The 57671-nt window shown below is 47.1% G+C and carries 44 protein-coding genes, 14 tRNA genes, 2 rRNA genes, 2 pseudogenes, 1 riboswitch and 2 other annotated features (1 of these 65 running past the window's edge); of the genes and pseudogenes, 48 read left to right on the top strand and 14 right to left on the bottom strand.

The genetic code is table 11. The annotated features are described in order from the left end of the window. The 10 genes from LRL21_RS04920 to LRL21_RS04965 form a co-directional block, all read left to right on the top strand. Nucleotides 1–250, top strand: a 23S ribosomal RNA gene (locus LRL21_RS04920); the annotation flags it as partial. A gap of 125 nt (nt 251–375) precedes the next feature. Then, nucleotides 376–492, top strand: a 5S ribosomal RNA gene (gene rrf / locus LRL21_RS04925). A gap of 42 nt (nt 493–534) precedes the next feature. Then, a tRNA-Glu gene (locus LRL21_RS04930) sits at nt 535–606 on the top strand. A gap of 9 nt (nt 607–615) precedes the next feature. After that, nucleotides 616–691: transfer RNA gene (locus tag LRL21_RS04935), tRNA-Val, on the top strand. 16 nt (nt 692–707) lie between these two features. Further along, nucleotides 708–781 (top strand) — tRNA-Met (locus LRL21_RS04940). A gap of 40 nt (nt 782–821) precedes the next feature. Next, nucleotides 822–898, top strand: a tRNA-Asp gene (locus tag LRL21_RS04945). 83 nt (nt 899–981) lie between these two features. Beyond that, nucleotides 982–1054, top strand: a tRNA-His gene (locus LRL21_RS04950). Between the two features lie 21 nt (nt 1055–1075). After that, nucleotides 1076–1150 (top strand) — tRNA-Gln (locus LRL21_RS04955). A 7-nt stretch (nt 1151–1157) separates the two neighbouring features. After that, nucleotides 1158–1233, top strand: a tRNA-Lys gene (locus tag LRL21_RS04960). A gap of 12 nt (nt 1234–1245) precedes the next feature. Next, nucleotides 1246–1325, top strand: a tRNA-Leu gene (locus LRL21_RS04965). 77 nt (nt 1326–1402) lie between these two features. Here the strand turns inward: LRL21_RS04965 and LRL21_RS04970 are convergent. Then, nucleotides 1403–1750 (bottom strand): PolC-type DNA polymerase III domain-containing protein, encoded by a 348-nt coding sequence (locus LRL21_RS04970; protein WP_240414670.1) that lies wholly within the window; start codon nt 1748–1750, stop codon nt 1403–1405. A gap of 404 nt (nt 1751–2154) precedes the next feature. On the opposite strand from LRL21_RS04970, the gene LRL21_RS04975 reads away from it, so the two are divergent. From LRL21_RS04975 to LRL21_RS04990, 4 genes are all read left to right on the top strand, one after another. Further along, complete coding sequence (locus tag LRL21_RS04975; protein ID WP_240414671.1) at nt 2155–2481, top strand: hypothetical protein; 327 nt, start codon at nt 2155–2157, stop codon at nt 2479–2481. Further along, nucleotides 2450–2839: a calcium-binding protein gene (locus LRL21_RS04980; protein WP_240414672.1), complete on the top strand. Its 390-nt coding sequence runs from the start codon at nt 2450–2452 to the stop codon at nt 2837–2839. The genes LRL21_RS04975 and LRL21_RS04980 overlap by 32 nt, the downstream gene beginning before the upstream one ends. Nucleotides 2840–2927: 88 nt before the next feature. After that, nucleotides 2928–3539 carry a zinc-ribbon domain containing protein gene (locus tag LRL21_RS04985; protein WP_240414673.1) on the top strand — a complete coding sequence of 204 codons (612 nt, stop codon included), beginning with the start codon at nt 2928–2930 and terminating at the stop codon, nt 3537–3539. A gap of 15 nt (nt 3540–3554) precedes the next feature. Further along, nucleotides 3555–3704 carry a hypothetical protein gene (locus LRL21_RS04990; RefSeq protein WP_240414674.1) on the top strand — a complete coding sequence of 50 codons (150 nt, stop codon included), beginning with the start codon at nt 3555–3557 and terminating at the stop codon, nt 3702–3704. A 101-nt stretch (nt 3705–3805) separates the two neighbouring features. On the opposite strand, the pseudogene tnpC reads toward LRL21_RS04990, so the two are convergent. Then, nucleotides 3806–5176 (bottom strand): annotated as a pseudogene (tnpC, locus tag LRL21_RS04995) (IS66 family transposase); the annotation flags it as partial. A gap of 301 nt (nt 5177–5477) precedes the next feature. After that, nucleotides 5478–6058 (bottom strand): annotated as a pseudogene (locus tag LRL21_RS05000) (transposase family protein); the annotation flags it as partial. A 327-nt stretch (nt 6059–6385) separates the two neighbouring features. Here LRL21_RS05000 and LRL21_RS05005 point away from each other — a divergent pair. From LRL21_RS05005 to LRL21_RS05045, 9 genes are all read left to right on the top strand, one after another. Beyond that, nucleotides 6386–6460: transfer RNA gene (locus LRL21_RS05005), tRNA-Gly, on the top strand. 71 nt (nt 6461–6531) lie between these two features. Next, nucleotides 6532–6606: transfer RNA gene (locus tag LRL21_RS05010), tRNA-Gly, on the top strand. A gap of 10 nt (nt 6607–6616) precedes the next feature. Next, nucleotides 6617–6696, top strand: a tRNA-Leu gene (locus LRL21_RS05015). A 10-nt stretch (nt 6697–6706) separates the two neighbouring features. After that, nucleotides 6707–6780, top strand: a tRNA-Pro gene (locus LRL21_RS05020). A 34-nt stretch (nt 6781–6814) separates the two neighbouring features. Further along, nucleotides 6815–6885: transfer RNA gene (locus LRL21_RS05025), tRNA-Gly, on the top strand. A 123-nt stretch (nt 6886–7008) separates the two neighbouring features. Then, nucleotides 7009–7082 (top strand) — tRNA-Arg (locus LRL21_RS05030). Nucleotides 7083–7300: 218 nt separating this feature from the next. Continuing rightward, a complete protein-coding gene (gene kduD / locus LRL21_RS05035) occupies nt 7301–8056 on the top strand; it encodes a 2-dehydro-3-deoxy-D-gluconate 5-dehydrogenase KduD (RefSeq protein ID WP_240414676.1) in 756 nt (251 codons plus the stop codon). Continuing rightward, nucleotides 8056–9039, top strand: a complete 984-nt coding sequence (locus tag LRL21_RS05040) for a sugar kinase (RefSeq protein WP_240414677.1) — start codon at nt 8056–8058, stop codon at nt 9037–9039. The genes kduD and LRL21_RS05040 overlap by 1 nt, the downstream gene beginning before the upstream one ends. A gap of 271 nt (nt 9040–9310) precedes the next feature. Then, the gene (locus LRL21_RS05045; protein WP_240414678.1) at nt 9311–9973 is read left to right on the top strand and encodes a bifunctional 2-keto-4-hydroxyglutarate aldolase/2-keto-3-deoxy-6-phosphogluconate aldolase; all 663 of its coding nucleotides are present in this window, start codon (nt 9311–9313) and stop codon (nt 9971–9973) included. Nucleotides 9974–10222: 249 nt separating this feature from the next. Here LRL21_RS05045 and LRL21_RS05050 read toward each other — a convergent pair whose 3' ends face one another. From LRL21_RS05050 to LRL21_RS05070, 5 genes are all read right to left on the bottom strand, one after another. Beyond that, a complete protein-coding gene (locus LRL21_RS05050) occupies nt 10223–11230 on the bottom strand; it encodes an aromatic ring-hydroxylating dioxygenase subunit alpha (RefSeq protein WP_240414679.1) in 1008 nt (335 codons plus the stop codon). 219 nt (nt 11231–11449) lie between these two features. Further along, the gene (locus tag LRL21_RS05055) at nt 11450–16003 is read right to left on the bottom strand and encodes a glutamate synthase-related protein (RefSeq protein ID WP_240414680.1); all 4554 of its coding nucleotides are present in this window, start codon (nt 16001–16003) and stop codon (nt 11450–11452) included. A gap of 520 nt (nt 16004–16523) precedes the next feature. Further along, complete coding sequence (locus LRL21_RS05060; RefSeq protein WP_240414681.1) at nt 16524–17870, bottom strand: glutamate-1-semialdehyde 2,1-aminomutase; 1347 nt, start codon at nt 17868–17870, stop codon at nt 16524–16526. A gap of 41 nt (nt 17871–17911) precedes the next feature. Then, nucleotides 17912–18709 carry a PhzF family phenazine biosynthesis protein gene (locus LRL21_RS05065; RefSeq protein ID WP_240414682.1) on the bottom strand — a complete coding sequence of 266 codons (798 nt, stop codon included), beginning with the start codon at nt 18707–18709 and terminating at the stop codon, nt 17912–17914. A gap of 140 nt (nt 18710–18849) precedes the next feature. Next, nucleotides 18850–19998, bottom strand: coding sequence for an LCP family protein (locus LRL21_RS05070; RefSeq protein WP_240414683.1), 1149 nt, complete (start codon nt 19996–19998; stop codon nt 18850–18852). Nucleotides 19999–20244: 246 nt separating this feature from the next. Here LRL21_RS05070 and LRL21_RS05075 point away from each other — a divergent pair, with 246 nt between their 5' ends. The 7 genes from LRL21_RS05075 to LRL21_RS05105 all read left to right on the top strand — a co-directional run bounded on the left by LRL21_RS05075 (nt 20245) and on the right by LRL21_RS05105 (nt 27846). Continuing rightward, nucleotides 20245–21321, top strand: coding sequence for an ABC transporter ATP-binding protein (locus LRL21_RS05075; RefSeq protein WP_240414684.1), 1077 nt, complete (start codon nt 20245–20247; stop codon nt 21319–21321). Next, nucleotides 21314–22108 (top strand): ABC transporter permease, encoded by a 795-nt coding sequence (locus LRL21_RS05080; RefSeq protein ID WP_240414685.1) that lies wholly within the window; start codon nt 21314–21316, stop codon nt 22106–22108. Before LRL21_RS05075 ends, LRL21_RS05080 begins: the two co-directional genes overlap by 8 nt. A gap of 4 nt (nt 22109–22112) precedes the next feature. Next, the gene (locus tag LRL21_RS05085; protein ID WP_240414686.1) at nt 22113–22901 is read left to right on the top strand and encodes an ABC transporter permease; all 789 of its coding nucleotides are present in this window, start codon (nt 22113–22115) and stop codon (nt 22899–22901) included. Nucleotides 22902–23147: 246 nt separating this feature from the next. Continuing rightward, nucleotides 23148–24443 (top strand): serine hydrolase domain-containing protein, encoded by a 1296-nt coding sequence (locus LRL21_RS05090; protein WP_240414687.1) that lies wholly within the window; start codon nt 23148–23150, stop codon nt 24441–24443. Between the two features lie 111 nt (nt 24444–24554). Continuing rightward, complete coding sequence (gene bcp, locus LRL21_RS05095; RefSeq protein WP_240414688.1) at nt 24555–25019, top strand: thioredoxin-dependent thiol peroxidase; 465 nt, start codon at nt 24555–24557, stop codon at nt 25017–25019. A gap of 96 nt (nt 25020–25115) precedes the next feature. Beyond that, nucleotides 25116–26285, top strand: coding sequence for a serine hydrolase domain-containing protein (locus tag LRL21_RS05100; RefSeq protein ID WP_240414689.1), 1170 nt, complete (start codon nt 25116–25118; stop codon nt 26283–26285). A gap of 121 nt (nt 26286–26406) precedes the next feature. Then, nucleotides 26407–27846, top strand: coding sequence for a polysaccharide deacetylase family protein (locus LRL21_RS05105; RefSeq protein WP_240414690.1), 1440 nt, complete (start codon nt 26407–26409; stop codon nt 27844–27846). A 100-nt stretch (nt 27847–27946) separates the two neighbouring features. Here the strand turns inward: LRL21_RS05105 and LRL21_RS05110 are convergent, their stop codons facing one another. Next, entirely contained in the window at nt 27947–28693 is a 747-nt protein-coding gene (locus tag LRL21_RS05110) for an MBL fold metallo-hydrolase (protein ID WP_240414691.1), read from the bottom strand. A 128-nt stretch (nt 28694–28821) separates the two neighbouring features. On the opposite strand from LRL21_RS05110, the gene LRL21_RS05115 reads away from it, so the two are divergent. The 7 genes from LRL21_RS05115 (at nt 28822) to LRL21_RS05140 (ending at nt 39297) form a co-directional block, all read left to right on the top strand. Then, on the top strand, nt 28822–29250 hold the full coding sequence (locus LRL21_RS05115; RefSeq protein WP_240414692.1) for an Lrp/AsnC family transcriptional regulator: 429 nt from the start codon (nt 28822–28824) through the stop codon (nt 29248–29250). A 152-nt stretch (nt 29251–29402) separates the two neighbouring features. Then, a complete protein-coding gene (guaA, locus tag LRL21_RS05120) occupies nt 29403–30941 on the top strand; it encodes a glutamine-hydrolyzing GMP synthase (protein WP_240414693.1) in 1539 nt (512 codons plus the stop codon). Between the two features lie 297 nt (nt 30942–31238). Continuing rightward, a riboswitch (purine riboswitch) is annotated at nt 31239–31339 on the top strand. Between the two features lie 182 nt (nt 31340–31521). After that, nucleotides 31522–32919: an NCS2 family permease gene (locus LRL21_RS05125; protein WP_240414694.1), complete on the top strand. Its 1398-nt coding sequence runs from the start codon at nt 31522–31524 to the stop codon at nt 32917–32919. Between the two features lie 150 nt (nt 32920–33069). Continuing rightward, nucleotides 33070–33367, top strand: a binding site (T-box leader). 45 nt (nt 33368–33412) lie between these two features. After that, nucleotides 33413–33732 (top strand) — a binding site (T-box leader). 94 nt (nt 33733–33826) lie between these two features. Beyond that, nucleotides 33827–35461, top strand: coding sequence for a 2-isopropylmalate synthase (locus LRL21_RS05130; protein WP_240414695.1), 1635 nt, complete (start codon nt 33827–33829; stop codon nt 35459–35461). A gap of 174 nt (nt 35462–35635) precedes the next feature. Continuing rightward, nucleotides 35636–35881 carry a class I SAM-dependent methyltransferase gene (locus tag LRL21_RS46190; protein ID WP_338044578.1) on the top strand — a complete coding sequence of 82 codons (246 nt, stop codon included), beginning with the start codon at nt 35636–35638 and terminating at the stop codon, nt 35879–35881. A 5-nt stretch (nt 35882–35886) separates the two neighbouring features. After that, complete coding sequence (locus tag LRL21_RS05135) at nt 35887–36471, top strand: hypothetical protein (protein WP_338044579.1); 585 nt, start codon at nt 35887–35889, stop codon at nt 36469–36471. A gap of 333 nt (nt 36472–36804) precedes the next feature. Beyond that, nucleotides 36805–39297: a hypothetical protein gene (locus LRL21_RS05140; RefSeq protein WP_240414696.1), complete on the top strand. Its 2493-nt coding sequence runs from the start codon at nt 36805–36807 to the stop codon at nt 39295–39297. Nucleotides 39298–39356: 59 nt separating this feature from the next. Here the strand turns inward: LRL21_RS05140 and LRL21_RS05145 are convergent, their stop codons facing one another. Further along, a complete protein-coding gene (locus LRL21_RS05145) occupies nt 39357–41321 on the bottom strand; it encodes an ABC transporter ATP-binding protein (RefSeq protein WP_240414697.1) in 1965 nt (654 codons plus the stop codon). Between the two features lie 288 nt (nt 41322–41609). Between LRL21_RS05145 and LRL21_RS05150 the strand changes: the two genes are divergently transcribed. From LRL21_RS05150 to LRL21_RS05195, 10 genes are all read left to right on the top strand, one after another. Further along, complete coding sequence (locus LRL21_RS05150; RefSeq protein WP_275900631.1) at nt 41610–42401, top strand: helicase-related protein; 792 nt, start codon at nt 41610–41612, stop codon at nt 42399–42401. Nucleotides 42402–42621: 220 nt separating this feature from the next. Further along, complete coding sequence (locus LRL21_RS05155; RefSeq protein WP_240414699.1) at nt 42622–43257, top strand: 5-formyltetrahydrofolate cyclo-ligase; 636 nt, start codon at nt 42622–42624, stop codon at nt 43255–43257. A gap of 99 nt (nt 43258–43356) precedes the next feature. After that, nucleotides 43357–43839, top strand: a complete 483-nt coding sequence (gene moaC / locus LRL21_RS05160) for a cyclic pyranopterin monophosphate synthase MoaC (RefSeq protein WP_240415079.1) — start codon at nt 43357–43359, stop codon at nt 43837–43839. A gap of 41 nt (nt 43840–43880) precedes the next feature. Further along, nucleotides 43881–44381 carry a molybdopterin adenylyltransferase gene (mog, locus tag LRL21_RS05165; protein ID WP_076235493.1) on the top strand — a complete coding sequence of 167 codons (501 nt, stop codon included), beginning with the start codon at nt 43881–43883 and terminating at the stop codon, nt 44379–44381. Continuing rightward, a complete protein-coding gene (locus LRL21_RS05170) occupies nt 44371–45375 on the top strand; it encodes a molybdopterin-binding protein (RefSeq protein WP_240414700.1) in 1005 nt (334 codons plus the stop codon). Before mog ends, LRL21_RS05170 begins: the two co-directional genes overlap by 11 nt. Before the next feature lie 35 nt (nt 45376–45410). Further along, the gene (locus LRL21_RS05175) at nt 45411–45701 is read left to right on the top strand and encodes a twin-arginine translocase TatA/TatE family subunit (protein WP_240414701.1); all 291 of its coding nucleotides are present in this window, start codon (nt 45411–45413) and stop codon (nt 45699–45701) included. A gap of 36 nt (nt 45702–45737) precedes the next feature. Next, nucleotides 45738–46499 carry a twin-arginine translocase subunit TatC gene (gene tatC, locus LRL21_RS05180; RefSeq protein WP_240414702.1) on the top strand — a complete coding sequence of 254 codons (762 nt, stop codon included), beginning with the start codon at nt 45738–45740 and terminating at the stop codon, nt 46497–46499. A gap of 232 nt (nt 46500–46731) precedes the next feature. Then, on the top strand, nt 46732–47013 hold the full coding sequence (groES, locus tag LRL21_RS05185; RefSeq protein WP_076235489.1) for a co-chaperone GroES: 282 nt from the start codon (nt 46732–46734) through the stop codon (nt 47011–47013). A 174-nt stretch (nt 47014–47187) separates the two neighbouring features. Beyond that, nucleotides 47188–48825: a chaperonin GroEL gene (gene groL / locus LRL21_RS05190; protein ID WP_240414703.1), complete on the top strand. Its 1638-nt coding sequence runs from the start codon at nt 47188–47190 to the stop codon at nt 48823–48825. A gap of 237 nt (nt 48826–49062) precedes the next feature. Then, nucleotides 49063–49866, top strand: coding sequence for an SDR family NAD(P)-dependent oxidoreductase (locus LRL21_RS05195; RefSeq protein ID WP_240414704.1), 804 nt, complete (start codon nt 49063–49065; stop codon nt 49864–49866). A 118-nt stretch (nt 49867–49984) separates the two neighbouring features. Here the strand turns inward: LRL21_RS05195 and LRL21_RS05200 are convergent, their stop codons facing one another. From LRL21_RS05200 to LRL21_RS05215, 4 genes are all read right to left on the bottom strand, one after another. Further along, nucleotides 49985–50494, bottom strand: coding sequence for a hypothetical protein (locus LRL21_RS05200; protein WP_240414705.1), 510 nt, complete (start codon nt 50492–50494; stop codon nt 49985–49987). A 72-nt stretch (nt 50495–50566) separates the two neighbouring features. Then, a complete protein-coding gene (locus LRL21_RS05205) occupies nt 50567–52435 on the bottom strand; it encodes a hypothetical protein (RefSeq protein ID WP_240414706.1) in 1869 nt (622 codons plus the stop codon). A 203-nt stretch (nt 52436–52638) separates the two neighbouring features. Beyond that, nucleotides 52639–54294, bottom strand: coding sequence for an S-layer homology domain-containing protein (locus LRL21_RS05210; protein WP_240414707.1), 1656 nt, complete (start codon nt 54292–54294; stop codon nt 52639–52641). 181 nt (nt 54295–54475) lie between these two features. Then, the gene (locus LRL21_RS05215) at nt 54476–56590 is read right to left on the bottom strand and encodes an O-antigen ligase family protein (protein ID WP_240414708.1); all 2115 of its coding nucleotides are present in this window, start codon (nt 56588–56590) and stop codon (nt 54476–54478) included. A gap of 579 nt (nt 56591–57169) precedes the next feature. Between LRL21_RS05215 and LRL21_RS05220 the strand changes: the two genes are divergently transcribed. Continuing rightward, nucleotides 57170–57671: the 5' portion of an ABC transporter permease gene (locus tag LRL21_RS05220; protein ID WP_240414709.1), read on the top strand. The gene runs 308 nt beyond the window's last position; the window shows 502 of its 810 coding nt (coding positions 1–502); its start codon is at nt 57170–57172; its stop codon lies beyond the right edge, outside the window.

Genomic DNA, 57671 nt, shown 5'->3' on the forward strand with positions numbered 1-57671 from the left:
GGAGCTGTCCTTAGTACGAGAGGACCGGGATGGACGTACCGCTGGTGTACCAGTTGTTCCGCCAGGAGCACGGCTGGATAGCTACGTACGGAAGGGATAAGCGCTGAAAGCATCTAAGCGCGAAGCCCCCCTCAAGATGAGATTTCCCAATTAGTAAGACCCCTTATAGACGATGAGGTAGATAGGTTCGGGGTGGAAGTGCCGCAAGGTATGGAGCTGACGAATACTAATCGGTCGAGGGCTTATCCAAGAAAGAGTCTTGCAAGCGAAAGCGAGTGAGGCGCGCTGCTCAAGCATGAAGTGAAGTTTCGGATCTAGTTTTCAGGGTGCAAACTCTGATGCTTACGTAGTCAGCTTTCTAACGAAAGTTCTTAGTTTGGTGACGATGGCGAAGGGGAACCACGCGTTCCCATCTCGAACACGACCGTTAAGCCCTTCAGCGCCAATGGTACTTGAACCGCAGGGTTCTGGGAGAGTAGGACGTCGCCAAGCTAACCTACATAGGTTTATATCATTAAATATTTTAATTAATAAGGCCCGTTGGTCAAGTGGTTAAGACACCTCCCTTTCACGGAGGTAACAGGGGTTCGAGTCCCCTACGGGTCATCAAAGCAAGGGCGCTTAGCTCAGCTGGGAGAGCATCTGCCTTACAAGCAGAGGGTCGGCGGTTCGATCCCGTCAGCGCCCACCATATATGTATGGATTGACGCGGGGTGGAGCAGCCCGGTAGCTCGTCGGGCTCATAACCCGAAGGCCGCAGGTTCAAATCCTGCCCCCGCAACTTAATAATTTCGAAGATAAGTAAGCTTCGAAAACACTGTGGAGCCGTGGTGTAGTGGCCCAACATGCCTGCCTGTCACGCAGGAGATCGCGGGTTCGAATCCCGTCGGCTCCGCCATTTCCATTAGTAAATATTGAGTTTTAATTTTGAATTCATATCCCGTAAGGGTTTATTCGTTTGTTTATAATTCATATATTATGGCGATCGTGGCGAAGTGGTTAACGCATCGGTTTGTGGATCCGACACTCGAGGGTTCAATTCCCTTCGATCGCCCATTTCTAAGATTAACCAGATTGGGGATTAGCCAAGCGGTAAGGCAACGGACTTTGACTCCGTCATCCCTAGGTTCGAATCCTAGATCCCCAGCCATTATTATGAGACATTAGCTCAGCTGGTAGAGCACCTGACTTTTAATCAGGGTGTCGTAGGTTCGAATCCTACATGTCTCACCATTAACACAATGCGCGCGTATGGCGGAATTGGCAGACGCACTAGACTTAGGATCTAGCGGGCGACCGTGGGGGTTCAAGTCCCTCTACGCGCATTACCTAAAGAATTAACCTTTGAGGCTCTATTGCTCAAAGGTTTTCTTTTGTTAGAGAATTTGATCAGAGCTGTTAGTTATCTTACTGATTTTGGGATTTTAATACCAGGGTTAACAAAAGTATGAAGCTCATCAACAATGTCTCCATTTTTAATCTTGAGTGCAATGATTTCAATATTGGGGATATTCAGTAATATGGAGGTGGCTTCAAATTCAAGCACGACCCCTTCAATTGGCATTGTAAATCTCATTGTATATCCATGCAACACCCCTGGGGCCTTCTTGTCAGTCTTGCCCATTAAGTTTATAGTACTTAAGCAATCTGTATAAGGTTGATCAGGGATGGAACAAAAATAGGTAAAACTGGTCTCCCGCCCCTCTTGAAATAACTCCGCTGCTAAAATAATCGACTTCTGTTTTTCCATTAGATGGTCCAACCCTTCCTACATATTCGAACAATTCCAACTTCTAAATCTCGATTACATACTCCTTCAAATGTTATAATAGTTTTACATATCTGAGTCTATTAGAAAAGCTGGGGGAGGAATTTGACAAATCAAAGAGAAGACTCGATTCAGTTAAAATTTGAATTTTCTGATCCCGATGAAAGAAAACTGTCTTATGCGACTCAGGGGAAACGGGAATAAATTCTGATTTTGTTGCGGGAAGACAATGAAAAATATTTTGATGTGAATACATACTTTCATGATTTTGAAGGATAAGGGATTGTGCTATGGGTCAAAAGGATATTTATAAACGAGTATATACCTGTGCTGGCCAGCTTTTAGCTGAGAAGGGGTATATAAGCCCGCTAGAACTGCTGATAAAAATGGAACGTGTTACCCTTCAGCAGGTAGGGGACTGGCGGTCCAGACGAATCCCTTATTTAGAAAGAGTGGCCATTGGCAATTTAGCCAAGATGAGCACGATACTGAGTGCGCTTGGTGCTTTTGCTAAGGCGATGGAGCTGGAAGCTTCCCATACCGTATACATGTCATGGGGAAAGGGACAGAAACAACAGCTGCGCTTTTCCAAGTCAGGAGCAATGCAAATGGAGCAGTTGTATTCGACGCATTATGTGCAGCGTAAGAAAAAGCATCTGATTTCTAAGGAGAGTGGAAACCATGATAGAACCGTGGGAGAGACGAGTAGCTGATATTTTAGGGGTGGAGCTGGAAGAAGAAGATGTCGATGCCAATGAGGAAGAGTCCAGTTCACTTCCCCAGGCTTCCAACAAAACACTAGAGATCTACCATCGTTACTTGAGTGAGCGGTTATCGTTTCCCTTTGCAGCTGTTTTTGAACAAGAGACAGGTCCCTTTGATTCGATCACTCATCAAGTGAAGGTCATCGGTTTAGAAGAAGATTATGATGATTTCTATGGACTATTATGTGAAGTAAAGGAAGGCAGAAAGAAACGAATTGTAGAACTGGATGAATTGAGAGTCGAAGAAAAGGATCCGAATTATAAGTTAATCGATGACTATTCGAGCTGGTTCTGCAATTATCGTTAGCTTGAATGTTGGAAAGGGAAATGATGAATCAGGATTGACCGATACATGGAAAGAGGTGAAGTTTATGATACGTGACTTTGCGCGATTCATGAAAGCTGCTCAGGACTTGGCTAATAAAGTGAAAGGCTTGCATTCTGTGCAGGAGATCGTTCTTTGCGGTTCGATGGCAGCTGGCGACCTGTATCCGAGTGATCTCGATATGGCTGTTGTTCTAAGTGCTGAAGATGAGCTTCCGCACTTGGCCAAATATTGTCGGCAGGTTTCTTCTACGACCCATGCTTGGGAAGTATTTGTATTCAACACCGAAAGGAAATACCTTGGACGTATCTGCCATAAACGCGAATGTCCTGCACGCTACCCATGTGATGCTAAAGACTGCGGTAAAAAGCAGCACCTGCGTAACATCTGGGGGTTCCATTTCGATCCACTTTTGTTTCTTGCTCCCGATCTAAAAGTTCTATGGAGCCGGAATGAAGATAGCGTTCTTTTGAACTGGGGGAAAGAGCTAAATGTGAAATCATTCGAGGTTCAAACCTACGAACCGAAACGATTAAAGTGCTGGGAGTGTGGCGCCCGCTTCCTATTCGATGCTCAGGATCAGAAATACTATGCCAAACGTGGGTGGGACGATCCGAAACGTTGTCCGAATTGCCAGAAGAAAAAGTGGTTCAGAATTGAAGAGGACGATGAGTGGGAATGATGATCTCGCGATTGGATGCAACAATATAAGGCAAACGGTTACATTGCTTCCATTGAGGAAACAAATGATCTGGTTTATCGGGCGGCGGAGGAGTGCTGTGAATGTATAAGGGTTATCGAGCTTGAAGAGAATGATCAGGCATGGACAAAATTTTCGAAATGTTAAGACCAATTCTTTAGGAACGAGCCAATATTGTTTAAAGGTCGTGAGCGTCAAATAGACCCCACCTAGCGTTCAGAATGGGGCCTGTATATGATAAACATAGATTAACTCAAGCGGCAAAAGTCCGGAAGCAACGGCGACCATGGCATAAACGATGCCAAGGTTTGAGGCTCCTGCAAATTGGCAAGCTGTGGCAATTGCTCGAACAAGTACGTGAGATAATGAAACGGGTGCAGCCCATTTTCCTTGGCCGTCTCGATCACACTGTAAATGGCTGCGCTGGCCTTCGCTCCCCGCGGTGTGTTCGCAAACAGCCAATTTTTACGCCCGATCACAAATGGCTTGATCGATCGCTCACCCCGATTGTTGTCGATCTCCAGTCCCCCGTCCTTCATAAAGGCCGTCAGCTTCTCCCACTGGTTCAAGCTGTAGCCGATCGCCTGACCCAGAGTGCTCTTGGGCATCGTCCGGGATTTCTGCTGACGTAGCCAGGTCGAGTAGGCATCCAGCACCTCTTGGCTCTGTTCCTTGCGTGCGGCCAGCCGTTCCTCGGGCGTAGCGTCTTTTAACTCCCGTTCGATGGCAAACAACGGGTTGCAATACGCCAGACCCTGGACCGCTACGCTGTGCGGGTTAGCTCGGGCTTCTGGCGCTGCCTTCAGCGCTTCATCATATTTGCGCCGTGCATGCGCCCAGCACCCCACCAGCGTCACATCCTTGACCTTGTGGTAGCCCGCATAGCCGTCCACATGCAAGTAGCCTTTGAATCCGGCCAGAAAATCTCGCCGATGCTCGCCGCCCCGGGTACGCTGGTAGTCATAGATCACCACAGGCGCTGCCCCCCGGCTCGTCCGATACAGCCACATGTACGAGTCCGACTGTGCGGCTTTGCCTGGCTCCTTCAGTACCTGCAGCGTCGTTTCGTCTGCATGCAGCGCTGCCTGTTTCAGCAAGTGCCGCCTCATCTCGACTACAACGGGCAACAACCACTGCTCCGCGCCGTAGATCATCCAATTCGCCATGGTCTGCCTGGACAGCGGATAACCCAAACGCGTCCAATCCTGCTCCTGACGGTACAGCGGCTGGCTGTTTATGTATTTTTGGCACATCACATGCGCCATCGCCGATGGGGACGCCAGACTTCCAGGATAGATAGGCCGTGGCATCGGCGCTGTGACGATGGGCGTTTGCAGCTCATGACGCTCACAGTGGCGGCAAGCATAGACCTGACACAAATGCTCAACCACCTTGACCTGCGGCAGCACGACCGCGATTTCACGACGGGTTTCCGTGGTCATTTCATGCAGCGGTCTGCCGCAGCAATGGCAGCTCTACTCATCTTCAGCAAGCGTATACCTCACGGTTTCTACCGGTAGCTTCGAGAGATCCGCCTCGCGCTTGCCGCTCGTTTTACGGCGCTCATAGGTGATCTGTTCCTTTTCCGGCTCTGGCGCAGCGGTCACTTCCGCTTGACTGTCATAAAATTTTAGAGTCAGAGGAGGTAACCCAGGTGAATCGGCTGATATTAAAGAATCCAGAGAGGGTTGGGGGAAGTGAGCAAGTGAGCAGAAAGACAAGGGAAGAAAAATAAAAAAAAACGGATGCAATCATAATCGCAACTGCTTTTACAGCTAATTTGATATTGGTTTCCAGAAACTCGGACATGGGCGTTGTTACGAATGAATATGGAATGAATCTATTAAAAGCTATCAATGAGAAAAAATAGATACAGAAATATCCAAATGAAGTCAAGTCAATTTAAACTGTTCACAAACCAATCTGATTGGTTTTAAGACCACCATTCAGGTGGTAGCCTGTGGCAGCGTAGTTGTCAATCACACGAGTACAGGTAAAACAGGTTATTGACCAGCACATAGCCACCGTGTGGCGGAAGGGGTAGCGTCGCGGCCATCTCGCACACGTGATCGATCTTCGTGTAGACCGTACCGTCGGGTGCATTATTGTTTTGTCGTACAAGTCAATCGAATGAATCAACGAGGCGCTGCTGCATTGGACTACTGTTGCTTGAACTTGATGGCCCCAAACGACTTTGCCTTCCAGATGCGAATGTTGAAAGCCGATCTGCTCCACCTGCAGAAGCGACTCGGTCTTGACTTTGTTTTGCAGCACGGCTTCATCCCACTTGCCTTCAGCTAAAAAATGTCCAAGCGTCATGCGGTGGCGATCACTATATTCGGTCAAATCAATCACCTTGCCGCGGTAGCCTTTCGCTGTTGCCGCCGCCATGTACGTCTCGATATGCGCCATCACCGGCTTTGAAAAATAAACTGGCAAGCGATGTTGTAACAAATAGTTGGCAGCGTTGCATGATCGGGTACGATGGCGGTATGAGACATAGTGATTTCTCCTTGGTGTGAAGATTGTTGTGGTGACTACCTTTTACCACAAGGAGAGCGCTTTGTCTCTACTATTTTTGGATTTACAGTTTATTGGGAGCCAATTTGCTTAGTTATAGATGCAAAGCCTTGAACTACCTTTTCCATAGAAGGTAGTTCTTTTTTTGAGCCCATGACTAGGCTGAGGATTATCAAGATGCTTGCGAAACGGAGGAGGTTGGTCGAAAAAAATGTAATATAATGTAAAATAATAATAATTTGAAAAAAATATTTGCATTTCACTACAAATCCTGATATATTACTATTTGTCGCTAAATTCACGGATACGCGGAAGTGGCTCAGCGGTAGAGCATCGCCTTGCCAAGGCGAGGGTCGCGGGTTCGATTCCCGTCTTCCGCTCCAGTAATGAAATAAATATTGCGATTTGTGTGGTAATGTTGTATAATACATGAAGTGTCTTTGTAAAGGGTCATGCGGAAGTGGCTCAGCGGTAGAGCATCGCCTTGCCAAGGCGAGGGTCGCGGGTTCGATTCCCGTCTTCCGCTCCAAACAAAATATGCCGGTATGGCGGAATTGGCAGACGCGCGCGACTCAAAATCGTGAGGGAAACCGTGGGGGTTCAAGTCCCTCTATCGGCACTAGCTTTAACGGGACGTAGCTCAGCTTGGTAGAGCACCTGGTTTGGGACCAGGGGGTCGCATGTTCAAATCGTGTCGTCCCGATATTCAGCAAATTCTTATGAGTTTGCCCGTCTTTGCGGGTGTAGTTCAATGGTAGAACTTCAGCCTTCCAAGCTGATAGCGTGGGTTCGATTCCCATCACCCGCTTCGATTTCGAAGCAAAACCTTGATGATTGCATCAAGGTTTTTTATTTGCAAAATGCCGATTAATCCTTAATAATTTAGGACTTGCATCCTCTTCGTAATTGTGATATATTATAAATCGTTCTTGTTTCAGTAGCTCAGCTGGATAGAGCAACGCCCTTCTAAGGCGTGGGTCGGGGGTTCGAATCCCTCCTGGAACGTAATGAATAACCGTTAAAGCCGCGATGCAGTCGCGGCTTTTTATATTGCCTATTAATGAGGCCTATACTCTCATAGTAGGTTTTTTTCATAAGCACTTGTGAATTTTTAAGGTGTGTCTGGCAACTCAGAGGTACTTCACTTATAATAAGAAAGGCAGACAGCTAGCTATAGTAGCTATCCGGAGATAGCACATAATATGTTCAAACGGGGTGTAAAGATGAGTTTTTTTGATTTGTCAGGTAAAGTAGCCATCGTAACGGGTGGAGCAGTAGGCTTGGGCGGTGGAATCTCATTAGGATTGGCACAGGCGGGCGCTGATATTGCGATTGTTACGAGCAATGATCGGAATCGTGAAACACAGCAGCAAATTGAGGCTATGGGACGGAAGGTTCACACGATCGTAGCCAATTTGTCTGATGAAAAGGAACTGCCTCGGATCGTAAGTGAAACGCTCTCAGTGTTTGGCAAAATCGATATCTTAGTTAATAATGCCGGAATTATTCGTCGTACGCCTGCTGCTGAACATTCTGCTCAGGATTGGCACGATGTGATTAATTTGAATATGAATGCCGTTTTCTTTTTGTGTCAGCTTGTAGGTAACGAGATGATCAAGCAAGGATCCGGTAAAATTATCAATATAGCTTCTATGCTTAGCTTCCAAGGCGGCATCAACGTTCCAGGTTACACGGCATCAAAGCATGCTGTAGCAGGGATTACCAAGGCTTTGGCCAATGAATGGGCGAGTAAAGGCGTGCAGATCAACGCGATCGCTCCTGGATATATGGATACAGACAATACGGCAGCTATACGTGCCGACCAAGATCGCAACGCACAAATTTTGGCGCGTATTCCTGCAGGACGTTGGGGAACGACAACGGATTTGCAAGGCCCAGCAGTGTTCCTGGCTTCGTCAGCTTCTGATTATATGAACGGCCACGTAATGTGTGTCGACGGTGGGTGGATGAATCGATAATGGCAAATGAACAAAGTTCCAATCGGACTCAAATGTTTCAGCCGGAGCTGATCACATTCGGTGAAACGATGGCGCTAATGATGCCGGCAAATTCCAAGGGAATTGAATATTCCTCGCAATTTCAAAGCTTGTTCGGCGGTGCAGAAAGTAATGTGGCTATCGGGGTTGCACGTCTCGGGCATCGCGCAGGCTGGTTTAGCCGTCTCGGGAAGGATCCATTTGGCCAGGTGATATTGAAAAAACTCCGCGGTGAGGGCGTTGACGTATCCCAAGTCGTGCTGACGTCGGAGGCTCCCACGGGGCTGATGCTTCGCGAGGTCGTTTCGGGTAAAACCTCCGTGTACTACTATCGTAAAGGCTCTGCTGCCAGCACCTTGAAGCCGGAGCACCTGAACGAGGAATATATCAAGCAGGCTAAGTTTCTTCATGTGACGGGCATTACACCTGCTCTCAGCGCATCGTGCCGCGAAGCCGCTATTGAGGCAATGAGAATTGCGCGCAAGAATGGGGTTAAAGTATGTTTTGACCCGAATCTGCGATTGAAGCTGTGGGCATTGGATGAAGCGCGTGAAGTGCTGCTGGAGTTGGCGAAAGAAGCGGATTATTTCCTTCCTGGCTTGGACGAGCTGAAGCTGCTGTATCAAACGGATAGCTTCGAAGACATCGTAGCGAAATTAAGAGAATTAAATGCTGTTTCCATTGTAAAAGGTGGAGATGATGAAACATATGTAGTCGAGAAGGATTTGGTTCAGTCCGTGCCATATTTCAAAGTTGAGCAGGTCGTAGACACTATTGGTGCCGGCGATGGCTTTTGTGCGGGATTTATTGTCGGATTGTTAAAAGAGTATTCGCATGCAGAAGCTGTTCGTCTTGGCAACCTGATTGGCAGTATGGTTGTGCAAATGGAAGGCGATTGGGAAGGCATCCCAACCTGGGAGCAGGTTGAGGCTGTACTTAATAATGTGAAGCATGTAGAGCGCTAGGACAAGTCGCCCCGAGAAAGAGCAGTCACGCAAACCAGCACTACACCAAAAGTAAAGCTTGTCCCGAAGGGGCCAAAGCGCTTCGAAAACTGGCAGTCACCCCTACCAGCATCACACCAACAGTCGAGCGTGTCCCATAGGGACGAAAGCGGCCCGAGAACCCAACCCTGTCGCATACGTGCCAAGGGAGTCCAGAGGGCAGGGTCCTTTGGGGCCCTCCCTAATAGGGAGGGTTTGGGAGGGTAAAGTACAATGAAAAGGATGATCCAACATGAAAAAAATCAAGCTTGTGCAGCAAATTTGCCAGGAAGGTGTAGTCGCGGTTCTGCGCGGAGAGACACCTGATGAAGTTGTTGAAATGGCTGAGCAGGCCATTGAGGGCGGTATTAAAGTTATTGAGGTCACAATGACAGTCCCGTTTGCTCTGCAAGCGATTGAGAAGCTGGCAAAAAAATATTCCAGCTCCACACAAGATCCATCCAAATACGCAATCATTGGTGTCGGTACAGTTCTGGATCCAGAAACGGCGCGCATCGCCATACTAAGCGGCTCTGAGTTTGTTGTAGGGCCTGCTTTGAATCCGGCTACAGTCACATTGTGCAACAGATACCGAGTGCCCGTAATGCCGGGTGTGATGACGATCCAGGAGATTCAACAGGCGTTGGAGCTCGGGGTAGATATAGTGAAGCTGTTTCCTGGCAATCTGTATTCACCGGCTACAATCAAAGCAATCAAAGGCCCGTTGCCGCAAGCAAACATTATGCCAACTGGTGGTGTATCACTAAGCAATTTGGCCGAGTGGGTTAAAGCGGGAGCTGTTGCTGTAGGAATTGGCTCTGATTTGACTACCGATGCATTAAAAGCAGGCGATTACAGTCTTGTAGCTAAAAAGGCAGCGCAATACATCGAGGCTTATCAAGCCGCGAAGCAGTAATCGAGGTTGTATTTTGTTTTTTAGGATGATTTTTTCAATGATCAGCAGGAGATGGAGGCCGAGTGTTTCCATCAGTCTGCTGATTAAGAGTTTGAAAATTAGTAGGATTCATGCGAACAGGTTCGATCAATATCCTCAGACCTATCCCCGTAAAACCATTAACCACCATGGTCAATACCATAGCGATTTAACATATTGCCCTACAACTACATAGAAGATATTTTTTAGAATGCTGCTTTTCTGCTGTTGTTAGATCTGAATTGGGTTGATCGATATTTGTGAATTCGGATCACCCGTTAAAAACGAATACCAGCGATTTCTGAAGCGCACCTGAGGACCATCAGCCAGGACATGGGCTTCCATTCGTAAAGCATCGGGAATGGGACGGGGATGCTGACTCTCCACGATGAACTGATCCTCTTTAAGGACCTTGCTGCTATACTTGGAAAATATGAGGCTCAACCCCGGGAATTTGGCAAAGTTACGTCCTGCGAGCCCGAATAAGGCGGTAACTTCCTTATCTATAGGTGTAAATGTAACGTAATTGATGAATTGGCTGCGCTTAGTCTGATCGACAGGAGAGAGAAGCCAATGATTCGGAAATTGGTAATCGAGAAAGGCACTGCCGTTATGTATCCGAATGGTATCTTCGGTGGTCTCAAACTCAATATTGATCTCCTTGCGGGATGTTTTTCCGATCGTTTTATTGTGAACGATAGGCAGGTGGGCAACGTCAAGCACGCTTTCCACCACACGTGTCAGATGAGCCTTCCATACAGCATCATAGGGAGCCATCATATAATCAGGATTTTCGAGAACCGGATATAGCTCCAGTGGAGGAAGGGTCTCATTAGCCAGCTCCTGATAGGTCTTCGGATAAACCCAGATCAAATCGGCTTTTTCCAAAACCGGGTAAGAGCGCGCGTGGGCAAAATTGGGGATTTCGCGATCTGGATGGGCGGGAATATCGACGCACTGTCCATCACCGTTAAAGCTCCATGCATGGTAAGCGCACTGTAATAGTCCGTCCTTGCAGTTGCCCAATGACAAGTCAGCACCACGATGCGGACAATAAGCATGCAGGGCACACAGCTTTCCTTGATCGTCACGAAACAGAACCAGGTCACGTCCTAACAACCGTTTTTTCAATAGCTTCTGTCCAGCCCTTATCTCCTTGGTCCAACCGATAGCATACCAGGTACAGGGGAATATTTCATGATCTTCCTTACGACTCTTCCGATACGTTTGGTTTTCCATGCTGACAACCCTCCTAATTTGTTAGTGTTGCCAATAGGTCAAATGCGATTCATTAAATCGTGAGCACAACTAGGCGATAAGGTGCACGCATGATCCTGGGAGGGATCTCGGCAAGCTACTATTATTTACACTATACCAACAGTAGTAGACTTTGAAACAAAAAACCATCCCGCCAAGGAGGGTTAGCTCCGGCGTGGATGGTCTGGTTATTAAGTGTTTTTATTCAGTTGCTACCGATTGGTCAGCCTGCAGGCCAACTGGAGCAATACGTACAAAGCTGGTCTCGAGATTGTTCAGCAAATGCTGTATCGTGTCAGCTGCATCCTGCTGTCCGGAACCAAGCAGCTCTTGATGGTAGGCGGTAAGCAGCTCGTTCAAATCCTTGCTGCTTTGCGCTCCAATCTTTTCGATTTTAACTTTCGCGCCTTTGGCAATACGGCGAGTGATAGCTTGCTCATCCAAGCCCATTTCAGGCACAAGACGTTGGTATATCACGCCGCCAGTCATACCTGCGCAAATCCAGGGGCCTGGGTCACCAAGCACTACTGCGCGGCCATTAGTCATATATTCAAAAGCGAAGCCCTTCAGATTGGCACGGCTTGCGATACCGCCAAGCTCATCCTGAAGCGGCGTATTGATTTCACCGCCAAATACGACATCAGCACCGGAAAAGCGGATGCAGGCACGGCTATCAGCATTCCCTTGAATAAGGAACAGCCCTTTTTGAGCGCCGTAACCGAACGATTTGCCTACGGAGCCGTTAATATATTGATGGTTATGGCTAGGTGATTTCAAAATGGCAATCCGGCCGCCAAACGACATTTTGCCAACTCCGTCCTCAGCACCACCATGTACAGTAATTTGTAAGCCGTGTGCATTAAAGGCACCGAGTCCATTACCTGGTACAGAACCGTCAGTCAAGTTCAACGATACCGCCGGTAGAGCCTCATAGCTGCCGTCGAAACGATTTCTTACGCGGTGACTGGCATAACGGGTACCCAGGATTCGGGACTCGGCATCGACCTTGGACCAGTTGCGCTGAATAGGAGCCTGGAAGCTCAGGGAGTCAGGGAAGAACTCCTGGCCTTCTGCACCTGCGGCAATGCGGATATCCGATGAAATCTCGGAAGCAGCCGCTGCTTGGGCATCGACGGCAGCCGCAAAGGAAACAGGTGCAGGCCGCAGGATTTCGCTCAAGTCGATTTTATCGAGACCATTGATTTGCTGCAATAAATCGGAGCGTCCAACGAGCTCTTGTGCATGCTGGAAGCCGAGCTGCGCGACGATTTCACGAATTTCTTCACCCATGCCGCCGAACAATCGCACAAGTGAATCGACTGCCGTATCATAGACACGAGGAACAAAGCGGCGCAGGCCTTTTTCTTCAGCTTCTTCCATGGAATCAATCTGAGTGGCGATCCCTACATGGCAAGTATCCAAATGACAGCCGCGGCAGGTTGTGCAGCCGATTGCTTGCATGGAGATACTGCCGAAGCCGCAGCGGTTGGCACCAAGCATCATCATTTTGACGACATCAGCACCGGATTTCAATCCGCCGTCAGACCAAAGCTCAACCTTATGACGCAGACCGGCTTCAATTAAAGCCACGTGCGCGAGCTTCGTACCAATTTCGGTCGGTAAGCCCACATGTGTCAAGGAATGGATGCGTGCCGCACCAGTGCCGCCATCAAAACCGGACAAGGTAATAACTTCTGCACCCGCTTTGGCTACCCCGACTACAATCGTTCCGATGCCGGGTACGACAGGAACCTTGACGATAATTTTAGCTTTGCGTCCACTGGCTTCCTTCAATTCGGAAATAATTTGAGACAAGTCCTCAATAGAATAAATATCATGGTTATTGGATGGTGAAATCAAATCGGAACCGATAGTCGCATTCCGTGCTGCTGCGATCTTGGCAGTAACCTTGGAGCCTGGCAAATGTCCGCCTTCACCTGGCTTGGCGCCTTGGCCGATTTTAATTTCCAGAAAAGCTACCGCATTGGCAAGCTCAATGTTAATCCCGAAGCGACCGGAAGCCACCTGCGCTCCGCGTGTCTTGGTGTAGCGGCCAAGCATATCTTTAATTTCTCCGCCCTCACCGTTCATGGTGACCATGTTCAACCGCTCGCCTGCCTCGGCATAGGCGCGGAACGCTGTTTCATTCTGCGAACCGAACGACATGGAGGAGATCAGCATAGGCAGGCTGTGTCCGCCAACGCCGATATCGACTTGAGAAGGCGCAAGCGGCTTACGGCCTTCCTGAAGGGCTTTATCATAATTAAAGTCGGCAACGTGACGAATCGAAATCGGATTGCGCTGCTCTTCCTCGCGCAGCTTATCGCGATAGTCACTGTAAGGAGCGGTGCCTGCAGCAGCTTCACCTAATGCTTTCCACATTCTTTGGAAGAAGTGGAAATTGCGTGCCGCTTTGGCTTTTGGATTGGAGAAGTCATGATAACGGGCTTCGGCATCCTTTTCCAGCTCTGCAAAACCGGTCCCAGCCTGTTCACTACCTAAATAGTTAACAATATCAAGTACATCGGCAAGCTCCGGCTTGAGGCCAATCGAAGAGAAGAAGCGCGTATAGCCGCGAAGCTCATGCGTACCAATAGTCGAGATGACTTTTTCCAAGCCTTTGGTTAAAGCGCTGTACACCTTGCGTGCTGCCGGTGCGCCGTTTTTGGCGGATGCAGTAGCGAACAAGAGATAAGGTGACAAGATATCGGCACCGAGTCCACAGGCAACGGCAATATCGTGCAGGTTGCGAATGGCAGCTGTGCGCAAAATAAGGGTAGCTTGGCGGCGCAGATTATGGCCGTTGGGCAGCTTTTCTGCTCTCAGGGTGATATCAACCTGGGATACAGCAAGATGTGGGTCTATGAATAATCGATCATTTTGATGAGCATCGGCATCATCCAGAATAATAAGCATAGCGCCGTTACGAACTGCGGACACGGCTTCTGCTGCCAATGTATTCAAGGCTTCCTTCAAAGAAGCGCCTCGTGCAAACGTAGTGGACAATACAACGACTGCATGCTCACCTTGGGCGGCGAATAATGCGCGAATTTGCTCCAGGCTTAATTGATTCAGCTCGGTAAAGGAGTTTTCGGCATTACTGCCTTCTAGCACCAGCGGTGTAAGCAATTCTATACGCAAACGCTGATCAGGCTGTTCATAGATGCCTGGGCGCGGACCGACAATAATGCGAGTGGAAAAGTGCTCCATTTCACGATCGCGATCAATCGCCGGGTTTGTAACAACGGCTACACTTTCTTTAATAAAGTCGGGAATATTCGTACGTTCCCAGTTCATACAGGCATGCGGACCATCGTGGCCCAGCGAGCGAATAGGCTCAGCGCCGGTTTCCGAGATCGATTCAATCATTTGGATGCCTTCACGGTCCCAACCAAAAGCGCTGTAGATCGCATCAACGATTGGTGCTGCTTCTGCCACAGGCACCTCAACTTCAGGCTGCTCCATATTCTTAAGATGCTTGCGCAAGCCTGCAAATTGAACGCGTTCGCTTGCACGATCATAAACAAGAGATTGAACACCGGAGTACGGAATAACCTGAACATGCTCCCCAGGTGTCAGGACGACGCCGACTTTTTCACCGGGCGCAATGGGCTTTGGATCAGCAACCATTTCACCAACCGTAATGACACCCTGCTCGGACGAGAAATAGAGCGAGGTTTCGCTTTCGACCATCCATACCGGACGCAGACCAAGTGCATCCACGCTAAAAATACATTCATCTCCATAACGAGATACGATACCAGCAGGACCTTGGGCATAATGACCCCATACTTGACGATAATATACATATAAGTCCTGCAGTTCCGGACGGAACAGCTTCATTTCATTAATAATTGGAGGGAATACAATTTCCATAGCTTCAAACAAGCTGATACCATAACGGTGAATAAACGTCTCAATGGTCCGATTCATATCCTGCGAGTCGCTACCGCCGTCCACCAGTTGAACACCCACCAAGTCGGCTTCCAGACGTAACTTCTTGACGGTATTGATTTCGCCATTATGACCTAACAGGGAAAAGGGCTGTACACGGAAAAAGCTGGATTGCGTATTTGTGGAAAAACGATTGTGGCCGATAGTGACCTGAGCTGCAAACAACGGATCACGTGTATCGTTAAAATATAGGGGCAGAATGCTCGCTGCACCCATCACTTTGTAGGCCGCGGTAACATTGCTTAGTGTAGCTACATGAACGGAATAGCGGCGTTCGATCGCTGTATGAAGCTCGAATAAGCGGTCAGCTGTCTTCAGCTCCTGCACTTTACAGGACGCGGCAATTTGCCAAAAGGTAGGTTCGTCAGCACGTCCATTAGTGCCAAGTACACTGCTGTCTACCTGATCTTCCTGCTCCAAAATGATTTCAACACCATACTGGGTAAATAGCTCGCGAATGCCGTTTTGCATATCCTTGACAGAGATGTCTAGCTTGCGAGGTACGAATATATGAGCGACGGAGAACTGCTCGGTGTACGCTTGCTTGCCATCCAAACCTGCATCGATAAGCTTTTGTTCCCAAAGAGCGCGTGGAATATCGGTTAAAATCCCACAGCCGTCCCCTTCTCCGTTAATAAAGCCTGAACGATGTTCCAATTTTACAAGGGCATCGATGGTTTTGCGAATATTGTCTCTGGACGGAAAGCCGTCCTTTTCTATAATACAAATAATCCCGCAGCTGTCGTGCTCGACAGCTAATAAATCTCGAAATTGTCCTTCATTACGCATAGCTTCATTCATGTTAGTGGTCAGCAGGCTGACCATCACCTCCCAATCAAAAGTTGTGGCTTAAGTCTTAACGGTACGTGAGCGTGCGAGCTGCAAGCTGCAAGCTGTAAGAATTAAATCAGAAAGAAGGAAAGCGGACAAATATACCAATTACCACTAATGAATAAAAATTCATTGTTCCTGTATAAAGGGTGGAAGGCAACAGATTGGAAGCGAACAATAATACGTATAGCAAAAGGAGACGGTAAAACTCGGGATTGATCAAATATGCAACGAATCAATCTGAAATATTGCTTGAAAGCGTAAAAATCTGCTAATTTACCAGAAACAGAGTATAGATAGAATATCACGAAATAGCGCGAGGCACAATAGAACATTATAGGTAAAACGCAGATGTAAGCGCTGTTTATTGTGCATAATTGGTGAATAATTAGAAAAATGCAATAATTTTTGAACTCTGTAAAAGCGAACGAACTATTATCTTATTCAGATAATAGTTCGTCATTTGAGGTATATGGATGAGGGAGTGAAGTTAAGGATTAGCTGCTATAACGGCAAAAGCATGCTCTGCCGCTGCTATGGTTGCTGCAATATCCGCCTCTGTATGGGCAGCGGTCATAAACCACGCTTCATATTTGGAAGGTGCCAGGCAAATTCCCTGCTCAAGCATCAATCGGAAAAAACGAGCGAATTGTTCGCCGTCCGTGTTCTGTGCATCGTCGTAATTACTCACAGGATGATCGCAGAAGTGGGTGGACAACGACCCGCGGATGCGGTTGATCGTCAGCGCAATGCCATGCTTGCGCGCGGCTTGGGCCAGTCCGGCCTCAAGACTGGCCGTCAGTGCATCGAGCCGGTCATATAGGCCCGGCTCCTGCAGTGCCTGCAGGCATGCAATGCCTGCAGAAATGGAGGCAGGGTTCCCCGCCATCGTCCCGGCTTGATAGGCCGGACCTAAGGGAGCTACCTGCTCCATGATCTCCTTGCGGCCCCCATAGGCACCAATCGGCAGTCCACCGCCGATGATTTTACCAAGGGCCGTCAGGTCTGGCTCGATGGCTGAAAGGCTTGCTGCCTTGAGGCCATCAAAGGTTTGCGCTGAGCCATAGTGGAAGCGGAATGCCGTAATTACCTCGTCGTAAATGACGAGAGAACCATTGCTGCGTGTAGCTGCACACAGCTGCTCGAGATAGCCGGATACCGGCATGACCATGCCAAAATTGCCGACAATCGGTTCAATCATCACAGCAGCAATCTCGTCACCCCACTTATCGAGTGCTTCCTTCAGCGCTTCAATGTCATTATAAGGAACGGTAATGACCTCACTGGCAATGCTGGGCGGTACGCCTGCACTGTCTGGTATGCCAAGTGTGGACGGTCCAGAGCCTGCCGCAACCAGCACCAGATCGGAATGGCCATGATAGCAGCCTGCAAATTTGACGATTTTGCTGCGTCCAGTAAACGCACGAGCAACACGTATGGTAGTCATTACCGCTTCTGTACCGGAATTGACAAAGCGCACCTTATCCAGTGAGGGGATGGCGGCCTTGAGCATCTGTGCAAAAGTAATTTCAAGCTCTGTTGGTGTGCCGAATAAGGTACCGTTCTCAGCTGCACGACAAATGGCTTCAGTCACGTGTGGATGGGCATGTCCGAGTATAATAGGGCCGTATGCAGCTAAATAATCGATATATTTCTTACCATCCTCATCCCAGAAGTAAGCTCCCTGGCCACGTTTCATGAATATCGGGGCACCGCCGCCAACTGCTTTAAAAGAGCGGGATGGACTGTTGACGCCACCGACAATGTGCTGGAGAGCCTCTTTGTACAAATACTCGGAACGTGGTCCGGCCTGGCTGTTAGTATGAAGTTCAGTCATAGAAAAGCTCCTTCATTATGTAAGATAGGAATCAGGCAATTTTAATGGAGCAAAAGCCCTTTAATGACGATAACGGCTTGTCCTTGAATCAATACCCTGCTGTCAGCCGTCTGCAGCTTCAGCCTACCGCCTCTTTCGGATAATTGAGCGGCTGTCAATGTACTCTTGCCCAGCTTGTCCCTCCAATAGGGAGCCAACGCACAGTAGGCAGAGCCTGTCACCGGATCTTCATCGACACCAACGGGAGAGAAAAAACAGCGGGCTACAAAATCATAATCCGGGTTGTCAGACCTACTTGTGACGAGCAAGCCCCGGCTGGGCAGGCTTTTAAGTATTTTGAAATCAGGCTTTAGTTCTTGTACGGCTCCTTCTGACTCAAGCTCCACAATATAATCCAGACGATTGCGATAAATAGCTACAGGCGTTACGCTGCCCAACGCTTCAATCAACTGAGGGGGAGCTTCTGCCGGGGCAGGAGGCTCTGCAGGGAAATTCAGCTCGATTCCATTATTCAATCGTTTGGCCGTCAGTACCCCGCTTTTGGTATGAAATCGAAGCTGCTCGATTCCATAGGCCGCCCCTGTTTCCCATATGACCTGCGCAGAGGCGAGTGTAGCATGACCGCACAGATCGACCTCGGTTTCAGGTGTGAACCAACGCAGGCGGTAGCTGCCATTTCCCATTGCACATAAAAAGGCGGTTTCGGACAAATTGACTTCCTTGGCCACCTGCAGCAGCCAATGGTCGTCTACAGGGAATTCCTGCAGGATGCAGACAGCTGCCGGATTCCCAGAGAAAGGAGTAGAGGTGAAGGCATCAACAGTATAAATAGGGATCAATCGTAACAGCTCCTTTTGGAAAAATAGATAAAATCAATTCTATAGGAAAAGCCGCCCCATCCACTTAGAGTGGCGTAGAGCAGCTTTCACTGCGGATGCGATAATAGCCTGGATATTTATGGGGTCTTACGAAATGCTCGCTATGGATTCGAGCTTGATTGGGGTTTATTGACTGCTGCTGGTTTATTGCTTGGAGCGGTTGCAGCAGGTAAGACAGATTTATTTGTCACACCATTCGTGTTGGAGGTGGAGCCTGCTCGCAGATCAGCCTCTACGACATTTTTTTTGCTGTTCACATCTTTCGTGAGGTTTGTTTTCGAGTCTTGTCCATTCAACAGCGACTTGATGAACACCTGCAGTTTATCCCGATTTACCGAAATGACGTCTGCGCCTCCAACCTTCTTTTCAACAAGCAGCTCGGAGGGAGGTATCTGCTGGCTGATCAAGCCTTCGGTCTTGGCCTCATAACCGAGCGAACCGAGCTTTATCATATCTGTCGTAGACAGATTGGTCTGTATATACGGATCAATACTGCTAAGAATACGCGGGATTTTGAGCAGGGAAGAGGTGGATTGCATTTTCTTAAGAACAACTTGTACAAAATTCCGCTGCCGCTCCGTACGTGCGAAATCGCTTAAGGCATCATGACGGAAGCGAACGTACTGCAGCGCCATTTTGCCATCGAGATGCTGCATTCCTTTTTTTAAATCAATGTCATATTCGTGGCCATCCTCAGCATCGGAATATTTCATATTCTTCTCTACGTCTATGTCGATGCCATCAATGGCGTCTACTAGCGCTATAAATCCTTTGAAATCGGTATATACGTAATATTGGATAGGGATGCCAAGCAAATCGCTTACCGTTTTCATCGTCAGGTTAGCACCGCCATAAGCATAAGCCGCATTAATGCGGTCCTCACCGTATCCGGGTATTTTCACGTATGTATCCCTCATGATTGAAAAGAGATGCGCTTTTTTGGTTATGGGATCTATGGAAGCGACAATTAAAGAGTCTGAACGCGGCACCTCGTTTTGCTTCATACCCCGTGAGTCACCGCCTAGCAGCAGAACATTGACACGCTGGTTGCCCTCCCACTTCGGCGGCAAGTAGGTTTCGACGTTTTTCGACGTGCTTTTTGTCGATAGGGTACTGAGTGGTTTATTGCCGGAACCTGGCTTACTTTGGATATGATTGGCGAAATTCAAAAAGGCATATGTATAATATCCGACACCACACAAGAGCAGCAGACATATAGCTAACAGCGACCACTTCAATTTCCTAATCATTGTGCGCCCCCTTTTCATTCTGTCGATTTGCTTTTGATTTATACCGGGTTCGTGTATCATAACATATATAGGGTTTGAAAAAGCTGCAGAATCATACCTCAGTCAAGGAGGAAATGTTTCTCTGTTTTCATTTTCTATCTTAATTATAGTTTGTTTGTTTTATTGATATCAAGTTTCATGAAATCGGATATTTTGTCGAACTTCCGTACATTAATATGCTGAAATGATTTTCAACAGGAGGAAGCTATGTTTGCCATTGAAGTGAATGACCTACGTAAGGAATTCAAGATTCAGAAAACGCGTGAAGGACTTAAAGGTGCCGTACGTGACCTGTTCAACCGGGAGTACAGCCAAGTTACAGCGGTCAAGGACATCTCCTTTCAAATTAACAAGGGGGAAATTTGCGGTTATATCGGCGAGAACGGGGCCGGCAAATCGACAACGATCAAAATGCTGACGGGTATTCTCGTACCCACCTCCGGCAGTATCAAGGTGAATGGCTACGTTCCCTACAAAGAGCGTGAAGCGTTTGTGAAAGGTATAGGCGTTGTATTTGGTCAGCGCAGCCAGCTGTGGTGGGATATCGGTGTGATTGAATCGTTTCAGCTGCTGAAAAAGGTGTATCGTGTCTCAGAAGCGGAATTTAAGCCTCGTTTAAGTGAGTTGGTTGAACGGCTGCAGCTCGCGGATCTGTTGAATAGGCCTGTCCGTAAGCTGAGTCTGGGACAAAGAATGCGCTGTGAGCTGGCGGCATCCTTGCTGCACAATCCGCAGATTGTATTTTTGGATGAGCCGACCATTGGTCTCGATATTGTAGTGAAGACGGAAATACGCGAGTTTCTCAAGTCGATGAACCAGCGCTATGAAACAACGATTTTATTGACAACGCACGATTTGCAGGACATTGAAGCACTCTGCTCCAGGGTCATCATGCTCGATGATGGAAGCATTATATATGACGGCGGACTCGCCGAGCTGAAAGAAAAATGGGGCAAAGGCAAAGATATTATTATGCGATTTGCCGAAGCTGTACAGCTCGACCGGTTGAGGGAGCTGACCCAAGGTATGGACGTGCATTGGTCAGCCGATGATCAAGGAACTGCCCGGGTATGGATACCGCAAAATGGGGCCAACGTCTCAGATGTTCTCAGCCGCGTAGTCGGTGTGATGAATATTGAGGATATCAAAATTACCGAAACGAACACAGATGACATCGTAAGGGAAATTTATAAATCCGGTTCTGCCGAAGTGAAGTCCAAGCCCGCCCTGCAAGACGATTCCGCCCAAGCAGCGGAGGAAAAGGGTGTGAACTCGCATGCTTAGCGCTTATATCGAGATTATCCGCATGCGGTTTCTCATGATGCTGGCTTATCGCGTCAATTACTACAGCGGAATTATCATTTATGCGCTTAACATAGGTGCGTATTATTTTTTGTGGAAAGCGATCTATGGGACAAGCGAAACACTGGGCGGTATGACGGTGGCGCAAATGACGACCTATGTAGCCGTTTCGTGGATGGCCCGGGCGTTCTATTTTAACAATCTGGATCGCGAAATCGCTACTGAAATCAAGGATGGCAGTGTTGCGATTCAATTTATTCGCCCCTACAACTATATTATTGTGAAAATGATGCAGGGCTTTGGTGAAGGTATTTTTCGCTTGTTTCTGTTTATGGCTCCGGGAATGGTTGTGGTTTCGCTGCTATTTCCGGTTAAGCTGCCGACCGATCCGGTAATATGGGTTGTCTTTATGATTATGTTATTTCTAAGCTTTCTGATTAATTCACAAATTAATATCATAACCGGGCTATTTGCATTTTTTCTGGAAAATAATGAAGGCATGATGCGGATGAAGCGAGTGATGGTCGATTTATTTTCCGGGCTGGTCGTGCCGATCTCCTTTTTCCCTGGCTGGGCTGAAGGGGTTCTGAAGCTGCTGCCGTTTCAGGCCATTACGTATTTGCCCGGCGCCGTATTTACCGGTAAAGTGACCGGCAGCGCCGTGTATGAACTATTGGGTGTGCAGCTAATTTGGTTTGTGCTGCTTATTGTGCCATTAGCTTTGCTGTGGCGCGGCGCACGGACACGGCTGTTCGTGCAGGGAGGTTGATCGTATGGCATTTTATACAGGCCTGGTGCTTGATTATTTGAAAAATTATATGAAGACCCGTCTGAGCTACCGTTCGGATTTTTGGATTGAAGTATTGTCTGATCTATTGTTTAATGGTTTGAATTTGTTCTTCATACTGGTGGTGTTTCAGCATACACAGCTGATTGGCGAGTGGAATGAACAGCAGGTTTTATTCGTGTACGGTTACTTTATGGTTCCGTTCGGTATATTCAGCGCCTTCTTCAGTTTGTGGGGATTTACGGAAAGATACATTGTAAAGGGGGAAATGGATCGAATTTTGACTCGGCCCGCTTACAATCTGGTGCAGCTTATGCTGGAAAATATGGATCCGTCCTCTTTGTTCAGCGCCTTGACCGGCTTTTTGATTATGATGTATTCATGGTCGCATTTGGGTCTAACTCTTTCCTGGTATGATCCTTTGGTGCTGATTGTGCTGGTGGCCGGGTCAATCATGATTTACGGGGGCATCTACATTTTCTTTATCGCCACCTCGTTTTTCTCGGACTCTCCAACCGGAATTTTACCGTTGATCTACAATTTGCAGAACTATGGACGGTATCCGATGACGATTTACAACAGGCTGCTGGGGTTTTTGCTGACCTGGGTACTGCCGTTTGGTTTTGTCGGGTTTTTCCCGGCTGCGTATTTTCTGGATCGTGCAAACTGGGGAGGTTTTGCTTTGCTGACACCGCTTGTTGGATTGGTGTTCCTGGCATTCGGTTTGACGGTTTGGAACATTGGTGTCAAGCGTTACCGCGGAGCTGGATCGTAAATGTAGCCGCTTCTGAACAACCTTCTTTGCCTGAACGGTGGGGAAGGTAGTTTTTAGCAACGGAAATGTACATGCGTACATTTGGAAATATTTTAATGTAAAATTCAGGTTATATTCAGCTTCGCATCATTCTTTCTTCATAAATTCGGCCTATAGTTCTATAATGAGGGGTTCATGACTAATCTGGACAGAAATACATAACCCTACATAATGAACCTATAGAGAAAGGATTTGGAGGGAAGCGGGATGCTGGATACAAAATTAGAGAAAAAAGGCCGTCGATCCACAAGAGCTTCCGAAAATGGAGGCCGTCGGTCGTTGGTGGGGCTGCGTACAGCTGCAATTTGTTTACTAAGCGGGATATTGTTGACTACTGCTGCCTGTAGTAAGACCCCTGCCAAGGGGGAACCGACAGCCTATTCGGGGCAAAAGGTTGTACAGTCAATGGAAAGCATTCTGCCACCGGATTACTGGCCAACAACGGGCTGGAAAACTGCATTGCCTGAGGAGCATGGAGTTGACTCGGCGTCCATTGCAGCAATGGTCGAGGAGTTCAAGGACCACAATGTGCACAGCTACGTTTTGATTCGGGATGGATATGTACTGTCGGAAGGTTATAATCAGGCAGTGGATGCGGACACGCGGCAGCCGCTATATTCCGTTACCAAAAGCGTGACATCCGCGATTACAGGGATGCTGATAGGCGAGCATGTGCTTACGGGTGTGGATCAGAAGCTAAAGGACTTTTTTCCTGGTATAGAGCGAGATGCGGCTAAGGGCAATATAACGGTCGAACAGGTGCTGTCGATGACATCTGGGCTTGAATGGGACAATAGAGGTGAGCGTTCCTCCAATGAAATGGCGGATTCACCGAACTGGCTGCAATATGTTTTGGAGCGGCCTGTAACGAGCCAGCCAGGATCAGTATTCAACTACAGTAATGGCAATGCGCATCTGATGTCCGGTATGTTGCAGACGGCGCTGGGTGTACCGATCAGCCTGTATGCCAAATCCAAGCTGTTCGACCCGCTCGGCATTACGAATGTTTCCTGGGGAGTTGATCCACAAGGAGTTTCAATTGGTGCTTGGTCATTACAGCTTACAACCCGGGATATGGCCAAGTTTGGATTCATGTATTTGCAAAAAGGTCAATGGGAAGGCAAGGAAATTGTGCCGCGCTCATGGGTTGAGGCCTCCGTTCAGCAGCGTGTGGCTGAAAATTACGCAGATGGCACACGAGGTGGCTATGGATACTTCTGGTGGCTAAAGCCGGTTTCGAATTCGGGAAGTGCAATACTTGACCATGACGCTTTTTATGCAGCAGGTTCGGGTGGACAGCGCATCTTCGTAGTGCCCGATTTAAATCTGATTATGGCTTTTACAGGCAATAACCAGAAGGAAGACTACATGCCAGAAGGCATGCTGTTCAAAGCGACCATGGCGGTCAAATCGAACCAGCCATTAGCTGCTAATGCTGCGGGAGAGGCACGCCTTGCTGCTGCACTGCAAGCCTTTAAGGCAATGGTGGACAAGCCGGAATAATAGATATAAGCACTTCACAGCTCAGGATAGCCAATATCGGTTATCCTGGTTTGCACATAGAATGGGTTTGTACAGTAGCAAGCTTCGTACATAGGAAAGGTGGATAAAAGAGTGTCACAGCTTGAAGTGGGACAGAAGGTCCCTGATTTTACATTGCCCTCGAGCAGCGGCGAGCTTGTATCCCCCCGGCAATATTTGGGGAAAAAACTTATTATTTATTTTTATCCGGCTGATCTGACACCAAGCTGCAGCCAGGAATCTTGTGATTTCCGAGATGCCAACGGAGCGTTTGATGCCTTGAATGCAACTGTATTGGGAATCAGTCCGAATGATTTGAAATCTCATCATAAATTTATTGCCAAGTATAATCTTCCTTTTGAACTGCTGTCTGATCCTGACCATAAGGTCTGTGAGCTGTTTGGTGTATGGCAGCTAAAGAAGCTGTACGGGAAAGAATATATGGGCGTGGTGCGTTCAACGTTCCTAATCGACGAACAGGGTGTTTTGGTTAAGGAGTGGCGCAAGGTGAAGATTAAAAATCATGTGACCGAAGTTCTTCAAGCGGCAGAAGAATAAGTTATTATTACATACATAAAGGACGGTAGAGAGATGAGGTATCTTTCGAGTAAGAGCCGATATATAGCTGCCTGTACGTTGGTGGTGGTAATGGTAATGCTTGCTGTTACCACCGCCTGCGGGAATCAAAAGGAAACGAAAGCGGATGTATACTCGGACCGTGAGATCATCAAGCAGCTTCAGGAATTAAAAAAGCCTGATTATTGGCCTACAGAGCAATGGAAGAGTTCCACTCCCGAGGCTCAGGGGATGGATTCGACGGCGCTTGCCGATGTGATGAAGCAGGTTCCAGGGAACAACATCCATAGCCTGGTGCTGGTACGCAACGGTTATATACTGGCTGAAGGCTACAATGCGGATGCGTCGCCAGATGTAGCACAGGATATTTTGTCAGCCACTAAGAGTTTGACCTCTGCATTAACAGGCATCGCCATCGATGAAAGTAAGTTAAAGGGTGTGAGCCAAAAGCTGTCGGAGGTGCTGCCTCAAGCGGTTGCAGCCAGTCCGGACAAAGGTGCGCTAACGATTGAAAATTTGCTGACGATGACATCAGGATTGAAATGGGACAATGAAGGTGAGCGTTCCTCCAATGAAATGGTGGACAGCAATGACTGGGTCAAATATATCCTGGATCAACCAGTGGTCGGTAAAATGGGCAAGGACTTTAATTACAGCAACGGAAATGCACATCTGATGTCGGCCATTTTGCAAAAGGCTGTGAATATGCCAACGGCCAAATATGCGGAGCAGAAGCTGTTCGCGCCGCTCGGCATTAAGGACGTGGAATGGTATGCCGATCCACAAAATATTGATATTGGCGCCTTCTCGGTACATATGAAAGCACGGGATTTGGCCAAAATCGGATATTTATACTTGCACAATGGACTTTGGGATAAGCAGCAGGTTATCTCCACCAAATGGATTGAAGCTACGTTGAAGAAGCATGACGATCAGGAATTTGCCGATGGTTCACTTGGCAGCTACGGGTACTTCTGGTGGTTGAAAAATATTGAATCCAAAGGAACGGCAAATCGCATTAATATGTTTTATGCTGCGGGCTCAGGTGGACAGCGCATCTATGTGCTGCCCAAGCAAAATCTGATTGCGGTATTTACCGCAAGTACAGCCAACTCGTTCGTTACGGAATCTTTACTGGAGAAAATAGTCGGAGCGATTCGATCCGATTCACCACTGCCTACTAATACGGATGGGGTGAACAATCTGAACGCCGTTATGGCAAGCTTCAAGCAAATGAAGGATAAGTAAGCAGTGAGCATCAACAGCAACACTATAGAATCGTCAGCCACTTGTGGCTGTACGGTTCTTTTTTGTGCTGCCGAACCATATAGTCTAGTAAAATAACGGATGATTCGGAGGGTTACTTCTAATGCCAAGCGGCCTGCATGCTCGCACACACACCCATTACAAAAGGTTGGTACTGGGTTATTTGTTGTTTTGTTTGGCAGCCTTATTTTGTTATTCTCATCGTGTCTATGCCGAGACAGAGCCAGCGTTGGGGGAGCCGGATTCTCATGAGGTTTATCTGAAATTAAAAAAAGGCGAGCGGGTCTGGAAGGATAAAGTGTACGTGGCTCCACAGCAGCCGACCGTTTATTTGACCTTTGATGACGGTCCAAGCAAGCTGACTGGACAAGTACTCGATATTTTACAGCAGGAAGAGGTTAAGGCGACATTTTTTGTATTGGGCCAGCAGGTGGAAGCTTATCCTGACCTCGTAAAGCGAGCGGTGGCTGAAGGCCATGCTATTGGCAATCATACATATAATCATGTATACGGTGAGCTGTATAAAGGCTTTTCTTCGTTTTGGGAGCAGATTGAGCGGACAGAGGACATATTAGCTGAGACTGTGGATATCAGGCCTTCTTTGATTCGTGCGCCGGGCGGAACGTTCGGCAATTTTGATGCATTTTACTTTTATTATTTGGATCAGGCGGGTTATGAGGTGCACGATTGGCATATCGACAGCGGTGATTCCAAGAGAGTTGGCGTGCCCGCAGCAGAAATCATCCAGACCGTCCGGAAGGGGCCGTTCCAGGATGAGCTTATCGTGCTGATGCACGATGGAACCGGACACGAGCAGACCGTGAAGGCGCTGCCGGAAATTATACGATTGTTCAAGCAAAAAGGATATGTGTTTGCTGCGCTGCAACCATCGGTACAGCCGAAGCATTTTGCTTTGGGTAAGGTACAGCAGCCGCGCCCATCAAGCGAAGCGGGGTATGAGAAACAGCTGGCTGAGGCCAGAGTCCACGAGCTGGCCATGTCTGCGCTCGAACAGGGCAGACGTACGCAGCAGGCAGCAGACCAGGTGAATCCTATTGATTCCAGCCCAATTATCCAAGAAACTGTCGGTGGTGTACCCACATCAGCCGTTGTCGGAACCAAAGGGAGTTTATTATTGGCGAATCCTACACGTTCACAGGCAGCGCCTCTTGAAGTGCTGCTGGGCAGAAAGAGTCTTAAGCTGGATGCCGGGCATTACCGTTTCAAGGATGGTCACTATCAGGTACCTTTGCGCCAGTTAGTGGAGTCATTGGGTGGCGACATACAATGGCGAGGTGAGCAGCGAACAGCTGTTGCCCATTATGGGCCGCATACGCTGGAATATGATTTTGCCCGGCAAGAGCTGCGTATACGCGACCACGGCGCCACAACGACGATCCATCTGCCCCAAATGGAACTGCAGAATGGTACCGTTTATGTGCCGCTGCGAGGTACGCTGGATAAGCTGGGAATCGGCATCCCAGCCTATGGCTCGGAGGATGGAGTAATGAAGGTTCATGTAGGGATGAACCTGCGGTTGTAGCCTGAATAAATCAACTTATCCACAATCCATCCACATTAAACACCTTTTTATCCACAAATTATTAAGGGTTTGTTGAACGACACAGAAAAACAAGGGTTCGTTACAGCCATTCACCATCCAGAGGGATGCTCACGCGATTCGTCAGGTCTTCTTTTTGTAATTGGGATCGAAGGTCTGCTCGTGTTTCCAGACAGTGATTGATCGCTTCCAAATGGACAGCAATCACGTGCGTATTTGACGAATGAAGGCAAACTTGAGCAATATCTGCTGCTGTCATCGTAATGGGATCACCCGTAACAAATCGTGCTCCTCCCGCATTGACTACCGTGAACTCAGGCTTATAGGTATCAAGCGCAGCTTCGACCTCTTCGCAATAAATCGTATCGCCCGCCAAGTATAAAGTCGGCTCGCCTGGTGCCTGCAGAACAAAGCCAGAAACTGGCCCCATAGCCCGACCGATATCACCTGTGCCATGACGGCCATCGGTGCGGTACAAGGTGAGATTGTTATGCTGCAGCTCCTTGTCAACTGGATTGACACACTGAAAGCCCTTGTCTGTCATAGACGCATAATCATTAGGCTGGCAGACGAGCGGAATCTGCTTGGACAGCTTCTCCATAGCCGACACGTCCCAATGATCGAGGTGTGTATGTGTTACAATGACCAGACTGGGGTTTAGCAGCTTTTCCAGAGGGACCGGAAGAGGCACCAGTGGATTACGTCTGTCATTTTCCGTGTTGATAATAGGGGGATTTGCTCCGGCCTCACTGAACATAGGGTCAACGAGGATGGTCTCTCCACCGTATTCCAACCAAAGTGTAGCATTGCGTATAAGCTGTATGTTCATCAGATAACCTCCAAGTATAGTTAAAAAGGATTTATACACATTGTAGAGAAATAAGAGCTATTGGGGAATATACAGGTGAAAGACAATTCCTGATTCCCTTTTCATGATGAAAGGAATGGAGCTTCAGCTTGAACGCATATACAATTGACGACGTGGATTTGCTTATTCTGGAATGTCTGTTGGAGAAGGCTACCCGAACACACAAGGAGATCGGACAAATTGTTCATTTAACAGGACAGGCAGTTGGGACCCGAGTTCGGAGGCTGGAGGAGCTTGGCGTCATTGAAGGCTACACGTTAAAATGGAACCCTGAGAAAATCGGCAAGTCACTGCATGGCCTGATTACCGTATACATGAAATCAACCGTTTCCCATCAAACCTTTCAGGATTTTGTGCAGCGGGATAGTCGCGTGCAGGAAGTGCACCGGATTACTGGCGAAGGCTGTTACTGGCTGCGTATATTTGTGGACGATAATATGAGACTGAATGAATTTTTGGATGATCTGCTGAATTATGGAAATTATCGACTCAGTCTGTCTATAGGCAGAATTAAATAAGGGTGCGTGAACATAAGCATTCTCCATTAAAAACATCGTTATACCTAACTTTTTGCTGTGGTTTTCATCATTTTCATGGAGGGGCATTGCCCTTTCCTTGGCGGAAGCTTATAATTATGTCTATTGATTTAGAGCCTATTTAGGAGGAAATTATGGACAAGCCAAATGAAATTATCGTGGTATTGGACTTTGGTGGCCAATACAACCAGCTGATAGCACGCCGGATTCGAGACCTGGGTGTGTACAGTGAGCTGCTTCCTTACAATACATCTGCTGAGAAATTAAAGCAGCTTCAGCCTAAAGGTATCGTATTTTCAGGAGGTCCGTCCAGCGTATATGGGGACGACTCTCCGCTGGTAGACCCTGCTGTCTATGATTTAGGCATTCCGATTTTCGGAATTTGCTACGGGATGCAATTAATGGCGCATCAGCTGAAGGGCAAGGTAGAAAAAGCGTCCAAGCGCGAGTATGGCAAGGCAGAGGTCGATTTTGCCGATCATTGCCTTCTTGTACAAGGTCTGGATAAGCAGCAAACCGTATGGATGAGTCATGGTGACCATGTTGTAGAGCTTCCAGAAGGCTTCGTGGTTGATGCCGGTACAGAGCATGCGCCGATTGCAGCCATGAGCCATCCAGGTAAAAACCTGCTGGCTGTACAGTTCCATCCGGAGGTACGCCACTCCATTTACGGTAACGACATTATTCGCAACTTCCTGTATGAGGTCTGTGGATGTGAAGGCAACTGGACGATGGAAAGCTTTATCGAGGACACGATTCGGGATATCCGCAATCAGGTTGGCGACAAAAAAGTACTTTGTGCATTGAGCGGCGGTGTCGATTCCTCGGTTGTGGCCATTTTGCTGCATAAAGCGATTGGTGACCAATTGACTTGTATGTTTATTGATCATGGCCTGCTCCGCAAAGGGGAAGCAGAAAGCGTGATGGAAACCTTTGTCGGCAAATTTGGACTGAAAGTAGTCAAAATCGACGCACGTGACCGTTTTATGGGGAAACTGAGCGGAGTAGACGATCCTGAGCAAAAGCGCAAGCTGATCGGTACGGAGTTCATTCGCGTGTTTGAAGAGGAATCGGCTCAATTCGACGATTTCACATTTCTGGCGCAAGGTACGTTGTACACGGATATCGTGGAAAGCGGAACAGCAACAGCGCAAACGATCAAATCGCATCACAATGTAGGCGGATTGCCGGAGGATATGAAATTTAAGCTCGTTGAGCCATTGAGTGCTTTATTCAAGGATGAGGTGCGTAAGGTTGGCGAGGAATGCGGCTTGCCAGCGGCAATCGTTTGGCGTCAGCCATTCCCGGGCCCGGGTCTAGCGATTCGTGTGCTTGGCGAGGTTACTGAAGAGAAGCTGACGATTGTTCGTGAGTCTGATGCGATTTTGCGTGATGAAATTGCGAAAGCTGGCCTGGACCGCGAAATTTGGCAGTACTTTACGGCGCTGCCTAATATGAAAAGCGTTGGCGTAATGGGCGATGCCCGTACGTATTCCTACACCGTAGGTATTCGTGCGGTTACCTCCATTGACGGGATGACGGCCGACTGGGCGCGTATTCCTTGGGATGTGCTGGAGAAAATTTCGGTGCGGATCGTTAACGAAGTGGATAACGTCAATCGGATTGTTTACGATATTACGTCCAAGCCGCCGGCTACGATCGAGTGGGAATAAATTTGTAATAAACATGTAATCTGATATTCATCTGATTTACATGTAAATAGCCTATACTAGTACTCAACCCCCCTTTTAGAATATATACTTTAGACCCGCAGCCCGTTGCTGTGGGTCTCTTTTTTTACGGCAAAATGGAAGCTCAGGAATAAATAGGAGTGAAGGATGCATCAGGACACAGGACGATCTTTTCTGAAATAAGCTGTAAGACAAAAAACGAACAAGAAGATGATTTTTTCTTAAAATTGTTCGGAAAATCAATTGACAAGCTTGGCGGACACTTTTAAAATAAATGTTATCAAAAGGAAAATAGCGATTCGTATAATTTCGGGAATCGGCCCGGAAGTTTCTACGAGATCACCGTAAATGATCTGGCTACGAACAAACGAAGGATGACCATCCTATCCTCAAGATAACCGACACCGATAGCGAGTCCTTGTGCAAAATAAGGGACTTATAACAGGTTTACGGGTTATGGATTAGGGGATTATGGTAGTTGTTGCCTTTGTTTGCGAACTTAGCAGAAATCGGGCTGAGTTTTTTCGTTGTTCCAAGAAACCATTTGGAGGGATTTGGGGTAATGGATCGATTTTTTAAATTGAAAGAGAACGGCACCACGGTACGCACCGAGATCATGGCCGGTTTAACGACGTTCATGACCATGGCGTATATTTTGGCGGTCAACCCGAACATTCTTAGTGCGTTTGGCTCAGGTGCTACAGGGATGGATTGGATGGCTGTGTTTTTGGCAACAGCGATTGCGGCCGGTGTGATGACGATTGCAATGGGACTGTTCGTTAACTTTCCAGTTGCCTTAGCGCCGGGTATGGGACTCAATGCGTATTTTGCGACAGTGATTTTATCCTCCCAAGGCCAGTTTACGTTCCAAATGGGGTTAGCGGCGGTTTTTATTTCCGGATTAATCTTCATTCTGCTGACCGTCACAAAGGTCCGACAGTTGCTGCTAGTAGCGGTGCCGGATAGCTTGAAGCATGCCATTACAGTCGGTATTGGTCTGTTTATTACGATCATCGGCTTGAAAAACAGCGGACTGATGACGGTAGCTGTTGAATCTGGCAAGGACATTCCTGCGCACAAGTTTACGGATGTATTATCGTTTGAAACGGTTATTCATATGGGGAGTTTGAAGGATCCAGGCGTTGTGCTTTGTATCATCGGTCTGGTGCTGATTTCAGTATTGCTGGTGCTGCGCGTACGTGGAGCCATTTTGTTTGGTATTTTGCTCACAACCGTAGTTGGGTATTTCATGGGACAGGTTAATCTCGGCATGCTGGGCGACGCCAAAACCACATGGGTGCCGGATCTGAGCAAGCTGGCTTTTGCGCAGTTCGATTTTAAGGGGCTAATGAATGTCGGAATTATATCGGTGATCGCGACGTTTACGTTTGTCGAGCTATTTGATACGTTTGGAACCTTGGTGGGAACGGCGAACCGTGCCGGTTTTATGAAAAATAAAGCCGAAGGCAACAAAAAAGTCGGTAAAGCGATGATGGTCGATGCCGTTGCGGTCAGTGGCGGCGCGTTGGTTGGTACAAGCACGGTGACGGCTTTTGTAGAAAGCGCTGCGGGTGTTGCACAGGGTGGACGAACAGGCTTGACAGCGGTGACGACAGGGGTATGTTTCTTGCTGGCCTTATTCCTGGCTCCGATTGCTGCTTTGATTCCGGGGTCAGCTACGGCTGCTGCTCTGATTATTGTCGGTGTGCTGATGATGCAATCGGTCAAGGATATTGATTTTCAAGATTATGTCGTTGCGATTCCTGCGTTTTTGACCATTGCCTTAATGCCGTTTACGTACAATATTGCTAACGGTATTTCATTTGGCATTGTCACGTATGTCATCCTTGCAACGGTTGCCAATTTCAGAGAAAGTGGTGCCTATAAGGTTCACTGGCTGATGTGGGTTCTTGCTGTGCTGATTGTACTTCGGTATGCATTTATCGGCAGCGAAGGCTAATTATATTGAGTGTTGAGGAATATATTACGGTGCCCCCTGGGGCGCCGTTTTTTTGCTGTTTGGGCAAACCTAAGTGAAAATTTTTATAATTTTTTTATTTTTTGAGCATTGACATCTGCTGACCGGCATAATATACTAACAAACAATATCATAAACGCGAAGAACGGGAACAGTAGTCGGTCGGATCTGTCCAGAGAGCTGCGGGTGGTGCAACGCAGTCAGAGAAGCCAATGAAACTCGCCCGGGAGTGGTGGAACTGAATCGGTGTAGCGCTGCACTTGAATTAGGTTCTGACGGGTAGCCTCCGTGATCGGGTTGTGCTGAGGATATACAGGATCGAGGTTACAGTCAATCCGGAGTTATCATCAGTGCTCTAAGCGGACATTCAGCTAACAGCTGAGGTCAACAAGAGTGGTACCGCGACAAGCTACGGCCTGTCGTCTCTTATACAAGAGACGGCAGGTCTTTTTAGTTTCACTAAAACAGCATACAAGTAAACGCGAAGAACGGGAGTAGTAAAGCTTATCTTTTGTCCAGAGAGCTGCGGGGTGGTGCGACGCAGTCAAAAGGGGCTTGAAGCTCGCCCGGGAGCGGTGGAGCCGAACATCATCCAGCTGGAGTCTGGATGGTCCTAGGCTTTGACGGACAATCCCCACGTGATAGGGGAGCGCATCGATAGAGTGCACGCTTGAGATTGGCTTAGCAGCCATTCATGCCCATTCCTTGCTAAACACGATGCGCATAAGTGGATTTCCTATTTCGGGAAATCAACAAGAGTGGTACCGCGGCAGCCAAAGGCCTGTCGTCTCTTATACAGAGACGATGGGTCTTTTTTGCGTGGACATTAGATGAAACAGATGCAAAATTAAAGAAAATTGCGGTTTATTATACTGAGGAGGCGTTATCTATGACAACCAATAGCAACGAAACAAACCAGAAGGCTCAGCAAGCAGGCCAAGAATCAAGCTCTTTTAAAAGAGTCCGCATATTCGATACTACACTGAGAGATGGCGAACAGGCACCGGGAGCCACGCTGCACCCAGAGCAAAAGATTGTTATCGCCAAACAGCTGGCTATGCTCGGTGTTGATGTGATCGAGCCTGGATTTCCGATCTCAAGCCCTGGGGATTTTATGGCGGTACAGCGTATCTCGCAGGAAATACATGGCGTTGAAATATGCGGCTTTGCGCGCTCGGTCAAGGAGGATATCGATTCAGCGATTCGTGCGACTGAGGCCGCTGAGCGGAGAAGGCTGCACATGTTCTTGTCCTCATCGGACATTCATCTGGACTTTCAACTTCGCAAGTCGCGGCAGCAGGTTATCGATATCGCTCGCTCGATGGTAGCTTATGCCAAGCAGTTTGTAGAGCGTATCGAGTTCTCTCCGATGGATGCTACGCGGACCGGTGATGAGTTTTTGTTCGAAATCATTGAGGCGGCTATCGAAGAAGGGGCTACGATCATCAATATTCCAGATACCGTTGGCTACGCGATGCCTGAGGAATACGGTGCGATGTTCACCAGAGTGATGAATCATGTACGAGGTGGCAAGCAGGTGGAGTACAGTGCCCACTGCCATAACGATCTGGGGCTTGCTGTAGCCAATAGTTTGGCCGCAATTCGTGCAGGGGTCACTCAGGTTGAGGTGACGGTCAATGGTGTCGGAGAGCGTGCTGGCAACTGCTCGTTGGAGGAATTGGTTATGGCGATTGAAACTCGTAAAGGTGCATTAGGTGTGGAAACGGGCGTTCGTACCGAGCATATTTATGCCACCTCACAAATGGTGAGCCGGGCAATGAGCTTCCCGATTGCCTTCAATAAGCCGATAGTGGGGCGCAATGCGTTTCAGCATGAGGCAGGTATTCATCAGGACGGACTGCTTAAAAATCGGAATACGTATGAAATTATGGACCCGGAAAAGCTGGGTGTACCGCGCAGCATGATCATTCTGGGCAAGCATTCGGGGCGGCACGCCATCAAGCACCGGGTCAGCCAATTCGGTGTGGAGCTGACGAGCGAGCAGATGGAGTCGTTGTATGTGCAGTTCAAGGAGCTGGCAGATCGTCAGAAGGTCGTACAGGATCATCAACTGCTGGAGCTGATCGGTCATACTGTCAATGAGGTGCTGGAGCCTTACACGCTGGTGCAGGCTCAGGTTCTGACAGGTACTGAAGGACATCGGATGTCCTCCTGCATCATTAAGGACAATCGGTTGGGCAAAGAGCTGGTATGCTCGGGAACAGGTGATGGGGCTGTTGAAGCATTAGTTGCGGGTATCAAGCAGGCACTGCCTCTGGATGTGCAATTTACCGATCTGGAGCTGTACTCGCTGTCATCAGGTGAGCAGGCTAATGGTGAGGCGATTGTAACCGTAAGTGTGGAAGGAAATCATTATAGAGGTGTATCCGTACATCAGGATGTATTGATGGCGGTGGCTCAAGCGTTCATGGCGGCCTGCAATCAGGCGATACGGGAGCATCAAATCCAAGATGCTGCTCAGGGTGATCTTTCCAGCGAGGACGTTGAGATCACGATTCCGTAAGTGGAAGCTGACATAAGGAAGCAGCCGGAGAATCGACGTATCTGGATTGTCGCTCACAAATATGGCTATGTGTTCATGATACGTCGATTGACGGCTGCAAAAAGCGGCTAGTATGCATCATCGAGCTTCTTTCATCGTTTGGCCAGATAACTGCCATTGGAAAGGGTGAGGACGATGGACCGGATTGTTAAGTATTATGAGACCTTTGATGAATGGGGACGTTTGGACCGGGAACCTTTGGAATTCAACATCAATTGGCACTTTATTCAGCAATATTTGCCTGGTCATGGAGCAGTTCTCGACAATGGCGCGGGTCCCGGTAAATATGCAATGAAGCTGGCACAGCTTGGATACAAGGTAACGCTGACCGATCTGACACCGAAGCTGGTTGAGTTAGCGAGGACTAAGCGGAAGATTTAAGCCTGTTGGAGCAATTTACTGCTTTTGAGGTTGCTGATGCGACAGATTTAAGCCGGTTTACAGACGGTCAATTCGCAGCTTCCTTGATGCTCGGGCCGTTGTACCATTTGCAGCAGGCAGCGGATCGGGTAGCCGCTGTGCAGGAGCTGAACCGGGTTACAGAAATGAATGGAATCGTGTTCGTGGCTTTTATGCCACGAGTACGCCATGTGCTAAGCTCACTGCTGTCACCCGTAAATTGGAAACCCAACGATGAGGCTGAGGCGATTATTCGCTTTATGGAAACCGGTACATTTGACCATCAGAATGAGGGCAGATTTACAGGAGCTTACTACTATAACATAGAAGAGATTCAACCATTTATGGAGACTCACGGTTTTGAAACGTTAAAAATCATCGGTTCCTCCAATATCGGTTCCCTGCTCTCACAGGACCAATGGAATTACTGGAAGGAACGTGGGGATGAGGAAATGAAAAAGATTTTCGACATATTTCTCAGGACAGCTGAAAACCCTTATGTGTTAGGTGCTTCATCCCATATTTTGTATATTGGCAGGAAAAAATATAGTCAAAAATGTGTGAATATTTAGAATTGTAAAATCAGGAAAAAGGGCTGTGGATATTACTTATCCACAGCCCTTGTGTATAGTGGGGGTAAGTGGTGTGAGTGCTGGTACAGCAACGTTTTTTTGTCCTCCTATTTCTGGTCAAAGCGGGATAACTTTTTCACAATCAGCCTGTGGATAATGTGGATAAACCTGTTGATAAGAAATAGAAGTATTGATTGTTAAGTAAATATAACGGTATCGTTTTGTGGACAAGATTGTGGATAATAACAAACTGTCTTTTACTTTATAAATTGCATATAAAGGGAATATTTAGGGGATGTTACTCCCGTTAAGGGTTGGCGGGAGGTGGTCAGTTTGTCGAAAAGGCCGAAAAATAGCAAAATGCTTTGGCAGTGGTTCATTGTATGTCTCATTAGCATGCTGGTGTACGATTGCTCGTCGATGGGTACTTGTGTACTTGCGGAGCAGGAAAATCAAGAAAATCGTTGGAATCATTTTTCTCCATTAAGTAAACAAATCGTATTACTTTCAATTCCAGGTTTATCTTTTATGGAAATAGGCTGGGCAGGAAGCAATGGTGTGCTGGGGTTGCCTCAGAAGGAAGATCAGGAAACCGTCTTAACGGAATGGATGCCTCATTTGAAGGCACTTGGGCTTCACGCTGGATGGGGTGCAATGAATATTCGGACCCCAGCAAAAGGCTTGGAGAATGTATATGTATCCATGGGTGCAGGGCAGTGGGCTGAAGCAGATTCGAACGTACAAAGCCTGAATCAGGGTGAACGCGTAGATCAAGAGTTGGTAGGACCGTTTTATCGTCGTCTTACGGGGCAAGAAGCTGATGGAAACATAATAATCCCAACAATCGCTAATATTCACCGTAAGAATGCAGCCAATTGGTATCAGGCAACTCCCGGACAATTGGGTGAGCTGCTGCGAGCAGCGGGAGTAAGCTTAAGTGTATGGGGAAATATGGATCATGCCCGTAGTAAAGCTTGGGATAATGGCAATCATTTTGCAGCAGTCATAGATAAGAGATTCCGCAGGTATGCACCACTGCTTGTTATGGATAAAAAGGGTACGGTTGCCGATGGAGATGTTGGCGGTCAAGGGCTGCTGGTGAATCATGATCGTCCATATGGGGTGGCCACTCATTACAGCTGGTTAATGGAAAAATGGAAAGGACAAAGCTCACCCGCCCTCACTGTTATGGAGCTGGGTGATTTGGGACGCCTGTATGAGGAACGAAACAGTTATGATCAAGCTGCTTTCGGGAGGTTGAAGCAGAAAATCCTGTCGGAGATCGATCAATTCATTGGACAGCTGGCTGCTTCTGTGGATACTGTATCGGGTGGAGCTGCGGAGTTATGGATAATGAGCCCACAGGTGAATGTTGATGCACTGAAGCAGAAGGCGCTTTTGGCACCGATTGTTCGTTATGTACCGTCAGGCGAGGAAGGGTTGTTAACATCTGCTACTACCAGGCGCAGCGGAGTTGTATCACTGGTTGATCTGGCACCGACCTTATTACAGGCGTATGGACTTGCGACTCCCAAGGAGATGATCGGTTTCCCAATAACCTCTGAGGTTACGCCTGATGCTCTGGAGCACTTGTTACAGGATGTGGGCCGTATGCAGCGTGTATACAAGCTTCGCCCCAGCCTGCTGTATGGACTCGCGATCTATGAGATTGTTGTTATGCTTCTTGTATTAATAGCGGTGCTGTTCAAATCGTTTCGACCTATCCGGGATAAGGAAAAAATGCTTTGGCGGGCATTGTTATTTTCATTGCTGCTCCTGCCAGCGGGGCTGCTGGCGATGGGCTGGCTGCCAACAGCCTCTACTGCGTCAACGGAAGCTGTGGCGCTCATGATCACCTTTGTACTGTGTGCAAGCTTAGCACTGGCATGGGCGGCCAAGCATCCCAAGTATATGATGCTTGGTTTATTCTGGTGTGGACTTATCGTGAGTCTGCTTATTTTTTACGATGGCTTGCATGAAGCAAAAGCGATGAAGGGCTCCGTACTTGGTTATGATGTGATGATAGGGGCTCGTTATTACGGGATCGGCAATGAGTTCATGGGCGTCCTGCTCGGGAGCGCGCTGCTCGCACTTACTGCGCTAGCCCAGGCTCAGCAGCTCACACGCCGGCGCAAGCCGCTGGGTACTGCGCTGCCTTGGCGGCATACGGACGGCCTCCAAGGCAGCATACCGCCAGCACAAGCGGCGGGACGAACGGAAGGGCGGAACGCCTGGCTGCCGGCGGCGGCAGTTGGCGCGGTCGTCACCGGCTACCTCGCGGCGCCGGGGCTTGGCACGAACGCCGGCGGTGCTTTATCCGCGGCGGCGGGGTTTGGCGCGCTGGGCGCGCGCCTCGCAGGCTGGCGCAGCTGGAAGCGGCTGGCGCCAGCCCTCGCGCTGCTGCTCGGCGCAGCGCTCGGGGCCTTGTGGCTGCTGAACGCAGGTGCAGCCACTGGACTTGCGGCCGATGGGCAAAGCCATATCGGCCGTGCCTTCGGGTCGCTGGGGCAAGGGCGGCTCGATGTTATAGGTGCGACCATCATGAGGAAGCTGAATATGAATGGGCATCTGATTATGGTATCGGCCTGGAGCAAGGTGCTGATCACGGGGCTCCTGGTCATGACGGTTCTGGTGCTGCGGCCGCGGGGACGGTTTCAGCAATGGCAGCGGCGTTATCCTTATCTGATGCATGGCTGTGCAGCCAATGCGATCGGTTCGATTGCTGCTCTGCTGCTGAACGATTCGGGTATTGTTGCAGCAGCTACGATGATCATATATGGCAGTGTTCCCTTGCTGTTATTAAGGCTTGATGACATCAAAGGGTGAGCGTAGCGGCATTTCGCAAGCATCGTCGGTCCCATTCATAAAGTTAATGAGGTTTATAGCTACTCAGCTAACTGCTCCCACTGCTCGTAGCAGTCAGCAAGCTCGACTTTTTTGCCTTCGATGGCTTCATTTGTCTGCTGCACGCGTACATAGTCATTGAAAACCTCCGGCTCGGCAAGCTCGGCCTCCAAGGCTGCCAGCTCATCCTCAAGCTGCGCTATCGTTTGCTCCAGCTGTTCGAGCTTACGCTGGCGTGCGCGGTCCTCGCGCTTTGCCTGTTTGCCAGACTCGTATCCGCCGCTTCCTGCATCTACCGCTGGTTGACTGGTATTGGCAGCGGCAGCTTTACCATCGGTGCTCTTGCTTTTGGCTGCCTCTAGTAGAAGCCGCTGCCGTTCGATCTCAGCAAGCTCCTGCTTTTTCTCGACATAGTCGTCGTAGTTACCTAAATAAGCGGTGACACCAGCACGCGTCAATTCCAGCATCGATTCAGCCATTTTGTTTAAAAAATATCGGTCATGCGATATAAACAGCAGCGTTCCCTCATAATCCATAAGAGCGGATTCCAGCACCTCACGGCTGTACAAATCCAGATGGTTGGTCGGCTCATCGAGAATAAGAACATTGGCTTTTTGCAGCATCAGCTTGGCCAATGCGACTCTCGCCTTCTCGCCGCCGCTCAACGAGGAAATCTTTTTGAACACGTCCTCACCGCTGAACAAAAAGCTGCCCAATACCTTGCGAATTCGAGCCTCCTCAATATGGGAGAAAGCGTTCCATACCTCGTCAATGATTGTATTGGACGGATTCAGCCCGGATTGCTCCTGGTCATAATATCCGATTTTTACATTAGAGCCCCAATCGATTATACCTCGCGATGGCTGCTGCTGACCCATTAAGGCTTTGAGCAGCGTCGATTTGCCAATCCCGTTAGGACCAATCAAGGCAGCGGTATCGCCTCGGCGCAGCTGGAAGGAAACATCCTTTAGCAGGGGCTTGGTTTGATCGTACGATACGGCTACATGCTGGACGTTCAGCACTTCCTTGCCTGTCGCCTGCTCGACCTCGAAGGTAAAATGGGCTCTTTTCAAATCACCCATAGGCTTGTCAAGCCTGTCCATTTTGTCGAGTGCTTTACGCCGGCTCTGTGCACGTTTGGTTGTGGAAGCTCGAACAATATTTTTCTGAACGAACTCCTCCATTTTGGCGATCTCACCCTGCTGTTTTTCAAACTGCTTCAGTTGAGTCTCATAGTCAGCCTGCTTTGTATCGACATATTTGGAGTAATTGCCGGTGTAACGGCGTGAATGCGTCCGTTCGATTTCGTAGATAGCATCAACCAAGGCATCCAGAAAATAACGGTCATGCGAAACGACCAGAATAGCGCCGGAATATGAGCGTAAATAGCCCTCCAGCCAGGTCAGTGTAGGGATATCCAGGTGGTTCGTAGGCTCATCCAGGAGCAGTAAATCTGGCGCTTGCAGCAGCATCTTGGCCAAGGCCAGCCGTGTTTTTTGACCGCCACTTAACGTGTTAACGGAGGTTTCCGGTGCAAAATCGCCAAAGCCCATCCCATGCAGCACCCCGCGAATCCGCGCTTCGGCTTCATAGCCTCCCTGCTCCTTGAACCACTCGGAGCGTGCGGCATACTTTTTCATTGTGTCTTCCGTCTGTTTCTCATCAGCCAGTACAGCAGGGTCGGCCATCATAATCTCCAGCTGACGGAGCTCCTGCTCGGCTTCCTCCAAATGCGTGAATACGCTTTTCATTTCTTCCCAGATCGAACGGTCCGACATGAGACCACTGTTCTGCTTTAAATAGCCAATTTTCGTTTCCTTGGCCTTGAACAGCTCACCCGAGTCATAAGACATTTCACCAGCGATAATTTGCAGCAGCGTTGATTTGCCGGCGCCGTTAACACCGACCAGTCCAATCCGTTCACGAGCCTCAATTTGCAACGATATATTTGAAAGCACAGCGGAAATGCCGTAGCTTTTCGATATTCCTGATACTTGCAGCAGCATACATAATCCTCCCAAATGGTTAAAAGCGTATCTTGTAATAAAATATGTCCAAAGGTCCTTTAGTCAGCACCAAATCGTACAAGTGTGCTTAGAAAACGCGTTTCGTGATCCCACGATGACTTTTTGAACAACCTATACCAGTGTATCATGTTCGCGGTTATTTTTCAGCTTGTAAGCTTTAAGGACACTTGCTGCGTTTTCTTTTGATAGCCTCTCGTTTATGTTAAAATATAGCCTACTCATCTCTGTTGAAAAGGGATTTGCAGTCGGGTTATACCCACCGTTTAGCTGAAGAAGGAAGGGAGGATTGCTATGATCGAGTTTACGGAAATAGGAGTCGAACTGACGCAGGAGGAACGCAGTGAATATGCGTTATCTGAAGCGAGAGCTCAGGAAAGGATTGCGGCTGAGGCCTCAAGAAAAGTGGATATCGTCAGATCGCTGCTGAGCAAGCATTCGGACGAAAGAGTGCTCGTGCTAGGGCAATATTTGAACCAGCTGGAGCGGATCGCTCAGTTAGTCGATGCACCACTCATTACAGGCAAAATGGCAAGTCGTAAGCGTGACGAGCTGTATGAGCAATTCCGGCAAGGTGAGCTTCAAACCTTGATTGTCTTCAAGGCCGCCAAATCAACTATCGATATACCTGACGCGTATGTGATGATTCAAGTATCGGGATCATTCGGTTCAAAAAAGGAAGAGTCACAGCAGCTAATTCGTCATGTGTATCCTGAGTCGGACGGTGGCCATGCCTGCATATACTCGGTTGTTACCAGAGATACGAAGGAGCAGAATTATGCCACACAAAGACAGCGATTTTTAAGCGAGCAGGGTTGTGACTACACGATTATCGAAGCTGCTGTCATTGATGAGCGTCCTGGAAACCCTGCTTCCCTGGATTCAGGCGCTGCAGCCTCGCTGCCGTCTATTAAGCAGGGGGCCCCTGCCTGGAAGGCATTGCTGCCCACACTTCAGGCGCAGGCTTCTATGGAAGTTGCGGCTGCACCAGCATCACAGGAAGCAACCTCCAAGCTGTTATCTCTCGACGATTATCGAACGAGAAAGCGTAATCGCAGCTGAGTCCGATGTACAGGTTATGCGAATTGTAGAAATGTTGGATTCGAGAGGCTGTCAGTTATGACCAGCAGTACGATCCAATGGTAAGCGGCAGCAAATGAGCGGAAAATGCCGGATTGTGATAAGGGCAATCCACCCTGCTGACACCGAATACTGTTTTTCTTCTCATGATATGTTAGAATGATGTTAATCACGTTGCGAACCATCAAGGAGAGGCCTTGCCATGAATATCAAAGAATGGAAAATAGAGCTGCGACGCCGGGCCGAGGCGCAAAGAAATGGCCTGACGCCGACTGAACGCAGCACCAAATCAGCACGCATTAATGAACTGATGCTACGCCGTATTGATGAGGTTTTGGAATCACGTACGAAGCTGGGCCGAAAGCCCACGATATTTACGTATATGCCGATTAAGTCTGAGGTCGATATCACTCCGATTATGGAGTCGTGTTGGGCCCGAGAGTACCGTGTGCTTATCCCCAAGGTGCAGCCAGAGCAAAAGCTGAAGCTGTATGAAATTCGCTCCTATTCCGATCTCGAAAAAGGGAAATATGGGATACCGGAGCCAGCGGCTGATACACCGCAGCATTCGATCGATATCCGACATATTGATGTGGTTCTTGTACCGGGCTTGGCATTTGATTCCCATTTGGGAAGGCTGGGTTACGGCGGAGGCTACTACGATCGGTTCATGCAGCAATATGTCCGGTCAGGATATACGAAGCCTTATATTATTGCTGGCGCCTTTGACGCTCAAATTATTCAGGAAGTTCCTATGGGGCTGTTCGATTTTCGCTTGGATGAGTTGATTACGGAAGCGAGAACGATACGTGCACCCAAAACAACAAAATCGACTTAAAGCACGATTGTAATTGATCTGTCTGATGATGTGTCTTTATTTCTCGCCGCTCTTTACTATCATCTGAATCGAAAGGAGTCTTTCCATGTGACCGAGCCAATGCCGTTAACCCATTTTAATGAACAGGGTCGAGCCCGGATGGTCGACATATCGGACAAGCAGGAGACCAGCCGCGTCGCTACCGCACGGACAACCGTTACGATGCAGCCGTCCACGCTGGAGCTGATCAAAGAAGGAAGGATTGGGAAGGGAGATGTTCTGGCGGTATCCCAGGTTGCGGCGGTTATGGCTGCCAAGAAAACATCCGACTGGATTCCGATGTGCCATCCCCTATCCTTGACGGGTGTAGATGTCCGCTTCTCCGATAATGGAATGAATGAATTATACATAGAAGCAAGTGTCAGGACCAAGGGCCTGACCGGCGTTGAGATGGAGGCACTGACCGCTGTCTCGGCGGCTGCACTCACCGTGTATGATATGTGTAAGGCAGCGGAAAAAGGAATGATCATCGGCCCTACGCTGCTGGTTAGCAAAACAGGTGGTAAAAGCGGCGATTTTCATAGAAATGACACTGATTCTTAATAACTATACGTTACAATGGAGCCATGGGGAGGAGTAAGCTTATGCGTTGGAAGGTGGCGATTTTGACCGCAAGCGACCGAGGTTTCCGAGGAGAGCGGGAAGATACGAGCGCCCAGGTCATTCGTGAGTTGATTGAAGAAGAAATCAATGGAGAAATCATTGAGTATCGGGTCGTACCGGACGAGAAAGATGAGATTATGGCTGCATTGATAGAAATGACCGATTACTTCAAGGTCGATCTGATTTTGACGACTGGAGGAACCGGTCTTGCTGCAAGAGATGTAACACCGGAAGCGACTCTTGCTGTAATTGATCGACAGGCCCCGGGCTTTGCCGAAGCAATGCGTATGATTTCTATGCAAAAAACACCCAAAGCGATGCTGTCCAGAGCGGTTTCCGGGCTGCGCGGCAGAACCCTCATTATTAACCTGCCGGGAAGTCCCAAGGGTGTCTCTGAAAATTTGGAGGCAATCATGGGCCAATTGCCGCATGCACTTGGCATTTTGACCGGCCTTGTAGGAGATCATGGCAATGAAACCTGAAGCAATGCTGCGGGAAGTCAGAGTGGAAGAGGCTATTGGGCTGGTACTGGCACATGATTTGACGCAAATCATTCCTGGGCAATTCAAAGGCCGCTTGTTTACAAAAGGTCATGTTGTCCGTGAGGAGGACATTCCTGCTTTATTAAATATTGGTAAGGAGCATATTTATGTGCTCGATCTTCAACCGGGGTGGCTGCATGAGGATGAAGCGGCACTTCGTATGGCGAACGCCGTTGCTGGACCCAATTTGGAGCTGACTGCTCCTCATGAGGGGAAAATCAATCTAAAAGCGGCGATTCATGGGTTGGCCAAAATCGACAAGACAGCTGTTGATGCCATCAACGCGATCGAACAGATCGTGCTGGCAACGATCAAGACGAATACGGTCGTTAAGCCCGGACAATCGCTTAGTGGAACCAGAGTGATTCCGCTTGTGGTCGAAACGGCAAAGGTCGAACAGGTGGAATCGTTAGCGGCAAGTGCTTTAGCATCCGTGATCGAAGTCAAGCCATTTCGGTCTCTTCGTGTAGGGCTGATCACGACCGGCAGCGAAGTCTTCAAGGGCCGTATTCAAGATAAATTTGGTCCTATCGTACGCGAAAAAGTAGCTGCGCTCGGCTCCGAGGTCATCGAACAGCGGCTGGCCCCTGATGAAAGCGACACGATTGTGCGCGAGATCCGCTATTTTCTGGAAGAGCAGAAGGCTGATCTGATTCTTGTAACCGGCGGAATGTCCGTTGACCCCGACGACCGGACGCCTGGTGCTATCAAGCAGGCCGGGGCACGAATTGTCAGCTACGGAACCCCTATGCTGCCAGGCTCGATGCTGCTGATCGGTTATTTGGGTGAGGTGCCGATTATGGGGCTGCCTGGTTGTGTGATGCATGATCCTTATACCTCCTTTGACGTGCTGCTGCCGCGTATATGTGCTGGAGAAACAATTGTCCGGGCCGATATTACGGAAATGGGCTATGGCGGATTATACGGATGTTAATTTGCTAAGATAAACAAGAAATGGAGCTGGACGACATGAGTATTACCCATATCCTGCTGATTGCAGTTGTGGCGTTGATTTTGTTCGGTCCGAACAAGCTGCCTGAGCTGGGTCGTGCCATTGGCAAGACGCTGCGTGATTTTAAAAACGGTGCCAACGACCTGATGAGTGCTGCCACTGAATCCGAGCCTGAAAAAGGACGGAAGGACGTTACACCTCCTTCTCAATCGGCTGCTCCAGCAGCTGCAAGTCAACAGGAGCCTGTGGTACAGCCATCTCCACAAGCAAGTACGCAACAAAAGGATTCCCGAAGACTTCCGGATTAAACAGGAGTAACTACAACAAGCTAAAGTTGGTGAATCATGACGAATAATGATGAAGGCATGTCCTTGGTCGAGCATCTTGGCGAGCTGCGCAAACGGATTATTTGGGTGCTGCTCGTGTTAATAGGTGGCATGGTGATTGGTATTATCGTAGCACAGCCACTAATCCTGTATCTAAAAAATGTTCCCCCTGCATCAGGGATTGCCTGGAACGCCTTTTCTCCATGGGATCCTATCAAGCTGTATATGAATTTTGCATTGGTTACAGGTCTGATTGTCACCTTACCCTTTGCTTTGTATCAAATATGGTCTTTTCTCAAGCCGGGTCTGCGTGTTGAAGAACAGAAGGCTTCACTGATCTTTATCCCGCTTGCTTTTCTACTGTTTTTGATCGGTTTGGCTTTTGCTTATTTTGTCGTTTTTAAAATGGCATTTATATTTACTACGGAAATTTCCGGACGGTTGGACATCAACGAAACCTATGGGATTACACAATATTTTACGTTTATGTTCAACATTTTGCTGCCAATCGGGCTGATCTTTGAGCTGCCGATAATTATTATGTTTCTTACCAAGCTGCGCATTCTTAATCCAAAAAGACTTCACAAATTACGCCGTTATGCCTATATGATTCTTGTAATCGTTGCTGCGATGATCACGCCACCAGACCTGATTTCCGCTGTGGTCGTATCGCTGCCGATGATTTTGCTTTATGAGGTCAGTGTGTGGCTATCTGGATCTATATACCGCAAGCAGCTGATCAAGGATCAGGAATGGGAAGAGGAATACGGTCCCAAATAATACCGCATTTACAGCTGGAATGGAGCTGCAAATGTGGTTTTTTTCTTGAATGTGCTGCTGTATAATAACAATCTCATAGGATACAATGATGAAGTTGTGTAAATTAATTAAAAAAACTTGCAAAATGTTACGAAACTGATTATCATAATAAGTGTTGTTAGCACTAAACATATTCGAGTGCTAACAGTAACCTAAAAATTCAGAACCATATTTCAAAGGAGGACATTTTCTCATGATCAAACCGTTAGGTGATCGCGTAATTATCGAAGCCATTGCTAAAGAGGAAACAACAGCAAGTGGAATCTTCTTGCCTGAAACTGCTAAGGAAAAACCGCAAGAAGGTCAAGTTGTAGCGGTAGGCAGTGGCGTACTGAAAGATGGAGAGCGTGTTGCGCTTGAAGTTAAAGAAGGCGACCGCATCATTTTCTCGAAATATGCAGGTACTGAAGTGAAATTTGAAGGACGCGAGCTTCTTATATTGCGCGAAAGCGACATTCTTGCCGTTATCGAGTAATTAGGAGATCCTATACTTATAGACTACCACCAGCTGCTAATGCGAATTTAGCCGGCTTTTACTTATAGCATCAGTACACATTCATGATTCAGTTCTTGAGAAGGTATCTGATGTTTCTTGTGAAGATAAACGGAACGTTGTTCAAATACATTTATTTCAGGAGGGTTTCACACAATGGCTAAGGATATCAGATTTAGTGAAGATGCTCGCCGCGCAATGCTTCGTGGTGTTGACGCGCTTGCCAATGCAGTAAAAATCACTTTGGGCCCTAAAGGTCGTAACGTTGTTCTTGAAAAAAAATTCGGCAGCCCGTTAATCACCAATGATGGTGTAACAATCGCTAAAGAAATTGAATTGGAAGATGCATTCGAAAACATGGGTGCTCAACTGGTTAAAGAAGTAGCTACCAAAACCAATGATGTTGCTGGTGACGGTACAACAACTGCAACTGTATTGGCTCAAGCGATGATTCGTGAAGGCTTGAAAAACGTAACTGCAGGCGCGAACCCAATGGTTATCCGTAAAGGTATCGACAAAGCGGTTAGAGCAGCTGTAGAAGAATTGAAAAACATTTCCAAAGCTATCGAAGGCAAACAATCAATCGCTCAAGTTGCAGCTATCTCCGCTGCTGACGAAGAAGTAGGTCAATTGATTGCTGAAGCTATGGAAAAAGTGGGCAAAGACGGCGTAATTACAGTTGAAGAGTCCAAAGGCTTCGCAACTGAGCTTGAAGTGGTTGAAGGTATGCAATTCGACCGTGGATACATTTCCCCATACATGATCACTGATACGGACAAAATGGAAGCTATTTTGGAAAACCCGTACATCTTGATCACTGACAAAAAAATCTCCAACATTCAAGAAATTTTGCCTGTGCTTGAAAAAGTAGTTCAACAAGGTAAACCATTGGTTATTATCGCTGAGGATGTTGAAGGCGAAGCATTGGCAACTTTGGTTGTTAACCGTCTTCGTGGCACATTCACTTGCGTAGCTGTTAAAGCTCCAGGCTTTGGTGATCGCCGTAAAGCTATGCTTCAGGATATTGCCGCATTAACGGGCGGACAAGTAATTACTGAAGAACTGGGTCTTGACCTGAAATCGACGCAACCGGATCAATTGGGTTCCGCTCGTCAAGTTCGTGTAACGAAAGAAAACACAATCGTCGTTGACGGTTCTGGCGACAAGAAAGACATTGGCGCTCGTATTTCCCAAATCCGTTCCCAATTGGAAGAAACAACTTCCGATTTCGATAAAGAAAAATTGCAAGAGCGTTTGGCTAAATTGGCAGGCGGCGTAGCGGTAATCAAAGTTGGTGCAGCTACTGAAACCGAGCTTAAAGAGCGCAAGCTTCGCATTGAAGATGCTTTGAACGCAACTCGTGCTGCTGTTGAAGAAGGTATCGTATCCGGTGGTGGTACTGCTCTTGTTAACGTATATGCGGCTGTAGCTGCTGTAAAAAGCAATGATGGCGACGAGCAAACTGGCGTAAACATCGTTCTGCGTGCTCTTGAAGAGCCTGTACGTACGATTGCAGCTAACGCTGGTCAAGAAGGTTCCGTTATCGTTGAGCGTCTGAAAAAAGAAGCTGTAGGCATTGGCTACAACGCAGCAACTGGCGAATGGGTGAACATGTTCGACGCTGGTATCGTAGATCCGGCGAAAGTAACACGCTCCGCATTGCAAAATGCTGCATCCGTTGCAGCTATCTTCTTAACTACTGAAGCGGTTATCGCTGACAAACCAGAAAAAGACAAACCAGCTATGCCTGATATGGGCGGAATGGGTGGCATGGGCGGAATGGGCGGCTTCTAAGAAGCGACCCAACTGCTATGATATTGCAGCCTGATATTCTTTTGCAGGGATATCCGGGCTGCAAGCATCCATATGCCAAAGGAGACCTTTTATGAGTTCAATGAACTTGTGAAAGGTCTCTTTTTATATACTTCAGAATGTATTGAGTAGGGTAACTTGATTGGATTTGTATTTCTACGATTCTGATTCCCAATTCGGATCATTTGGTGCTAGACTGATGTTAGGACGCATCACCAGATGCATCAGCAAAAAATACGGAAGGATGATTGGTGTACGATGTATTTACCATTGGAAAATAAAGCTGCCATAGTTACCGGAGGTGCAAGCGGCATCGGATACAGTATCGTTAAGGGCTTGGCGCGTGCGGGCGCAAGCGTCATCATCGCAGATATGAGTCATCAAGGAGAGGATGCAGCCAAGGCGTTGGTTGAGGAAGGATTAAACGTCATTTTCGTTCAAGGTGATGTTACGTTGTCCGAGGACGCACAGAGAATCGCTAGCAAGGCTGAAGAGCATTTTGGTGGATTGGATATTCTCGTCAATAATGCAGGCATTTATCCACGCAGTATGATGCTCGATACGACTGAAGAGCTGTGGGATCGTGTGATGTCGATCAATGTTAAGGGAGTCTTTTTGATGTGCCAGGCGGCAGCACCTTGGTTGAAGAAACGTGGGGGCGGCACGATTATTAATATGAGTTCAAGTCATGCAGCAGTCGGATCACCTGAGCTGTTCGCCTATTCGGTTTCCAAGGGAGCGATCTCGACATTAACCCGTAATTTGGCTCGAGCCTTAACCAGTGACCGGATTCGGGTCAATGCCATCAATCCGGGATGGGTAGCGACTGAGCGTGAAATTGAGGTACAGGCTTTGAATGGGAATAATCTAGACTGGCTAATTGAAAAAGGTAAAACCTTACCACTTGGCCGTCTGCAAACGGGTGAAGATACAGCGGCCGTGGCCGTGTTCCTGGCAAGTGATCACGCTACCCAGATTACTGGACAAATCATTCAAGTGGATGGAGGCACCACAGTTCAATGAGCGGAGCCTGAGAGCTGATAGAACGACAAGTAAACAAGCTTCACCACCACAGGGTGCCGTGATGGAAGAGGCTTGTTTGCTGTCTTACTGAGTTACTTACACGCCTTTGCAGGTGGATTTATCGACCGCTTTCATGCCCTTCGGAAATATTCAGCAGCTGATCAGTAAATAAGTAAAGCTGATGAAGAACAAGCGCATTTTGGCGGTCCAAATGCTCTATGGCTTGTGAGCTGCTAAGCCAGTCGCGTTGCAGGATCGTATTGTGTTTAAAATAAAGAACACCCGTATCTGTAAACAGGCCAAACCCACCAAGAGGCAGCTGGATATTAATTTTCGCTGTTTCTGCAAGCAGTTTGGTATAGGTTGAGGGAGGGACGTTGTTTCTTAGTACAGCAAATGTTTGTAAGATGGCAACTCCCTCTTCGGTGAACGACTCCATCCTCGGAAGGAAGCAAAGTTCCAGATCAATAATCGTGAAGCGTTCGCCGATCTCATCAAAACGCAAGATCAAAGAAGGATAAGGCGATTCATTTGTTGGTTCAGCCCAGTGGTTATGAACGTCGAGCTTCATATAATATTGTTGGAATTGGCGGAGAAATGAATCCGTAAAATCAGTAGCAGCTGCCATAAGTATTACCTCCATACATAGGCTGGTCCTTGAAAGAACAGACAAGCGATTGTCTCAAATGAATTAAGTGAATTAAGTATGCAGTTTTTTGGCGATCAAATCTTTGCCTGGTTTTTTCTTTAGTCGGTTGACCTCGAGTCCGATACCTTCAATAACAGATTTGGCCTCATCATCCTGACCTGCAACCCCACCTTCATAGAGCATAGAAGCAAGATCGGTTACGAGTTGGTTATAGCATTGTCCTACGTTGTTGAAGCCGTGTGCCTCTAGCACACCTTGACGTACTTTTTCCCGACTAAGTCCTGCATTCTCCGGCTTGGTCATTTCTTGATCAATGTTCAGGGCTTTGTCGACAAAGGATTCCTTTCGTTTGGATTTTTTGTAAAATTTGACGATAGCCCCGATTCCACCGAGTATTGCGGCTGCTGCGAGCAGGATAGGACCGACTGGAGACAAGGCAGCTGCGATCATTACAGCGCCTCCTGCGATCATCAGCGCTCCTTTGGCGGCAGTTACGGCGCTCTTGGTTTTATTAATAGTTTGGGTGGATCCGCCCAGATTGGCAGCCAGACCTAAATCCCTCTGATGTTGTTTAGCTTGCTCGGTTTCACTTGTGCTTCCCTTAGCGCTGAAGCCTTTCTCAAGCTCCGCCAGCTTCTTCTGGTTTCTGCTGCTTTCTACGTAGCCGGCAACTCCGCCAGCGAGGTAAGCCGCACCTCCAACAACACCTGCTGCACCAGCGGCAGCTGTAGCCGCACCGCTGGCAGCCATTCCACCGTAGGTTCTGACACCATTAACCGTACCCGCAGTGAAACGGGCCAAATCAGCTGCTCCACCTGAAGCTTCTGATCCTAGTATTTGTGCTTTACCAGCAGTAGACAAGCTTGAATCATAGTTTTCAGATGCATTATATATTTGCGATACGGAAGCCACTCCGCTCAGTACGCCTGCTGCCGGTGCAACTGCATTGGCAACCGAAAGGGCGCCACCGGCCCCGAGCGTATTGCTTATAGTGGCCGTACCGGATACCCCGCTCGTAGCCGCTGAGGTTACGATTGCCGTATAGCCCGCATAGTCTCGTGCCTGATCAGCATTGTAGTTAGTAATATTCTTGGCCTTGGCTTCCCGGCAAATCTCTGAGAAACGGTCCCAGTCCACTGTCTTGGTGAAGACGCCTGTGAGCATCGTCTTTTTGGCCTTATCAATAGTTGGGGTACGATCATTACCACACATGGTTTTGATGGCAGACATCTTTTCTCCGGTAGTCAAATCATCAAAATATCCGAATAATCCCGCCTTTTTTTCTTTTTCCGCACGTCCCTTAAACCATTCAAATACTACATTATAGTTGTGATACTTCTTTAAATCCTTTGCTGGTGCAGGAAGTGCGGCTGGAGAAGGGGCCTCAGCGGCGGGTGCGGGTGCAGCAATAGGTCCAGTAGCTGCTGCTGCTGTTGGAGCCGCAACGGAGACGGGAGCTGGGGTAGCAGTTTGAGCTGCCTCAACTGGTGCGCTAGCAGCGGGAGCAAGAACAGGAGCAGCCGATACCGCAGTAGGAGCGGCCATAGCTGGAGCTCCAGCGGAAGCAGCAACTTGAGTGGCCTCAGCAGGTACAACGGCTGCCGGAGCAGCTATTGGAGCTCCAACTGCAACTTCAGCGGCAGGTTCAGCAATTGTTTCTGGTGCAGCCGCGGCTACCGCGCGTTGAATGGTCGGGCTACCCGTACGGGTTGATGATGAAAACATCCGTTGTACAGCCTGGTTCCCGACAGTGCGCTGCATATGTATCATGTTTTCATTGGAAAATCCTAAAGCCCGATTGGGAACGGGGCTACCTTGCGTCGAAGCCATCATGCTGGGCTGCTGCTGAATAGGTGAAAATGGATCCGTTGAGGGGCTTTTTACAGCGTTACTTTTGACATTGGCATGTTCTAACATCATAATCCTCCCCAATAAAACTTCTATCTTTATGATAGCATACTATAGGGGAAAAATACTTTTATAAAATTTATTTAAATGATAGATTGCATGCCGGAAAGTAACCCGAAGCCTTAGACTGATTGGGGGAGGATATATTGGATTTTTATCTTTTAGGTATGTAAAAAAAGACCCGATACCTAAGTATCGAGTCTTTTTGTTCAAAACTAGTTAATGAAACGAGCTGTACCCAAGAAACGCTTCAGCATCGTTGCAGATTGTGCACGAGTAGCTTTGCTTGCGGAACCGATTGTATCATCAGTCAAACCATTGATAATACCTGCGTTTACTGCAGCAGCGATTTCTTTTTGAGCCCATACAATTTTGTTGGAATCTTTGAATTTGCTCAATACGGATTGTGGATCTGGTACATTAGTACTGATGTCAGCATAGTTCATCGCACGAATCACGATAGCAGCCAACTCTTCACGAGTGATTTGAGCATCAGGACGGAATGTATTATCTTCGTAGCCATTGATAATGCCTGCATAAGTAGCTGTAGCTACTGCGCTAGCATACCAAGCATCCGATTTCACATCTTTAAATGTGCTAGCAGGTGCAGCAGAAGTCAAACCAAGGGAACGAACAGCCAATGCTGCAAATTCAGCACGAGTGATGTTGCGTTCTGGTTCGAAAGTTGTATCTGTGGAACCTTCTACAACCAGCTTGTTAGCAAGAAGCTCAACATCAGCTTTGGACCAATGGGAAGCAACGTCAGCGAAGCTTTTGTTGGATTCAACAACAGTATAGATACTGTTACCATTACGTTTGATGTTAGCTACGTTTTTACCATCAACAGTTGTGAAAGTAGCTGGAACAAAGCTTACTTTCTTCGTTGTTTCGTTGTACAAAACACCTGTTGTTTTGGAAGCATCAACAGCTTTGGAAACATTAACGGAGCGGGAAACATAAGTTTTACCGAAATCAACCGTTGTTGTTTTGCTGTCTTTGTCAATACCAACTACATTAAAGTCAACAGCATCAGCCAGTTGAGTTCCGCCTACTGCAGTTGCTGCTGCTTTAACAGCATCAGATGTAGTAGCGTCAGCTTTTGCAATGGTAACTTTAATTTTCAAATCTTTAACTTCAATACCCAATGCTTTAGCCAGGTCTTCTAGCTTGAAAACGGAAACAGGCAAAACATAAGTACCGAAATCGTTAGTAACTGTAATTGTTTTAGATCCATTTCCTACCAGAGCAGAAGCAGGGATCAAAGCAACAGTTCCGGAAAGCTTCAAAGTAATGTCACCAGCAGTCAAAGCAGTAGACAAAGTATTGGAATCAACGAATCCATCATTCGAAACGGAGATTACACCGTTACTAATACTGGAGCCACCACCGCCACCGCCACCGCTGCTACCGCCGCTGCTACCACTACCGATAAAAGTAGTGTTATTTACGGTTTGGTAAGCTGATTCAACTACAGATGTATTACCCTGATAAACTGCAGAGTTAACACTTAGTTGAGTGTAAGAGTTGGATATGCTTTGTGAGAAAGTGTAAAGGTAGTTGTTGTTGTAAACACTGTATGTCGCTTTAGTAGTAGTTAGTAATACATTGTTACCATTAATTCTAACATAAACAGCTTTACTTACACCATCAGCATAAACATCTGAGTATACGGTTCCAGAAACAGTCCCATTATTATATGTAACACTACTGAATCCTACTGTTGCTGCAAATGCCAATACTGGGACCATAATTGCAATAATGAGTATTAAAGAAAGCATTGCAGATATTTTTTTAACGAAAGTACGATTTAACACAGTATTCCTCCTATTTGTTCCTCTGTTTGTAAGGTCTTGCAAATTCAAATTCGCCATTCTCGATTCACCTCCCTTCCAGCGAAGAATGTATTATAACAAGGCTGGTGCCTTTGTTAAATCAGAATAAAAATACTTAGTGTATTATTGAAAATACAATCTACATCTTACCATCTAATAGCTAGCTATGGTAGTATTTTGTTAAAAAACATGGCTTCCAAATAATAGGACGTAATTCGTGTTAGAAAGTTGCGTTGACCAGCTTATTTATCTCATCACGTTCTTTGGGATCCTTGGCAATGAGCTTGTCATATAGGGGTTGATCCGTTTTATTTTGCTTTTGTAAGGAGGCCAAATACCATCTCGTCATTTGTAAATTGTTCTGATCATCAAACTGATCCGTTAATCCGAACTTGAGGAAGCCTTCAGCCGCTGAATAGTTGGCGTTAATATAATAGATCTGGCCTAATGTTAAAGCGATATTCTTGGTTAATCCAAATGCGCGACCTTGTGCTTGTTCCTTAGGGAGAGATTCTAGTTGTTTGGTCTTGGTTTGAATCTTGTTATATGTTTCAATCGCCTGCTTCCAGTATTGATCTTTTAAAGTGCTATTTTTATCAACTCGAGCTTTGTTTCCCAAATCAAAGTTAAGAGATATTGCTTTTTCATACAATGAAATATCCCATGGGAAATTACCGGTTTCAGTATCGACAAGCTTTAAAGCCTGGGGCAATTGCTCTTTAATCGTTAATGTGTAAATTTCCTTTTCAATTAAGTATCGATTGAACGGTTCTTTGCTGCGAGCAGATTGAATTAAATTGACAGCATCATTGTAATATCTCTCGTCTTTAGTTTGATTGTAGGCTTGTAAGAGTATATCAACTTTGTAGGATGCATAATCAGGATGATTGGGATGCTGATTTAGAGCATTGTTTAAAGGAACAAACACTTCATTGATATTTTTATTTTCTTGAGCCATGGACACAGCATTTCTAAAATTTGTGTTAGCGTTTAGTAACTGTGCAGAATTAAAGAACATAATCAAGGAGATGAGTAGTAGAATTGAAGGATAAATCCAACGATATTTCTCGATTACACTCCATTTTGTACTTAATTGCCCGATATCAACCTTTGAAACCATTGCTCCTAAGGATAAGAATACTAGAACTCCTAAATATACATAGCTTAAATCAAAGTCAATCATGCTGTGAATAAGTAACGAAATTGTGACAATATAAAAGACAAAGCGGGATTCATCTGTTTCGAATTTGTTTCTGATAAATTTTGTGATAAAGAAATATAATGTCGCTCCAATAACTAACAACAATATAATAAAACCAAGAGCCCCTACTTCAACTAAATACTGAAGGAAGAAATTATGAGCTTGACGGCTAACATATGGATTATTTTGATATTTTTCATATAGTGCGGACCAAGCACCACCACCTGCACCGAGAATAGGATAATCTTTGTATAACTTAATTGCATCGGTATAAAAAGTTCCTCTTTCCAGTACACTATGCTGCTGGAAATTAATATTTTCTAAACGGGTTTTGATATTCTCAGGCAGAAGTCTGGTAAATCCGGTATCTTGAAAGATAAGGACTACACCGGTCGTACCTATAATTAAAGCTGTCAGAGGTATAATAAGACTAGAGAAGCGTTTATTTTCGAATTTTGCCAATCTCTTCTCAATGATACCTGATGCATAATGCTGTATACAAAAGGAGATTCCAGCGCTAATTAAAGCAGCAACGATTAAAATTGACCACCCTTGTATAGAAAGTGAAGATGTATATTGCTTACTAAGCTCAATTCCTATTGTTGTTACTTTGCTTAAAATTAGAAAGGAAACGATAAATGATACGAATAGATGAATAATAAACAAAATTTGTTTATAAGGCTTTAAAAAGGGAAGAATCAATAATAACACAACCGGCAGAATAACGAGCCCACCTCTGGAAAGCGTAAGGAAAAAGGAAACAATGATGGTTACAGTCATAAAGCTATGAAGAAGTGTAAATACCCATTTTTTTGAAGTCACTGTCAGATATAAAGTGCACAGTAGAAGTGCAATAAGAAAAGCAGCATAGGAGTTCGCATACTGAAACACTGATGTAAGACGAAGTCCATTGGAATCTGTCATAATCGCATCCCTATAAAAATCAAGACCCGACGTGTCGCCAGCGAACCACTTGACAACATTATATATGCCTTCTTTGTTACCAAACCAGTTAAACAATCCGAAAATTACAACAAAGTAACCTGAGGCGAATAAAGCACCTCGTAAGATAGTTAAACCAAGGTCACTTCTACTAATGTAAATCCCAAGTAAGAAGAAAATGGTATAGATCATTTGAATGTACATGATGTTAACAGCGAAGTAAGATGATGCGGCGGAAACTAATGAGATAATAAAACTTAAGGGTATTAACCATATAGCTAAGGTTAGTAGATCTGAGGAATGCTTGAATTTCCAGTTATAAAACAAGTAGATAGATACTAAAAAAAGAATAATGGAACCCCATATGAATGAACTGTATAAGGGTCTTTCGAAATCAAAGGTGTTTCCGTTGAATAGGGCTTTCTGGAAGGGGGCCCAGAATAGAAAGAGAGTGGTGAAGACCATAAGTATCCAAAATAATATGGACGTATTTGGGCTCGATTCAAGATGCTTAGGCAAATTGTTTGCATTTCTATAAGACATTACCATTCTCCTTCTATAAACGAAATTCTTTATATTTTACCATAAATATAGCATGGATATGAATGTTATTAAAATCCATGCTAGTTGAGAAAATTTTGTAGCTAGTAATAAAAGCGTATATTTGGTAAGATTAATGCTGAATTGGAACGAAAAATTACCAAATTCCGACACTTTTCTCTTAATCTTAAAAAGTAACTCAAATAAAATCTAAGATAGGTTGGTTGCGCAATGTTTTTAAATCCATACTTCATATTGAAAAATCTTTGGAGGCATAGAGAATTAATAAAAAGCTTTTCCAAACGAGAGGTCATATCCAAATATAAAGGATCGATTCTTGGGATTATGTGGTCGTTTATTACTCCTTTACTTATGCTTGCTGTATACACTTTTGTTTTTAGTGAGGTTTTTAATGCAAAGTGGGGTACTGCAAGTGATAGTAAAATTGAATTTGCCATTATTATATTTTGTGGATTAATAACTTTTAGTATATTTGGGGATGTAATCAGTCGCTCTCCTTACCTAATACTTGGTAATGCCAATTACGTAAAGAAAGTTGTATTTCCTTTGGAGATTCTGCCGGTGGTGGCACTGGGCTCAGCATTAATCACTAGTTTAATAAGTATGTGTATACTAATTGCATGTATTGGTATTTTTATGCATGCTGTTCATTGGACTTTAATATTTATTCCTCTGGTGTTATGTCCACTTATGTTATTGTCTCTCGGTTTTG

This window comes from Paenibacillus periandrae, from assembly GCF_022458865.1.
Taxonomy (GTDB): Bacteria; Bacillota; Bacilli; order Paenibacillales; family NBRC-103111; genus Paenibacillus_S; species Paenibacillus_S periandrae.

What these genes read in the sequence shown, in the direction of transcription:
- LRL21_RS05105 (WP_240414690.1), top strand. Translation starts at nt 26,407, where the DNA reads ATGCCAAGCGGCCTGCATGCTCGCACACACACCCATTACAAAAGGTTG.
- mog (WP_076235493.1), top strand. Translation starts at nt 43,881, where the DNA reads ATGCGTTGGAAGGTGGCGATTTTGACCGCAAGCGACCGAGGTTTCCGA.
- LRL21_RS05075 (WP_240414684.1), top strand. Translation starts at nt 20,245, where the DNA reads ATGTTTGCCATTGAAGTGAATGACCTACGTAAGGAATTCAAGATTCAG.
- LRL21_RS04985 (WP_240414673.1), top strand. Translation starts at nt 2,928, where the DNA reads ATGAAAGCTGCTCAGGACTTGGCTAATAAAGTGAAAGGCTTGCATTCT.
- LRL21_RS05195 (WP_240414704.1), top strand. Translation starts at nt 49,063, where the DNA reads ATGCATCAGCAAAAAATACGGAAGGATGATTGGTGTACGATGTATTTA.
- LRL21_RS05130 (WP_240414695.1), top strand. Translation starts at nt 33,827, where the DNA reads ATGACAACCAATAGCAACGAAACAAACCAGAAGGCTCAGCAAGCAGGC.
- LRL21_RS05170 (WP_240414700.1), top strand. Translation starts at nt 44,371, where the DNA reads ATGAAACCTGAAGCAATGCTGCGGGAAGTCAGAGTGGAAGAGGCTATT.
- LRL21_RS05210 (WP_240414707.1), bottom strand. Translation starts at nt 54,294, where the DNA reads ATGGCGAATTTGAATTTGCAAGACCTTACAAACAGAGGAACAAATAGG.
- guaA (WP_240414693.1), top strand. Translation starts at nt 29,403, where the DNA reads ATGGACAAGCCAAATGAAATTATCGTGGTATTGGACTTTGGTGGCCAA.
- LRL21_RS05175 (WP_240414701.1), top strand. Translation starts at nt 45,411, where the DNA reads ATGAGTATTACCCATATCCTGCTGATTGCAGTTGTGGCGTTGATTTTG.
- LRL21_RS04990 (WP_240414674.1), top strand. Translation starts at nt 3,555, where the DNA reads ATGCAACAATATAAGGCAAACGGTTACATTGCTTCCATTGAGGAAACA.
- LRL21_RS04970 (WP_240414670.1), bottom strand. Translation starts at nt 1,750, where the DNA reads ATGGAAAAACAGAAGTCGATTATTTTAGCAGCGGAGTTATTTCAAGAG.
- LRL21_RS04975 (WP_240414671.1), top strand. Translation starts at nt 2,155, where the DNA reads ATGGAACGTGTTACCCTTCAGCAGGTAGGGGACTGGCGGTCCAGACGA.
- LRL21_RS05060 (WP_240414681.1), bottom strand. Translation starts at nt 17,870, where the DNA reads ATGACTGAACTTCATACTAACAGCCAGGCCGGACCACGTTCCGAGTAT.
- LRL21_RS05050 (WP_240414679.1), bottom strand. Translation starts at nt 11,230, where the DNA reads ATGGAAAACCAAACGTATCGGAAGAGTCGTAAGGAAGATCATGAAATA.
- LRL21_RS05070 (WP_240414683.1), bottom strand. Translation starts at nt 19,998, where the DNA reads ATGATTAGGAAATTGAAGTGGTCGCTGTTAGCTATATGTCTGCTGCTC.
- LRL21_RS05040 (WP_240414677.1), top strand. Translation starts at nt 8,056, where the DNA reads ATGGCAAATGAACAAAGTTCCAATCGGACTCAAATGTTTCAGCCGGAG.
- LRL21_RS05145 (WP_240414697.1), bottom strand. Translation starts at nt 41,321, where the DNA reads ATGCTGCTGCAAGTATCAGGAATATCGAAAAGCTACGGCATTTCCGCT.
- LRL21_RS05055 (WP_240414680.1), bottom strand. Translation starts at nt 16,003, where the DNA reads ATGAATGAAGCTATGCGTAATGAAGGACAATTTCGAGATTTATTAGCT.
- LRL21_RS05155 (WP_240414699.1), top strand. Translation starts at nt 42,622, where the DNA reads ATGAATATCAAAGAATGGAAAATAGAGCTGCGACGCCGGGCCGAGGCG.
- LRL21_RS46190 (WP_338044578.1), top strand. Translation starts at nt 35,636, where the DNA reads ATGGACCGGATTGTTAAGTATTATGAGACCTTTGATGAATGGGGACGT.
- LRL21_RS05080 (WP_240414685.1), top strand. Translation starts at nt 21,314, where the DNA reads ATGCTTAGCGCTTATATCGAGATTATCCGCATGCGGTTTCTCATGATG.
- LRL21_RS05205 (WP_240414706.1), bottom strand. Translation starts at nt 52,435, where the DNA reads ATGATGTTAGAACATGCCAATGTCAAAAGTAACGCTGTAAAAAGCCCC.
- LRL21_RS05045 (WP_240414678.1), top strand. Translation starts at nt 9,311, where the DNA reads ATGAAAAAAATCAAGCTTGTGCAGCAAATTTGCCAGGAAGGTGTAGTC.
- LRL21_RS05125 (WP_240414694.1), top strand. Translation starts at nt 31,522, where the DNA reads ATGGATCGATTTTTTAAATTGAAAGAGAACGGCACCACGGTACGCACC.
- groES (WP_076235489.1), top strand. Translation starts at nt 46,732, where the DNA reads ATGATCAAACCGTTAGGTGATCGCGTAATTATCGAAGCCATTGCTAAA.
- LRL21_RS05200 (WP_240414705.1), bottom strand. Translation starts at nt 50,494, where the DNA reads ATGGCAGCTGCTACTGATTTTACGGATTCATTTCTCCGCCAATTCCAA.
- LRL21_RS04980 (WP_240414672.1), top strand. Translation starts at nt 2,450, where the DNA reads ATGATAGAACCGTGGGAGAGACGAGTAGCTGATATTTTAGGGGTGGAG.
- LRL21_RS05090 (WP_240414687.1), top strand. Translation starts at nt 23,148, where the DNA reads ATGCTGGATACAAAATTAGAGAAAAAAGGCCGTCGATCCACAAGAGCT.
- groL (WP_240414703.1), top strand. Translation starts at nt 47,188, where the DNA reads ATGGCTAAGGATATCAGATTTAGTGAAGATGCTCGCCGCGCAATGCTT.
- kduD (WP_240414676.1), top strand. Translation starts at nt 7,301, where the DNA reads ATGAGTTTTTTTGATTTGTCAGGTAAAGTAGCCATCGTAACGGGTGGA.
- LRL21_RS05215 (WP_240414708.1), bottom strand. Translation starts at nt 56,590, where the DNA reads ATGATCTATACCATTTTCTTCTTACTTGGGATTTACATTAGTAGAAGT.
- tatC (WP_240414702.1), top strand. Translation starts at nt 45,738, where the DNA reads ATGACGAATAATGATGAAGGCATGTCCTTGGTCGAGCATCTTGGCGAG.
- LRL21_RS05110 (WP_240414691.1), bottom strand. Translation starts at nt 28,693, where the DNA reads ATGAACATACAGCTTATACGCAATGCTACACTTTGGTTGGAATACGGT.
- moaC (WP_240415079.1), top strand. Translation starts at nt 43,357, where the DNA reads ATGCCGTTAACCCATTTTAATGAACAGGGTCGAGCCCGGATGGTCGAC.
- LRL21_RS05085 (WP_240414686.1), top strand. Translation starts at nt 22,113, where the DNA reads ATGGCATTTTATACAGGCCTGGTGCTTGATTATTTGAAAAATTATATG.
- LRL21_RS05100 (WP_240414689.1), top strand. Translation starts at nt 25,116, where the DNA reads ATGCTTGCTGTTACCACCGCCTGCGGGAATCAAAAGGAAACGAAAGCG.